38 protein-coding genes, 1 pseudogene and 2 riboswitches (1 of these 41 cut by a window edge) are annotated in these 51222 nt (G+C 44.7%); of the genes and pseudogenes, 14 read left to right on the top strand and 25 right to left on the bottom strand.

Annotated features, from left to right (window positions below; genetic code table 11):
* Positions 1-136: 136 nt before the first annotated feature.
* Positions 137-589, bottom strand: a complete 453-nt coding sequence (locus tag FHS57_RS10225; RefSeq protein ID WP_183973132.1) for a hypothetical protein — start codon at positions 587-589, stop codon at positions 137-139.
* 225 nt (positions 590-814) lie between these two features.
* Here FHS57_RS10225 and FHS57_RS10220 point away from each other — a divergent pair, with 225 nt between their 5' ends.
* The 3 genes from FHS57_RS10220 (at position 815) to FHS57_RS10210 (ending at position 3479) form a co-directional block, all read left to right on the top strand.
* Positions 815-2122, top strand: a complete 1308-nt coding sequence (locus FHS57_RS10220) for an aminotransferase class V-fold PLP-dependent enzyme (RefSeq protein ID WP_183973130.1) — start codon at positions 815-817, stop codon at positions 2120-2122.
* Between the two features lie 138 nt (positions 2123-2260).
* On the top strand, positions 2261-2716 hold the full coding sequence (locus FHS57_RS10215) for an OsmC family protein (RefSeq protein ID WP_183973128.1): 456 nt from the start codon (positions 2261-2263) through the stop codon (positions 2714-2716).
* 13 nt (positions 2717-2729) lie between these two features.
* A complete protein-coding gene (locus tag FHS57_RS10210) occupies positions 2730-3479 on the top strand; it encodes a thioredoxin domain-containing protein (RefSeq protein WP_183973126.1) in 750 nt (249 codons plus the stop codon).
* Between the two features lie 5 nt (positions 3480-3484).
* Here the strand turns inward: FHS57_RS10210 and FHS57_RS10205 are convergent, their stop codons facing one another.
* A complete protein-coding gene (locus tag FHS57_RS10205) occupies positions 3485-3922 on the bottom strand; it encodes a hypothetical protein (RefSeq protein ID WP_183973124.1) in 438 nt (145 codons plus the stop codon).
* Entirely contained in the window at positions 3906-6431 is a 2526-nt protein-coding gene (locus FHS57_RS10200; RefSeq protein ID WP_183973122.1) for a DUF5686 and carboxypeptidase-like regulatory domain-containing protein, read from the bottom strand. The genes FHS57_RS10205 and FHS57_RS10200 overlap by 17 nt, the downstream gene beginning before the upstream one ends.
* 165 nt (positions 6432-6596) lie before the next feature.
* Between FHS57_RS10200 and FHS57_RS10195 the strand changes: the two genes are divergently transcribed.
* Both FHS57_RS10195 and FHS57_RS10190 read left to right on the top strand, forming a co-directional pair.
* The gene (locus FHS57_RS10195) at positions 6597-7394 is read left to right on the top strand and encodes a HipA family kinase (RefSeq protein WP_183973120.1); all 798 of its coding nucleotides are present in this window, start codon (positions 6597-6599) and stop codon (positions 7392-7394) included.
* Positions 7372-7755: a DUF3037 domain-containing protein gene (locus FHS57_RS10190; protein WP_183973118.1), complete on the top strand. Its 384-nt coding sequence runs from the start codon at positions 7372-7374 to the stop codon at positions 7753-7755. The genes FHS57_RS10195 and FHS57_RS10190 overlap by 23 nt, the downstream gene beginning before the upstream one ends.
* Before the next feature lie 39 nt (positions 7756-7794).
* Here FHS57_RS10190 and FHS57_RS10185 read toward each other — a convergent pair whose 3' ends face one another.
* Positions 7795-9096: a hypothetical protein gene (locus FHS57_RS10185; RefSeq protein WP_183973116.1), complete on the bottom strand. Its 1302-nt coding sequence runs from the start codon at positions 9094-9096 to the stop codon at positions 7795-7797.
* A gap of 130 nt (positions 9097-9226) precedes the next feature.
* On the opposite strand from FHS57_RS10185, the gene FHS57_RS10180 reads away from it, so the two are divergent.
* Positions 9227-10657 (top strand): 3-keto-alpha-glucoside-1,2-lyase-like domain-containing protein, encoded by a 1431-nt coding sequence (locus FHS57_RS10180; protein WP_183973114.1) that lies wholly within the window; start codon positions 9227-9229, stop codon positions 10655-10657.
* Positions 10658-10965: 308 nt separating this feature from the next.
* On the opposite strand, the gene FHS57_RS10175 is transcribed toward FHS57_RS10180, so the two are convergent.
* The 18 genes from FHS57_RS10175 to truA all read right to left on the bottom strand — a co-directional run bounded on the left by FHS57_RS10175 (position 10966) and on the right by truA (position 34200).
* Positions 10966-11709, bottom strand: a complete 744-nt coding sequence (locus FHS57_RS10175) for a hypothetical protein (RefSeq protein ID WP_183973112.1) — start codon at positions 11707-11709, stop codon at positions 10966-10968.
* A gap of 1 nt (position 11710) precedes the next feature.
* The gene (locus FHS57_RS10170) at positions 11711-12598 is read right to left on the bottom strand and encodes a TraB/GumN family protein (protein ID WP_183973110.1); all 888 of its coding nucleotides are present in this window, start codon (positions 12596-12598) and stop codon (positions 11711-11713) included.
* A gap of 286 nt (positions 12599-12884) precedes the next feature.
* Entirely contained in the window at positions 12885-15329 is a 2445-nt protein-coding gene (locus FHS57_RS10165) for an outer membrane beta-barrel family protein (RefSeq protein ID WP_183973108.1), read from the bottom strand.
* A gap of 294 nt (positions 15330-15623) precedes the next feature.
* Positions 15624-16529: an NAD(P)/FAD-dependent oxidoreductase gene (locus FHS57_RS10160; protein ID WP_183973106.1), complete on the bottom strand. Its 906-nt coding sequence runs from the start codon at positions 16527-16529 to the stop codon at positions 15624-15626.
* A gap of 73 nt (positions 16530-16602) precedes the next feature.
* Entirely contained in the window at positions 16603-18741 is a 2139-nt protein-coding gene (locus FHS57_RS10155; RefSeq protein WP_183973104.1) for a ligand-binding sensor domain-containing protein, read from the bottom strand.
* Between the two features lie 167 nt (positions 18742-18908).
* Positions 18909-20006, bottom strand: a complete 1098-nt coding sequence (locus FHS57_RS10150; protein ID WP_183973102.1) for a YncE family protein — start codon at positions 20004-20006, stop codon at positions 18909-18911.
* Positions 20007-20010: 4 nt separating this feature from the next.
* Entirely contained in the window at positions 20011-21957 is a 1947-nt protein-coding gene (locus FHS57_RS10145) for a TonB-dependent receptor plug domain-containing protein (protein WP_183973100.1), read from the bottom strand.
* Between the two features lie 59 nt (positions 21958-22016).
* Positions 22017-22220: riboswitch (cobalamin riboswitch) on the bottom strand.
* A gap of 37 nt (positions 22221-22257) precedes the next feature.
* A complete protein-coding gene (locus FHS57_RS10140; RefSeq protein ID WP_183973098.1) occupies positions 22258-22479 on the bottom strand; it encodes a hypothetical protein in 222 nt (73 codons plus the stop codon).
* Between the two features lie 7 nt (positions 22480-22486).
* Entirely contained in the window at positions 22487-22822 is a 336-nt protein-coding gene (locus tag FHS57_RS10135; RefSeq protein ID WP_183973096.1) for a hypothetical protein, read from the bottom strand.
* A 337-nt stretch (positions 22823-23159) separates the two neighbouring features.
* Positions 23160-24314: a PepSY-associated TM helix domain-containing protein gene (locus FHS57_RS10130; protein WP_183973094.1), complete on the bottom strand. Its 1155-nt coding sequence runs from the start codon at positions 24312-24314 to the stop codon at positions 23160-23162.
* Positions 24315-24386: 72 nt separating this feature from the next.
* Complete coding sequence (locus tag FHS57_RS10125) at positions 24387-26753, bottom strand: TonB-dependent receptor (protein ID WP_183973092.1); 2367 nt, start codon at positions 26751-26753, stop codon at positions 24387-24389.
* Between the two features lie 124 nt (positions 26754-26877).
* Positions 26878-28254, bottom strand: coding sequence for an HmuY family protein (locus tag FHS57_RS10120; RefSeq protein ID WP_183973090.1), 1377 nt, complete (start codon positions 28252-28254; stop codon positions 26878-26880).
* 132 nt (positions 28255-28386) lie between these two features.
* Positions 28387-30654 (bottom strand): TonB-dependent receptor, encoded by a 2268-nt coding sequence (locus tag FHS57_RS10115; protein WP_183973088.1) that lies wholly within the window; start codon positions 30652-30654, stop codon positions 28387-28389.
* A gap of 8 nt (positions 30655-30662) precedes the next feature.
* Positions 30663-31232, bottom strand: coding sequence for a PepSY-associated TM helix domain-containing protein (locus FHS57_RS10110; protein WP_183973086.1), 570 nt, complete (start codon positions 31230-31232; stop codon positions 30663-30665).
* Between the two features lie 6 nt (positions 31233-31238).
* On the bottom strand, positions 31239-32174 hold the full coding sequence (locus FHS57_RS10105; protein WP_183973085.1) for a sirohydrochlorin chelatase: 936 nt from the start codon (positions 32172-32174) through the stop codon (positions 31239-31241).
* 38 nt (positions 32175-32212) lie between these two features.
* Positions 32213-32695, bottom strand: a complete 483-nt coding sequence (locus tag FHS57_RS10100) for a Fur family transcriptional regulator (protein WP_183973082.1) — start codon at positions 32693-32695, stop codon at positions 32213-32215.
* Positions 32696-32841: 146 nt separating this feature from the next.
* A complete protein-coding gene (locus FHS57_RS10095; protein ID WP_183973080.1) occupies positions 32842-33438 on the bottom strand; it encodes a nucleotidyltransferase family protein in 597 nt (198 codons plus the stop codon).
* Positions 33439-33450: 12 nt separating this feature from the next.
* Entirely contained in the window at positions 33451-34200 is a 750-nt protein-coding gene (gene truA, locus FHS57_RS10090) for a tRNA pseudouridine(38-40) synthase TruA (protein ID WP_183973078.1), read from the bottom strand.
* A gap of 150 nt (positions 34201-34350) precedes the next feature.
* Between truA and FHS57_RS10085 the strand changes: the two genes are divergently transcribed.
* The 5 genes from FHS57_RS10085 to FHS57_RS10065 all read left to right on the top strand — a co-directional run bounded on the left by FHS57_RS10085 (position 34351) and on the right by FHS57_RS10065 (position 42415).
* Positions 34351-36648 (top strand): peptidylprolyl isomerase, encoded by a 2298-nt coding sequence (locus FHS57_RS10085; protein WP_183973076.1) that lies wholly within the window; start codon positions 34351-34353, stop codon positions 36646-36648.
* A 19-nt stretch (positions 36649-36667) separates the two neighbouring features.
* Entirely contained in the window at positions 36668-38035 is a 1368-nt protein-coding gene (locus FHS57_RS10080; RefSeq protein WP_183973074.1) for a peptidylprolyl isomerase, read from the top strand.
* A gap of 46 nt (positions 38036-38081) precedes the next feature.
* Positions 38082-39044 (top strand): AAA family ATPase, encoded by a 963-nt coding sequence (locus FHS57_RS10075; protein WP_183973072.1) that lies wholly within the window; start codon positions 38082-38084, stop codon positions 39042-39044.
* Positions 39045-39239: 195 nt separating this feature from the next.
* Entirely contained in the window at positions 39240-41510 is a 2271-nt protein-coding gene (locus tag FHS57_RS10070) for an NADP-dependent malic enzyme (RefSeq protein ID WP_183973071.1), read from the top strand.
* A 206-nt stretch (positions 41511-41716) separates the two neighbouring features.
* Positions 41717-42415 carry a hemerythrin gene (locus FHS57_RS10065; protein WP_183973069.1) on the top strand — a complete coding sequence of 233 codons (699 nt, stop codon included), beginning with the start codon at positions 41717-41719 and terminating at the stop codon, positions 42413-42415.
* Between the two features lie 155 nt (positions 42416-42570).
* On the opposite strand, the gene FHS57_RS10060 is transcribed toward FHS57_RS10065, so the two are convergent.
* Together FHS57_RS10060 and metE are read right to left on the bottom strand one after the other, a co-directional pair.
* Positions 42571-43074, bottom strand: coding sequence for a PAS domain-containing protein (locus FHS57_RS10060; protein ID WP_183973067.1), 504 nt, complete (start codon positions 43072-43074; stop codon positions 42571-42573).
* Positions 43075-43144: 70 nt separating this feature from the next.
* Positions 43145-45454: a 5-methyltetrahydropteroyltriglutamate--homocysteine S-methyltransferase gene (gene metE, locus FHS57_RS10055; RefSeq protein WP_183973065.1), complete on the bottom strand. Its 2310-nt coding sequence runs from the start codon at positions 45452-45454 to the stop codon at positions 43145-43147.
* A gap of 95 nt (positions 45455-45549) precedes the next feature.
* A riboswitch (cobalamin riboswitch) is annotated at positions 45550-45690 on the bottom strand.
* Between the two features lie 272 nt (positions 45691-45962).
* On the opposite strand from metE, the gene FHS57_RS10050 reads away from it, so the two are divergent.
* Entirely contained in the window at positions 45963-47045 is a 1083-nt protein-coding gene (locus FHS57_RS10050) for a Gfo/Idh/MocA family protein (RefSeq protein WP_183973063.1), read from the top strand.
* A gap of 154 nt (positions 47046-47199) precedes the next feature.
* Here the strand turns inward: FHS57_RS10050 and FHS57_RS10045 are convergent, their stop codons facing one another.
* Positions 47200-50112, bottom strand: coding sequence for a PVC-type heme-binding CxxCH protein (locus FHS57_RS10045; RefSeq protein WP_183973061.1), 2913 nt, complete (start codon positions 50110-50112; stop codon positions 47200-47202).
* 522 nt (positions 50113-50634) lie between these two features.
* Between FHS57_RS10045 and FHS57_RS10040 the strand changes: the two genes are divergently transcribed.
* The gene (locus FHS57_RS10040) at positions 50635-51132 is read left to right on the top strand and encodes a peptide deformylase (RefSeq protein ID WP_183973059.1); all 498 of its coding nucleotides are present in this window, start codon (positions 50635-50637) and stop codon (positions 51130-51132) included.
* 88 nt (positions 51133-51220) lie between these two features.
* Positions 51221-51222: pseudogene (locus FHS57_RS32150) on the top strand (antitoxin Xre/MbcA/ParS toxin-binding domain-containing protein); its annotated part runs 250 nt beyond the window's last position; the annotation flags it as partial.

Raw genomic sequence — 51222 nt, 5'->3', positions numbered from 1 at the left:
CATGATTCATGGTTTAGTTAGATTCAAAGCTATCGTTGAGGGGTTCGCCCTCAAAAATACCACCCCAAATCAACAAGTTATGGGGTTACCATAGGGTTAAGCAACCAACAGCACTAGAACCGCTGAGTATAGGAAATTAGTTTTTCTTCCCAACAAAAGAGATGGGGCCTAAATCAGCATCAACCGCCGAAATAGTGAGCAATCCACCAGTATAAGTAGCTACTTTTATAGTACCGCTGTAGGCTTCAATTTCGCCCGTAGCTGCTTTTTTGAGGGTTACTTCACCCAAATTAGATACATCGTCAGTAACTTTACCCGTCTTATCTTTATCGGTAAGGGTAAGTATAGCCGTTGCTTTGTCGTCAGCTACTTTTGTTGCCACAATCTTTCCAGAAAGCGTAACTCCCGTGGTAGGATTGGTAAACGGCATATCGGCAGTAAACCCACTAACCGTAACTTTGGTGAGGGTATATGTGCCAGCGACTTGGTCGCCCATCGAAGGTTCTGGTTCGTCTTTTTTGCTACATGAGGTAATGACAAAAGCCATTAAAAGTACCAAAAGTGCAGATGTTAAACGAAGCTGTTTCATAAATGAGTAGAGATGTTAGATGATTAGTAATGGTTAAACGGATATAAATCTAGTCACAAATATAGAAAATCATATACCGTTTATCGCATAGTTTGCCAAAGCATTTATTTAACGGGCATTCTACTGAGGTATTTTCTATTGTTTTTTAACCCGATTTCAGTAGCCTTTTTAATCAGTTTTTTGTAGTATTGTAAGCCGCATTACATTTCAAAAACTCACAATCGAATGTTTAACCGTCGTCAATTTTTGGGCTCGCTTGGTGCTACCGCAGGTGCGCTCAGTCTTCCTCCTTTTCTTACATCTGCCGAAGCGAACAACTTTGAAACCCTCAATCGCCAAATCGGGCATTTGTCGCCCGTAGAAGCCGCTCAGAATGAAGACTTTTGGGCTTGGGTCAAAACCGAATATACCGTTTCGCCTAATTTGCTTAACCTCAACAACGGCGGCGTTTGTCCGCAGCCTCGTTCGGTTCAGGATGCCCACATTCGGTTTTACCAATACTGCAACGAAGCCCCAAGCTACTACATGTGGCGAATTTTAGACCAAGGCCGTGAAGCGCTCCGCAGCAAACTTGCCGATTTGGCGGGTTGCGACGCCGAAGAAATTGCCATCAACCGCAATGCCACCGAAGGTTTAAACACGGTCATTTTTGGACTTGATTTAAAACCTGGCGACGAAGTTGTGTTGACCAAACAAGACTATCCCAATATGATTAATGCTTGGAAACAGCGCGAAAAGCGTGACGGCATTAAGTTGGTCTGGATTAACCTCGATTTGCCCCAAGAAAACGACGCCTATTTTGTCGATAAATTTGTCAGTGCGTTTACGTCCAAAACCAAGGTGGTACACATTACGCACATGATTAACTGGGTAGGCCAAATTCAGCCCGTTCGTAAAATTGCCGATGAAGCCCACAAACGTGGCATCGAGGTCATTGCCGATGGGGCACATACGTTTGCTTTGTTAGATTTTAAAATTCCTGATTTGGGCTGCGATTATTACGCGACCAGCCTTCACAAATGGCTGTGTGCGCCTTTTGGTAGCGGAATGATGTACGTCAAAAAAGATAAAATTTCTAAGGTCTGGGCCTTGCTTTCCAACAACGAGCCTGATGGCCCCGATATTCGCAAATTTGAAAGTTTAGGCACGCGGTCGTTTGCCTCCGAAATGGCAATTGGTTCAGCTGCTGACTTTCAACTTTCTATCGGGACGGCCAGAAAGCAAGCCCGTGCGCACTATTTACAGCGGTATTGGACGGATAAAGCGCGTCAAATCCCTGGCGTAAAAATACACACTTCGCCCAATCCAAAATACGCCTGCGCTATCGCCTTGGTGTCGGTTGATGGGCTTAAAACGTCGGAATTAGACGGGCAACTTTATAACAAATTCAAGATTCATACGACGGGTATTGAGTGGGAAAACATCAAAGGGGTTCGGGTAACACCGCACGTGTATCACACCCCCAAAGACCTCGATCGACTGGTTCATGCCCTTGACGATATAGCGTCGGCAGCACGTAAAAAAACGGGATAGAAGATTTCTGTTTCTGAGTACTAGACCTTCCAAGTTTCTAAAACTTGGAAGGTCTTTGTTTTATGTGACAAATGTCGCTGACTAGCTTTGTTTTTGCGTTCATCTTTGTGCCACCATTAGGATTAAAACACCAAAATTATGGCACAAGAACATTTTTATGACGTAACGGTTCGTTGGGAAAACGACCGCAAAGGTATCATGAGTTCAAGCGTTTTGAACGAGCAAATTGAAGTAGCGACTCCTCCCGAATTTCCCAAAGGCATGGCAGGGATTTGGTCGCCCGAACACCTGTTAGTAGCTGCTGTGAACAGTTGTTTGATGACAACTTTTTTGGCCATTGCCGAAAATTCAAAGCTTTCTTATGCTTCCTTTTCTTCCAAAGCCGTTGGGAAATTGGAAGTAGTTGATGGGAAATACATGATTAGCGAGATTACCCTTATGCCTTCGTTGGGTATTTTTTCAGAAGATCAACGCGAGCGCGCTCTCAAAGTGCTTCAAAAATCAGAAGCAGCTTGTTTGATTAGCAATTCTGTTAAATCTCGTATTATCTTTCAACCCGAAATCGAACTAATGACCGAAGAGGTTGTTGCATAATTTTCAAAAAGTAATGAATAAATACACACTCATTCTCGCAATTTTTCTAACAGGTATTCTTAGTGCCTGTGGAACACAATCCAACGAACAGGCGTCAACCAATTCGACGTCAACAGCCAATGAAAATGGGGCAATTTCTGCCGCAGAAGTCCACAAAAAAATCAAAGACAACCCTAAATTGACAATAGTGGATGTCCGAACGCCCGACGAATACGCCCAAGGGCACCTCGAAAACGCTCATAACATTGACTGGAATTCCAATAGTTTTGAAAATAAAATTGATGGTTTTGAGCGCGATAAACCCATTTTGGTGTATTGTTTGAGTGGTGCTCGCAGTGCTGCTGCCGCCGAAAAAATGCGCAGTTTTGGCTTTAAAAACGTCCTCGAAATGGAAAATGGAATGATGGCCTGGCGTGCGGCACAACTACCCGAAACCACGGCCAACGTAAGTGTAGCCAAGCCTGCGGGCATGAACCGCGACCAATTTGATGCAGCACTTAATTCGCCAAAGTTAGTTTTGATTGATTTTTATGCCGATTGGTGTGCACCTTGCAAAAAAATGGCCCCTTATTTAGAGGAAATTAAAACCGAAATGGGTGATAAAGTAGAAGTAGTGCGCATCAATGCCGACGACAGTGCCGAATTATCCTCTCAGCTTAGCATCGAGGAACTTCCTACCGTGCTTGTTTTTAAAAACAAAACAATGGTTTGGAAAAATGTGGGTTACATTGGAAAAGAAGAGTTGGTGAAACATCTTCAATAGCGCCTTTATTTCTTTTCTTGTCGCCGCGCCTTGGTCTTATCTGCAATCCACTGAAAAACAGTCGCAAAGCTCGCGATGGCGGTTGGCTTTATGAGGGCATTAAGCCAGTCTGTGGTATTGACAATATTTTCAAAAAGCGGCAGAGACGGTATTTTTGAATCAAAAAAGCTTTCAAAAACGGGGTAAAACTCCCCAAAAAGGGTGCTGTATATAAAAACCCCTATTCCAAAACCGAAAAAAATGGATAAATAAAAACGAGTTGGTTTCATAGTGGCTGCAATTAGAGCTTTAAAACTACACATTGTCGGGATGAAAATGCAAGGATTTGGGAACAAACTACTATCAAATGTCTTAATGTCAGTATAAAATTTAAAAGGCACTGGTACTTTTACATACCAGTGCCCTAAAGTTATTGTGCTGATTTTTTTACAATTTAAAAGCAAAAGAGAATTTTATTGAAAATTTCTGAGCCTCTGGCTTTTCTCGGTACGTAAGTCGGTGAATGGCGTCGATTCTCAAGAATTTGAAAATATTATCAAAGCCATAGCCCGCCTCAATATAGGGTACCTTATCGTCCAAACGATTGATTGGTAGTATTAACGTTCCGTCGGGGGCAGTTCTCGGAATTAGTCTTTCATTGGCATTTTGGGTATCCCCCCAAAGTACTTTACCAAATACATGTGAGCGCCATTTCAATCGTCTAAATACTGGAATTCGGTTCGTTAAAAATCCTTCAAAATCATGAAAGGCACCTACTGATATAAATCGATCGCTCGTAAATTCAAAAAAATTCATGCTATTATAAGCATTGCTAATAAAAATGGGGGACGGGTTTCCTTGGTGGTTAAATAATAGTGGATACGGTATTGTTGACGGCGAAAAGCCTACCTGAGTTTCCGTATTCATTCTTCCCAACACTCCCAAACGGAACGATTTATCCATCTGTAAATTAAAACGGTGGTAATTAAACTGCCGTGTAGGAGAACCTCCAACCCCTCCCACATATCGAAATGTGATCACAGGCCATTCTCGCGCCTTCCGAAGCTTCAATGGACGACGGTTGTTGTTTCTGATTAAGACTTCTCCTTTTGCAAACCTAATTTCGTACCGAAACTCATCGACTTCATAATCCCTGCTTTGGGGCGAATTTTCGCCTAAGGTTGGTTGAGTACGGTATCGAAAGGCAAACAATGGTGTAAAAGTACGGTGACTATATCCAATTGAATGTGTCAACCCTGGGATAATTTCATGAGCTAGATTCACCGACTGATCATTCTGTAAAAAACCTCGGTGATAGCTACCAAAACGAGCTAACGCAGCAAACACTTGGTTGCTTAATACACTTGTTCCTAATTGGGATGGATTAATACCTAACCGTTCTACATCATAACCAGAATGAACCCCCGCTTGAATCCAGGGCTTTCGAGAAATAGTATATTGAAGGTCTAGCCCATATTTCCAGCGCTCATCAAGGGTCCCATCGGCCACATATCCTTTTATAAAAAAGCGCTTACTCAATGTTTCCCTCGTCCGAAACCCTGCCTGCATTCGTACCCCTTCAATGCTATTAATGGCAATACTATTAGGAAAAGGTCCAAATTCAATATGTCTTGTCACTGGAATATAAGCACTCATTACCATCCTCGATAGTGCGGTATAAGTCTTTACGATAGGGACATTTTTAATACTATCAATAAGTTCAAATGCCCTTATTTCATTTGTTTTAAGTGGTTCAGGACGTTTTGTTTGCCAAAATGCTTCGTTGGGGTTGGTGACTCGTTCTTGCTGGTCAAATGTTTTCTCATAAAATTCATTCTCATGGACTTTATTAATTACAAAATTTTGATTGCGAGTGTAAATCTTGGCCAATAATCCACTTGTATTACGGGTCAATTCGCTGATGTCAACCAACAAACGAGTAGCAGAGGGCAACCATGCTGTCGTGCTATCAACCAGTTCAAATTCTTGGTTTATTTTTATTTTATCAATGTAGTTTAAGTTTGCTTCTTTACCCACAAACACATCAATTTGGGCAATCGCAAAAGAAACCGTATCAATCCACATTTTGCCAGTAAACGCCAAGTCTAATTTATTTTTGGGCTCAAACTCAATCCCATAACAGGTAGCCAACCCCACCAGCGATGTATCTGCTAAGAAATATTCATAAGTATTTTTCCAACCATCGGCGATGGGGGAATGGAAATCTTTTCCAACCAAGCGCACCCAATTTTGATAGAAATTAAAGTCTTGGAAGGATACGCCAAGCAATTCGTTTAGCACGCTTTCGTCGGCAATTCCAACCCCTTTCACCCGAGAGTTTATAACAGTTTCTTTGGTTTTTCGTGGATTATCTTTGAAATAAAATTTCGAAATTGTTTCAGAGACAAACACGGGAAGGATTGGTTTTCCATCGTCTCCTGTTGTTTTTTGCAACTCACTCACTGCCTCGCGAAGCTGCCTCATCAGTTTTCGTTGTTGCATCTTTTCAGAAATTTTATCCATGCTTAACTCTATACGATTGTAACTCTCGTATTCGTAAGCAGAGAGCTTCTTACGGTCATTCTTCTCCTTATTGACTACTATTTTTCGAATAATAGGCCAAGCTGGGTTTTCACCTGCCCGTACGATTATTTCAGCCAATAAATTAGCTGTGGGTTCAATTTGAAAATCAATTGTTTGAATTGCTTGTGTTTTGTTTACGGCTTTCCATTTAGTCTTGTAACCCAAATAAGATACGCCCAAGCTATCAGTAAGCATTTTAAGATTAAGCGAGAAGTTTCCTTCAAAATCAGTGACAGCTCCTTGAGTCGTTCCTTTCAAACTCACGGTCGCAAAAGGAACAGGGTCATTGGTAGAAACATCCGTTACTTTTCCCTTAATTAGGTACTGACAAAAACCTTTGGGTATGCCCAAAAGCCCCAAAACGAGTATGGGTAGCAATAAAAATCGCATGTGTTAAAGAAGAGTAGATAGTTCGTTTTTAGTTAGGCTATTGCAGTTATTCTTGAAGAAAACTGTGCGATAAAACTAGAAATTAGTCACCTATTATGCTAAAGATTTTGATTAAAATATAAATATTTGTATTTTAATTAGCCTTAAAGCCTATTTAATACCCTAATGAGTATCTCACTCTCAACCCTCCGAACTGTCAACGTAACGCGTTATGTTACGCCCTTGCGTGAAGGCGGTTCGCTTCCTGCCCTTGTCGAAGCTGACGACGGTTTTTTGTACGTTATGAAATTTCGTGGAGCTGGGCAAGGGCCCAAAGCACTCATCGCGGAGCTTATCGCGGGTGAACTTGCGCGAACATTGGGGTTTAAAATTCCAGAACTTGTCTTTACCGAACTCGACATTGCTTTCAGTCGTGCTGAGCCCGACGAAGAAATTCAGGACTTATTGAAAGCCAGCGTGGGACTAAATTTGGCCTTGCATTTTTTGTCGGCTGCCATTACGTACGATGCGTTGGTAACCACCATTGAGCCAAAATTAGCCTCGCAAGTGGTGTGGTTCGATTGCCTTATCACCAACGTTGACCGTACGTCGCGAAACACCAATATGTTGATGTGGCACAAAGAACTGTGGCTCATCGACCACGGTGCGGCTTTGTATTTTCATCATTCATGGGACAATTGGGAACAACAGGCAACGCGCCCTTTTGCTCCCATCAAAGACCATGTTTTGCTGCCGCAAGCGTCCGAATTAAAGGCTGTAGATGAAGAGTTTAAGGCTAAACTTACCCCTGAACGTATTCGGGAGATTGTTGGCTTTGTTCCTGATGAATGGCTTATGGATGCCTCCAATTCGATGACTGCTGAGGAGCGTCGTCAAGTATATATTCAATTTTTAGAAACGCGCCTAGCTGCGTCAGAAATTTTTGTCAACGAAGCCCAAAATGCCAGAAAATTACTTGTTTGAGTATGCCGTCATCCGCTTTGTTCCGCGGGTAGAGCGTGAGGAATTTCTCAACGTTGGGGTTATCTTATATTGCCCTTCGCAAGGGTTTTTACAAACCAAATTTCTCCTCAACGAAGACCGACTCAAGGTATTTGGGTCAACCGTTTGTTGCAATGAATTAAGGGAGCGGCTACGTACTTTTGAGCGTATTTGTGCAGGTCGAAAAGAAGGTGGACGAATTGGACAACTTTCGATAGCTGAGCGGTTTCGGTGGCTTACTTCAACCCGAAGTACCATTATTCAGTCTTCTCCTGTGCATCCTGGCTTGTGCCAAAATCCAGAAGATACGCTTCAACAACTTTTTGCCCAGCTTGTTGAGTGATTTTTTCTTACAGAATCACACGGGTAAAAAATGAATGCGTTAAAAGACTACCTTTCCAGTAGTCCCCTCTAGCCAAGTATTTCGCACGGCGCAGGGGCCGTTGAAGCGGTACTGAACGCCGACGATGTCGGTGGGAGGGTTCTCGACTTTGGCGGTATAAGCCAGTTTGTTGTTGACAAAAATTTTCATTTTGCCCCGTTTACATTCAATCTTGAGCGTGGTCCATTCGTTGGGCGTGCAGCCAAAACCACTCAAATCGGCCTTATTACTTGCTACATAATACCCAAAAGCCGCCAATGAAATATCGCCAACACAGCCAACGCTCGTGAGGGGCACCATCATAATATCGTTTCTGGCTTGCAACATCACGGTCACGTTCTGGCAAGCATTGCTACCTTCGGGGAGGCCACTTTTTACTTCAGTTTCAAAGATGAAATTGTCCGTCATTATGCCCTTGAGGTCTTTCTGATTAAACAACCGAATCTTGGGCGGGGTTGGGTTTAATGGAACGTTGTACTTGTCGAACACGGGTTTATCTATCTCAACAATGGGGGTTTTTACGATGTCAGATGGCTTAAAATACAAAGGTTCAATACCCCAATCGGCTTCAACAACGCCAAGCCAGCCGTCGGTTTTGATTTGAATGTCGTGCTCTTTAATGATTTCCTTCCCAATCATCAATTTTGCTCGGAAATACCCAGGGTAAAAGTAGATGGATGAATGATGTTTGTCGTTTTTATTGACCAATACCTTACGCCGTACGTCCCACGATTGCGAAATGAATACCGAATCTTGAGGGTTGGCGCTGGTTGCGTCAAAGTCAAATACCACTGAGTTGGGCAATCCTTCGGTGAGCATTGTTTTTGACGAAAAGCTAAAATCGTTGGGATTGTATTTGGGTTTGCTCGAAAGAAAATAAAAACTAAAAATGCTTAACGAAACAACGACCAGTGCCACCAAAGCCCAGCGCTGACGATTCCAAAAACTAGTTTTGGGGATAGGTAAAGGTGGAAGCGAAACGGGCGGTGTTGTGATAATTGTTGGGGGAGGGGCTTCGGTTTTTTCTGGATTTTTAACCAAAAAATCACGCCAATCTTCGTAGTCCAAAAACTGCGCAAGGGCGTTGAGGGTGGTCATGGAAGGCTCGCTTTTGTAGCTGACTTTCCCAAATATCCGCTTTAAAGTTGATACGCTCAACGACACACTTGTTTTTTCAGTAATCTGTTCGCTGAGTTTTTCAAAATCGTAATTATTCCAAACGCTGCTTTCGCCCCATTGAAGGTGCGCTTCCATCTGGGATTTGAGCTTGGAAATCGGTAGATGAATGGCTGTTGTGTTCATAGGGGGCAAAAATAAGGCAAAACGGTATTGAAATGATCTTGAACCTAACTTGAAACAAGTTTGAACCAGCTAGAACGGACGGATTCGCCGACTTTTGATGAAATTTTAAAAACTATACAGCTATTCGTCCATGAAAAAATTGCTTTCGTTTATGTTGATGCTCGTGTCTCTCCAAGGGATTGCACAAAAAAACAAGACCGTTTCTTCCCCAAAATTAACAGATAATTCAAATCTACTCGTACCCGAACGCTGGGATTTTCAGGCGGGGAAAGTGACATTTTTGGATTATAAAGGTAAAAAAGCCATGAAAATTGGTTCATTGTCGGGGCAAGTGGTGTTGAAAGACTTCGTGTTTAAAGATGGCACGATTGAATTTGACATAGAACCCCATCCTGCTGAGTTTGCGTCGTCGGTCTATTTTCACCGAAAAGATGCCAAAGAACAAGAAATTGTTTACCTGCGTGTACCTCGAATCGGGAGTAAACTGGCCAATCAAGGCATACAGTACGCGCCCTATTTTGATGGGGTCAATATGTGGGACATTTATCCGCAGTACCAAGCCCCTGCCATGGCCAAAACGGGGGAGTGGAATCACATGAAGTTGGTCATTTCGGGTAAACAAATGAAGGTGTATGTGAACGATATGGTCAATACGGTATTGGAAGTTCCGAAACTGGAAGGAACAATGGCCGAAGGCAGCATCGCTTTTGAGGGAGAAGGGTACATCACAAATCTCCAAATTAAGCCCAACGAAACCGAAGGACTCGCCAGCTATGAAGGAACTGATATGACCAAACATGATGGGCAGTACCTCCGTAAATGGGCAATTTCGACGCCTGTTTTGTTTCCTAAAGGCAACGAAACGTTTGCCGAGAATTTACCAGATGCGGAAGATTTTTTGGAAAGCATCGACGCTGAAACGGCGGGCTTGCTTAACCTAACCCGACGCTTTGGTGCTACGCCACAGCGTAAACTCGTTTGGCTTAAAACGACAATAACGGCTTCAGAACCCACCTTTACAAATTTGCAGATAGGCTTTAACGACGAAATCTGGGTGTATCTCAACAATGAAATGGTGTTGGTTGACAAAAACCTGTTTCCCCAAGTAGGAATGCGGAAAATCCCAGGTGGCCGACTTGCGATTACCAATACGGTGGCCAAGCTCAATTTGAAAAAAGGCGAAAATGAGCTTCTCGTCGCTGTGGCCAACGATTTTTATGGCTGGGGACTCATGGCACGACTCGAAAATGTAGATAAAGTTGAGCGAATTGACGAGGTGGCTACGATCCTTAATTTGGCGGAAGAAATTAGAAAAATGCCACTTGAGCCCTACGTGGGAGTGTACATCCAACCTGGAAGTGATTATAAACTGACATTCGCTCAAAAAGACAAAAAACTTGTAGCAAGGGTGATTAATTCAGACGTTGAGTTTAAGATGAAATACATTGGAAATCATACTTTTAACATTCCTAAAGCCTTTGCAACGGTGCAGTTTAAGCCAACCGAAAACAAACTGAGTTTTAAACAGGGCGTGGACGTGAAGGAGTTTGTGAAAGAGTAAAAAAAACTGGAGCCTTTCCAAGTTTCGGGTTCTTGTGAGTGTTAAACTTGGAAAGGTGTTTATGTGAGTAAGCCTTTCCAAGTTTCAGGTTCTTGTGAGGGTTAAACTTGGAAAGGTGTTTGTGTGAGTAAGCCTTTCCAAGTTTCGGGTTCTTGCGAGGGATTAAACTTGGAAAGGTTGTTTGTGCGGGGATAAGCCTTTCCAAGTTTCAGGTTCTTGCGACGGAGTAAACTTGGAAAGGTTGTTTGTGCGGGGATAAGCCTTTCCAAGTTCAGATTCTTGCGACGGAATAAACTTGGAAAGGGGAGTTAGCCTGGAAATGCAAATTCTTGATCTGTCAAATCAAGGTTGGTTTCTACTTGGGTGACAGAGATGGAAAGGGTGGTCTTCCCATTGATTTTTTGAGTAATTTCAAACGGAAAAACCATGTCGTTAACCGTTTGAAATTTACTTAAATACGTGTCCATATATCCGCCTTTGCCTGTTCCTTTTTTTATCGCATTTCGTACTAAAACAGGTAAATAGGTTTTGGTATCGAAAAAGTAGAAACTCGACAATTCTGCTACGGTAGCGTTGGTCATTGGCGGTGGTTTTTTGAGCAAGCGCACACGGTAACAATCTTTGCCCTCAACCAGCATTTTTCCTTCCAAAGTTACGCTGTATCCACGTTCGGCATAATTTACAAATGGGTCAAGCATTTGAATGTCAGCTTTTAAGGTTTCACTCTCTTCGGCCGTTAACTTTTCTAATTGTAACGTTTTCGGATTGGTATGCCAGCCTGTTGTTCCATCAAAGCAGTTTTGATAGATACTCTTTTCTTGAAACAAAGCGACCGAGCGTTGTAAATTGGGCGCTTTTTGTTGCTGAATATAAGGGATTTCCATTCCTTGCATTTTTAGAAAACCCGTTGTTCGAAGTGTTTTTAGGGAAAGTAACTTCTCTTTACCCCCAACGGCTTTCAAGTAATTTTCAATCACTTCATCGACGGTTTGGGCGCGGGAAATGATTGAGAACGAAAGGGTAAACAAGAGAAGCAATGCGTTTTTTTTCATTTTATAAAATTGGTTTTACCGAATATCCTTTCTTTTTAAGTAAACTCAAAACACCTTTTTCGCCACCAAGATGTCCTGCACCTACGGCAAAAAACGATGATTTCGACTGCATGGCCTTTTCAATTATTGGAATCCAATTGGCATTCCGATTGGCGAGCAAAATGTCCTCGTATCCGTTGAAATCCCAGTCGCTATCGTCCATCAGCTTGACGAGCGCTTCTAGGTCTTGGGCTTTGTACAAGGCCACCATTTTTTCAAACTCTTTGGAAGACTCTTCTTTTTTACGAACCATGTCCACGAGCAAGGCTGCTTGTTTTTCGTACGGAATTTGGTCAAAAACGCCCATCTGAAATTCAACGGTTTCTAACCCTAATAACTCTTTTTTTGCGTTTGTGGCCATTTGGGTAAACATCAATTCGTAGGATTGAGGCTGGCAGTCGAGGAAAGTCATGTAAATCATGGACATAACCGTGAAAGGCTTCAGGCCGTTGTACATGGCAAGACTCATTTTGAGACGTTCTTTAAAATAAGTGTCCAAAACAGCATAGTCATCTTCCGACAGATAGTCTTTGAGTTTTTTACCGTTGGTCAGCATGGAGGTTTGCATCATCTTGGTCATTATCGTTGGGTCGTCCATGTCCAATTCAAGATAAACCTGCTCGGCGCGCCCAAAGGTCGATTTGGTTGAGTCGGTCATCAGGTAATCTTTTGGACAAATCATGTGAATGGTTCCATAAACATAAGATGGTTTGGCGAGCCCATTTCCTGATACTTCCCAGAGCAACGATTTTTCTTGAGAGAAGGCCGAAAAGCCACAGAGGACAAGTAAAAAACCAAAGAAGCGGTTCAAATGGAGCAGTGTTACTCGGATAGTAGCGGTTTTTGTCATGGCGTTTTGTTTAATTGAGGGAGGTTTAAGTGCTAAAGCACAAGTTAATCGTTATCTGTTAATTGTTATCCGTTTAAAATCAACGAATTACATTAAAGCAAATACTCTGAAATTTTTGCTCTGTCACTTAATTCCAATGTTTAACGTAAAAATAGGGCAACAAGGTACTAAAAAGCCTAAATAAAAAAAGCCATGCCTTAATCAAAGCATGGCTTTCCGACGTTTTCTTAACCTAAACTAAAATATCGTTGAAAGGGCGGGTTCGTTTTCCGACCCTTGTTTTTTGCTAGTTCTGACCCGAGTTGGCGCGGTTGCGGATGTCGTCGGTACTTGTGCTACGTTGGCGAGCTGCTTTCACGTTTTGATTTCCGAAACGATAGGTAAATGATACCCGTACTTGGCGGCTTTCCCAGCGAGAATATACTTTGAAATTCAAATCTTGGTATTTCACCGTTCCTGCAAAGCGGTTCAGGAAGAAAATATCGTTCACGTTTACGCGCAGAGAGGCTTTGCGGTTCCATAACGACTTGGCAAAACCAGCACTGATTTGTCCTTGTGCCTTGGCTTGTAAGAGGTTATATTGGGTTGGCGAGTTCCAAAAACCGCTCAATTCGGCCGTGTATCCTTTCGGTAAAGTGAAGTTGTTGGTCATAAATACCGTTGCTCCAAATTGCCCCAAGTCGAGGTCGGCACCGTAGTAGAACGAGCGGTAGCGGTTGTAAAACGCGCTGATGTTATTCTGCATTGTCCACCATTTTTTAACCGTCACAGGAATACTAAAGGTCAGGTTATAACTGTCTTGGTGGTCTAAGTTTTCGGTGGTTACGTAGGTCTTGTTTTCTGACGCAATTTGTTTCGGAATTTGGTCCGCAATCACGTCATTGATGCGACTGTATCCCAAGGAGGTTGAAAATGCCCCTTTGAAGACGTGGGTAATTTGGAACGAATTGGTAAACTGTGGACGCAAGTTCGGATTTCCTTGTTGGAACGTATAAGGGTCAAGGAAAAACTGGAACGGGTTCAAGTTGCGGTAATTGGGACGGTCGATACGGCGGCTGTACGAGACATTCAAGACGTTGTTGGTATCAAGCGAACGAGATACAAACACACTTGGGAACAAGTTGACGTAGTTGCGATCCACGACGTTGTTGAGCGTCACTGAGTTACCCTGCGAATGAGTATGCTCGGCGCGGAAGCCCAATTGTACCTGCGTTTTTTTGTTCAATGACGTGCTATAATTAAGATAAGCAGCATTGATGTTTTCTTTGTAAATGAACTGGTTAGAGCGAGTTGGATCAAGCGTCCAAACGTTATCTACTTGGGTTTCAAAACGCATGTCGTTGTCGGTATTCACAAAGCTACTTTTGGCACCTGTTTCTATTTTCCCTTTTTTTAGAGGGTGGATATAGTCAATTTTTGCACCCGCGATTTGAATGTTTGAAGGCATGATGTTTCGGAATACATCCTTGCTGGTGATTTCATCGCTAGGGGAGAAGTAGGTCGTACGTAAATCATTGCCAGAGTTGCCATTAAAAATTGAGTAATCAGCATCGGCAGTCAGCTCACGTCCTTTTCCTAAATCATGTTTAAGGTTGACGTTGGCCGTATAATTATCCAAACGGTTGTGGTTGTAAGTATCTGTTTCAAAACGGCTTGTTAGTGTTTGGTTTTTATCGCGGAAATCCGTTCTTGAAACACCATTCATTTTAAACTGGTTGAGAAAACCAGTTGCTAATACCCCGATGGTCGTTTTTTTGGTGACAAAAAAGTCAACCCCGCCCCGAAAACTCACATTTTGCGGATTTCCTACGCGTGGACTGTTTTGGTCCATGTACGTAACTTGGTCTTGAAATGCAATCGTACGGTCGATGTCTTGGGTATTTTGAAAGCGCCCGTGAAAGACACTTACGTTTCCAAACGCATTGTATTTGGCATTGCGGTAGTTGAGCCCCAGCGAGCCGTTTAGTTTCTCATAGCGGCCGTAGCCAGCACCCAACGTATAGTTTCCGTTCGTTCCAAAATTTTTGTTTTTCTTCAGCACAATGTTGATAAGACCCGTATTTCCAGCGGCATCGTACTTTGCAGGAGGGTTGGAGATAAGTTCAATTTTCTCAACGTTATCACTCGGCATCGACTGCAACATGTTCATCAAATCTTGCATCGAAATTTGTTGCAACTTCCCATCAATCATCACCATCACTCCTTGGCGACCTTTAAACTGGAGGCGGTCGTTTTGGCGGTCGATGGTCACACCTGGGGCTTTTTCAAGCACTTCGAGGGCGGTTCCACCCGCCGAACCAATGTTGTTTTCCACGTTGACAACCATGCGATCGACTTGTTGCTCTACAAATGGTTTTTTGGAAACTACCTTCACCTCTTGAAGCGTTTGGGTGTTTTCAGCAACGATAAGCGAGGGGACTTTCAGGCTAAGTTGGCCTTCTTTTAGTTCAAAAGGTGCAGAGAATGATTTCTGGAAACCTACCATGGTGGCCGAAATCAAATACCGACCAAGCGAAATGTTTTCAAATTCGTAAGTGCCAGATTCGCTCGAAATAGCCCCTTTGGCGAGGGTAGAGTCCTTGGCGTTAAGCAACAAAACCGTGGCGAAAGGAAGTGGTTTTGTTGCTGATTCTTTTACATCTCCCGTGATTTTTCCCTTTGAAGGAGACTGTGCAATCACATTGGAACAAAGCAAAACGAATGCTGCGATGAAGCTGCTAGAAGTTTTCATGGCTACTGTTTAAAATGGCTGTTATTAATTACCGCTTCAAAGGTATAGTACTGTGCATTGCAAGCTACCTTTTTTTACATAAGCGGTAGATTTTTTTAGATAAGCGGTTTTGGCTGTAAAAACTGCTTTTTTTGCTACAAAAGGCAGCAGTTAGGCAAAATCAATGCTCCTAACTACTGCCTTTTGTTTTACTTATTTCATGGATTGCTTTGCTTTCAACTTGCTGTTATGTCTATAAGATGCAATCTCAAGCAAGAAGGTTGCATCAACCGCAAAAAAAAATGAAAAAAATATTTAGAACGACTCCTCAATAAGTTCTCGATTTAAAACCGCCGCTGCCATCGAACCCTTAGCGACGGCATTGGCCACCGAACGAAAAGGGGAGGTGTTGTCACCAGCGGCCAGTATGCCAGGTTGGCTGGTTTGCAGCATTTCATTGACTTGAATATACCCTTGTGGCGTCAGTTCGCAGCCAAGTTGGGCAGGGAGATCAGTGTGTTGAACAAACGAGGGACGATAATAGACCGCCTGAACGGGTAGTTTTTCTTGATTTTTGAGTAAAAGGTGCTCAATCTGTCCATTTTGGTGTACAAACTCGTCGATTTCGCCTTCAATCATTTGAATGCCATTTTTAGCCAATTTCAAACGTTGTTCTGGACTCAAGGTTGACGGGCCGTTTGTACAGAGTGTCAACTCTTTGGTCCAATTAGAAATCATTTTTACGTATTCAAAACCTTCGTCGCCGTTGCCAATGACGGCCGTTGGGGTATTTTTTACCTCAAAACCGTGGCAATAGGGGCAGTGAATGACCGAAATACCCCAACACGCTGAAAGTCCTTTGAATGTCTCCAAGTTATCTTTGATACCCGTGGCAAACAAGAGTTTTTTAGCTCCGTAGGTTTCGCCACTTTGAAGAACGATTTCGAATCCGTTTTCACTTTTATGGGCTTGAACGGCAGTGCCTATTTTCCAGTCGATGGTGGAATAGGCAAGTACCTGTTGGCGTGCTTTCGCTAAAATAAGGAGGGGGGGCTCTCCATCTTGCGTCAGAAAGTTGTGAGAATGAGGTGTTTGGCGATTGCAAGGCAATTGATTATCAATGATAAGCACGTTTCGTAGCGCGCGGCCAAGGCCCATCGCCGCCGAAAGACCCGCAAAGCTACCGCCGATGATGATGACGTCGTGTGTTTGAAATGACATACTATGTGGAATAAGCAGGGAAGATTATATTTGCAACAATGATGCAAATATAGTGCTTTTTGTGAAGAAACCCCTATTCCCAGAATCCATAATACCGCCCCATCCAATACGCAAAAAGAAAGTAGGAACCACTGTCTTCGGTTTTGCCACCATCGCCCGAATCAAATTCTTTTGGGTTGGTGTTCCAGCGTGAGACACCGCTTTCGGGGGTAGGGATGGGCTCGGTGGATTGAAGACGGCGGAAACGGCTTATCAACGGGTCTTTGGGTAAATCCCAACGATGACTGTTTTCCATTCGCCAATTAATCAAGTCGAGCGGAAACTGCTGGATTTCTTCCAAAGCGATGGCTACATCACAATCTTTGCGCAGCATCACACTTGCCATTACGTTCCAGATAGGCATGTGGTCAGACTTAACGGCTTTCCAGCTTCGTTCGAGGCTTTTGAGGTAGAGTTCGCGATTGGGGTCTGCTTTTGTGTAATTGAGCAAACCATAATAAGGAAAAAAGTTCAGAATATCGTCAGAATGGCTGGTTTCAAACGGCCCAAAAACCTTGGCTTGCAGGGCATTTTTGGCATAACCGTGTTGATTTACCAAATAGTGATAGTGTTTTTCGTACTTTTCATCACCTGTAAAGTGGTAAGCGGTTTTGAGAAAAGACAAAATTTGTAACGAATTGAGTCCCCGTTCGTACATCCAATTGGGCGAATGATTGAGCGAATCGGGATGCCAAACTCCCCAACGGGTTGGCTTGCCGTCGAAGTCAATCAAGTGATAATTGTGGTCAATGATATGGTCAACGGTGCGTTTGATGAGCTGTTTCGTTCTTACTTTTTGTTCATCGTTGGCCACCAAATCATAAAATATAGGTAAGGCAAAAATATGACCTGTGATTTCGTCCGAACTGGTGTCGTCCAACCATTGCCACTGTCCGTCGGGCGAAGGGTGCCAGAGTTTTGGGTGTGGCGACCGCGACTGCGTAATGGGGTCAGTGGCTAAGGCATACGAACGGGCAGGATAACCCGAAATGCCCGAAACTTTTTCGAGTCGTTCTAGGGCTTCAAAGGTGCGAATGGCTCGGTTTTTTGCTGAAGAGTCGCCCGTAGAGGCATAATGAAAACATTCGGCGACCAAATAACAGGCCGTCCACAAGCCGTCGTTGTCTTCGTTGTTGAGGTAACTTGTCGAAATATCCCCCGCCACTTTTAGATGAGAATGGTTGACCAACCCACGGCGATTATGCCGTAGCGCAATCGTCTGTTCGATTCGTTTGGCTTTTTCTTCCAAGGTCATCGCTTGTTGCTGAATTTGGGCAATTCCTTGCGGCGTCGCTACCCAAACTGTCAGTGAGTCAACGACTAAAATGTCATTCACTTGGTTGTCGGGAAGCCAGCGTTTGCCGTGGTAGTATTGCCAGCGACTATCTTTTTTTATCAATCCTTTTTGAGTCCCGATCCAAAGCCCGTTTGCGAAAGGCGTAAGTACCGTAACAGGCCCGTAAGGAAGCCCGTCGGTGGCTCTAAGCACCCAATGATTCCCGTCGTTGGCAATACATCCCACCGACCAAGGACTACTATAAACCATGTCTTGCTCGTTGTTGTAATTGGTCAGGGCAAAATACATTTCTTTGTTGCCCACGGCCATGAGGCTTTCGTCGAGGTTAAACCATCGCCCATTGGTACGTCGCCAAAGCCCACGGTTGGTGGCGACGAAAAGTTGTCCTTGGGTGTCTTTGGCAATGCTATTTACACGGCTTCCTTTGTGTTGGGGCAAAGCCATCCATTGCCCATTCCAGCCCATTAGGCCGTTGTTGGTGCCCACCCAAAGTTGCTTAGGGGTTTCCCAAAAAAGAGTCAAGATGGTATCTGTTGCTGAAAGCGGCGGTTGGGTGATTTGTTTCTCTTTTTTTTCGGAATAAATGCCCCGAGCAGTCGCCATCCACACATTTCCATCGCTATCTAAGGAAGCGTTGGTCAATTCGATGGGTTGCCTTTGTCCCGTCCATTTCCCTGATTTGAACCGAAAAATACCCGTCGAAGTAACGCAGATTCGTTGGTCTTTCGACTGGAAAAGCTTTAACGTATTTTTTCCAGCCTCAGTAGGAAGCGCAATGTCGGTTTTTATGTCTTGGTAGTAGATAGCTGAGGGTTGGGCCGCGACGTAAAAAGCGGGGGTAAAAGCGATAAGAAAAGCTAGTAGAATAGGGGGCATTGTCCGAAGGTTAATGAAGTTTGTAGCTGATTATTATACGAACCTTGGGACGGTTTGGGCTACTAAGAGGGGGGCGTAAAGGGCGGATTTGGGATAAAAGAAGGGAGTATCCGCTTGGATACTCCCTTCGGCAATATGGCTAACTTATAACGGGTGGATAACAATGCTTATTTTTTGAAGAAAAACTTGCTAGGCGCAATTTCGGCCCTTACTGAATCAATGAGGGTACCGTTGGCTTTGTAGCGGAAAACGTAACCTGCTTGTTTGTAAGAGGGAACTAAACCTGCGTACAAATCGCCCGTTTGTGGGTCAACGGCCAAGCCACCACTAAATAGGCGATTGATAAAAGGTGTTTTGGCTTCAATGGCCGTACTTGTCGTGCTGAAACTGTAGGTTTCACCTTTTTGAACGTAGTTGTCTGCGGCATCATAAAACGAGAACGTATAGTAAATCGTGGCTTTGTCGGCACTCAACACAAACGAACTGGGCGATTTTGACGCGTTAGAAGCGGTGATTTTAAGCTTATTTTCTACCGTTTTTGAGCTGGTATTTATCTTTTGAAGCTCACCTCCTGCATATACCCAAAGTTTGCTGCTTGCGTCCACGCCAATGATGCTTGGATTGCGACCTACTTCAATTGTTTGTTTTACGGCATCCGTTGTGACGTCAATCACAGTTAAGACGGTTTTTCCCGAACCTGTGTTTCCGACATACACTTCATTTCCTACCAATGCCAGCGATTCGGCGCCGTTTTGGACGGCGATTTTTTTCGCAATCTTGTTCGATGTCAAATCCAACACCGCGATGTAGCCTGGGTTTTTGTAAAAATTAGAGAAATCGCCCGTTGCATCCCACGCACTGACGTACGCTTTTGTTTCGGAAACCTTGATGACAGTGCGCGGATTTTCAATTTCGGCAGAAGGAATCGTTGCTACGGTTTTAAAGGTGCGGGCGTTTACGATTTCGATGGCATCCTTGCCCGCCGTCGAATTATCGACCAGAATAATGCCTTTGTCATTTACTTCGGCGTAGCCACTCAAGCCTCCCGAAATAGAACGCATGTTTTCTTTTTGGAAAATATCAGTAACTGTGGTTTGACCAGTGCGTTGAATCAAGCTAAGTGTGCCGTTATTGTCTGAGAAATTTCCACTGTTGACAACAATCACGCCCGTGTCGTAGGGTTGTAAAGGTTCGGTTTCGTTTTTTTCACAAGAAGCAAAAATACTTACAGTAAAGAGTGCAACTAAAATGGAGTTGATTTTCATGAATTTATTTTTTTTGATTGAAAATGAAAATGACATTGAACGATACCGAGCGCATTGGCATCGCATTTTTCTTGAGATTGGGATATAGTGTGTTGGTCAAATTATTGCCTTGCAACTGAAAATGAAGCCGATGTTGCTTGAGTTTGTACTGGTAAGTTGCCCAAGCGTTCATCAGGTAATAACCAGGAAAGGGCCGTCCTGAATGGTCAAAGGTGATATAACGTGCTGAGTTATAGAGTTGCTGAACAGTAAATGACCAAGCTCCCGATGTGACGCCCAACGTGCCGCTGAGACTGTGCCGAGGGACGTAAATCAACTGTTTGCCCAAAATGTCTTGGGTATAAGGGCCGTAGGCTTTTTGTTGGGAAGTATGCGTCAAGGCGTATTGAAACTGTGCCGTTGCTTCCCAAGCAGCGGTGATGACCCGATGGCTGGTTTCGATTTCAATACCTTTGGCGAGTACCTGTTGTAAATTTTCGACTTTATAATTTTTGTCAGGATTCCAATACGTCCAGTTGTCAATCAAATTGTGAAACGCATTGATGCTGTATTGCTGATGGAAGTGTTCGGAAGTGCGCCGTTTCCAAACGGCGCCAATTTCTTTATTAAATCCAACTTCGGGTTGGAGGGCTGGGTTTCCGAGGTTGACCCAATAACGTTCGTTGAGGGTCGGAACGCGATAGCTGTAGGCGATATTGGTGGTAAGGTTGAGGCGGTCGGTGGGGGAGCTAAAAATGCGGTAATCAAGGCCAAACGAAGGGGTAAAAGGTGGATTGTAGCCGCTCACCAGCGCCTGACGAAGGTTGAGCGAACTAGAAAACCGCAGACTGTGCTGGTACCTAAGCAATAAATAAAAGTCGGCGCGGTTTTCGGTTTTTAGTTCTTTGCCGTAGCCATCCACTTGGGCTGCATAGTGAGTAACTTCCGAACCAACTTTGAGGTTTGTGCCTCTTTCACAGCTTTTAATCCACGAAAAATCATGCTCGACCCGAAATAAATAACGGTCAATGTCAGTATGACTAGGGTTTGTATTATCAGCCCTTCCATAGTCCAACACATCGTTGATATAAGCGGCCCTCAGGAGGGTTTTTCCAACGTTGTACGACAACACATACCGCTGCGCTTTGGTTTGAGTAATCTCTCTCAGGTTCAGACTGTTTGGTTGAATAGTGAGATTGTTTTCGGTAACCCAGGCGTTTAAACTGAACAGATTTCCGTTGGAATGAAGGGCGTAAATATCCTGAACAAACCCTTTTTGGAGCGTTTGCATGGGTTCAACGGGGTACTGAGCTCCTTTTCTATTTTGAATCGGCTCATTGCCAAAGTCGTTGCGAATGTCTGCTCCGTAGAAGAGTGTTTTTCCTGATAATTTCCAATTTTTAGCCACTGGATAATAAAACCTCAGCCCCGCTTGTCCTGCATAATTTTTGGAGCTTTCGGCGCTTACCCCCGCGATGGCTTGAAGCCCTGTTTGGTTAAACTTAGGAACTGAGCGAAGTAAAATACTACCACCAACGGCGTCAGTACCTACGCAACTTGCCGCCGAACCGTATTGAATCGTCATTTCATCGAAACCGCTCATCGGAAGGGTTGAAAAGTCTGACTGACCCAAAGAGGGGAAGTTGATATTTACGCCATTCCACAAGACAGCCGTGTGGCTGGATGAGGTACCTCGAAACGAAATCGTGGCAAGCTGACCTGCTCCGTAGCTTTTGAAAGCAATGGGTGACTGAAATTGCAAGAAATTGGCGAGGGTTGTAAAGCGATTTTGGGCAAGCTGCGTGGAGTCAATGTCTTTGACTTTTTGCCCAATCATAAATCGCTCGGGTTTAACCGCCGTGACGGTTACTTCACAGAGTGTTTGCTCTTTTTGGGAATAACAGTTGGGACTGAATCCTGCCAAAGCAATACCAAGCACAGAGACGAGTACAGTAGAAGTACGTCTGACCATTTTTTAAAAATAAGTATGAAAAAAAAGCACTCAACTGTTCTCATCCTCCGTAAGAACACAATCAAGGATAATCAATGGCAGGTCTCCTGGCTTGTTTCTTGTTTTCAGACCTTCCCGCCCCAAAAGGGCAGTGGCAAAGCAGAGTGAAAACAAACGAACGAAACTTACAGTTGCGGGGACAGCGTCGGTATTGCACCGACTTCCCTATTAAGCTTGGGTCAAAAAGGGTATTTTTGACTAGCACCATAAACTGGGGGCAAAAGTAGTAAAAAAAAGGGATTACTAAAATCCCTTTTTACATCAGCTGTGAAGAAGCATCTCGCAAGAGACCCCTTCTTGTTTCAAGGCTTGGATAATTTCATCGGGTTGTAAATCGTCGGTTTTAATAGTAAGAATGTGGTTCTGTTCCACTAAATCGACACTAAAATGACAATACTTTCCCCGAAGGCACTCCAAACCACAAGTCGCTTTCAAGAGCCGAAAGGGACAGTCGATGTTGGTGCGGAAGTGCAGCGTTTTCATAGCAGCGTTAGTTGTTGGGAAGTGACGCAATCATTTTTTCCAGTTGGAGTTTGGCACAGGCAAAGTCCAATAATTCACCTAAATAATAAAGGTCATTGAGCGAGACGGTGACGCAGCTATGTTCGCTTAATTGTAGAAAAGGAATGCTACGTAATTTGGGGTCAATGCCCATTGCTAAATGATGAGCATAACAACTGTGGGTATCTTGTACCAGTTTATAAAATTCGGTGACAGTACGGCTGAAGACCAAAATCCCAAATCCAATGGTGATTTGTTTGCAGTGGATACACTGAAGCACGTAGCCCAGTTTATCGTCTAGGTGAAGGGTTTTAAATTCGCACATGCCTGTAAATGAGTTATTTTTAAAAATAAATTTAGACTAATTATAAATAAATAGGCAAAAAAAATAGCTTCAATTATTGTTCTGATAGCCCGAATGCGCTAAGATTTCGTTGGCATCTGATAAAAGCAGTGCTTCGTTATAAAAATTGCTCATGGGGGTTTGAACAATGATTTCTTTGCCGTGTGAACTAGGTCAGACGATAGTCAGACCGTAAAAATGGGTCTAATAATATGGTAAAAAATCTGATGTGTGTGTTGTGGTCTGACAATCGTCTGACGACAATTCATGGTTGTTTTAGGAGAATGGGCTGGTTGTGAGCAACCAGCCACACAATTGTTTAAATAACTTCTACTTTCGCCGATTTTACAGCTGTTCTTTCTTTCTTTTTTCTTCGCCCCCACCAAACCATAAAGCCTGTAATGGGCAAACTGGTGGCTACGACAGAAAGTAAAAAAGCCAGTACTTTTCCCGCAAAACCTAAAATGCCCCCCGTATGAATATCGTAGGTCATTCGGATTAATTTATCGGCAACATTTGCGTCTTTTAGTCTTCCATAGACGTGATCAACCGAGATTTCTTTTAAGGTGTATTGGTCAAAATAACGGTAGTCGATGCTCCAATAAACCCCATCTTTTTTATTTACGTTGGCCCCAATGGTGGAAGAATCAGATTCGATGGCGTGAACTTCGAGCGAAACTGCATCAGGGTGTTCGGCTTTCATTTTTTCCCAAATCAAATCGGTGACGGGTTTTTTAAAGTTGGTTTGAATGGGTTTTTGTGAGACTGGTTCGGTAAACAACAAGTTTTTTTCCCCTCCCGTGGCGTTATAAATGAGATAAGTAAACCATTGGATACCAAAAAATATACCCGTAACCGCGATAATGAGTAACAAAGCAGAGCTATAAAACCCTAAAATGTTGTGTAAATCATAGTTTTTGCGTTTCCATTGCGTCGCATCCTTCCAGCGAAACCAGAAGCGTTGTTTCGCCGCTGCTTTGTTTTTAGGCCACCAAAGGACGATACCTGTAATGAGCAAAATCACAAAAATAAGGGTAGCATAAGAGGTAATGGGTTGTCCAATTTCGGGAGGAAGCCACAGGTAATAGTGGCCATCTAATACCCAATGGAAAAAAGTCTCTTCCATGTTTTGGACGTGTAGCACCTCGGCAGTATAAGGGTTGTGATAAACAATGTAATAGTGTTCGTTGGGGGCAAAATCAAAAAAAATAGCTTCGACACTGCGCCCTTTTGCGGGGTAATTGATGGCGTGCAAATGGGCTTTGGGTAAGGTTTTACGGGCAACTGCCTCAAAGGCCGAGGGGGGAAGTATGGCTTTGTTTTCCACTTTTGAAAAGCGAAAGTCTTGGAGTGCATCCTGAATTTCTTGCTGAAAGGCGTACAGGCAGCCCGTAAGGCTTACTACAAACACGACAAACCCCGACAAAAGCCCGAGCCAGAGGTGAATGAAGCCAATGATTTTTTTGAAGTTCATTTTTTGATAATTTATATCATACCTAACTGTGTTCCACTTCCCTGAGTAGGAGAGGTGGAACACAGAAAAAAACTAAAACTTATAGTTAATGCTCAAGCGGGCATTTCTTAGGGCTTCCACTTGTGAGTAATAGCTTGAGCTCCAAGGATAATAGGCACCTCCCGTGATGAGGTACTTATTGAAAATGTTGTTTACGTTTAAGGCAATCCCAAACTTGTGTAGTTGGTACGAAATAGCTCCGTCAAAGCGCGTGTAGTTGGGCATAGATGGGTCAACGTCAGGATTGTAAATTCCGTACCAGTTGGTTCTTCCGCTGGTATTCTGAACTCCTAATGAAAGTCCTAATCCTGACACTTTCCCAGATTGTACGCGGTAGCTCAGCCAAGCGTTGGCAATGTGCTTGTCGGTGCCAGGCACTTGCTTATTGACTTGTTTGTTGTCGGTATCTTTGGTGATTTTAGCGTCGGTAAGGGCATAATTCATCGTAATGTCTAAGCCCGATACAATTTGTCCGCGGAGGTCGAGTTCTATTCCCTGCGTTTGGGTTTGTCCCAACTGAATTGAGAAAAACTGGTGGTTAGGGTCTGCGGTTAAAACGTTATTTTTGGTGATTCGATACACACTCGCTGAGGCATTCCAGCGGCCATCAAGCCACTCTTTTTTGATTCCAACTTCTTTGTTGTTGCCAACGATAGGGTCAAATTTTTTCCCTTCAAACGTACCTCCCGCTTGCGGAATAAACGACTCATCATAGACCGCATACACGCTTGTGCTTTTGTTGATGGAATAACTAAGGCCAAAGCGCGGCGTAAACTTGCCCGATTTTACGGTGCCAGAGTAAGGGTCAATGTCGTTGGTGGAGGTATAGCGGCCTGCCAACGTGACGCGAAGTTTATCGTTGGCCAAACGAATTTCATCTTGGGCGTACAGCGCGGTATAAACATTATTGTAATGAACGCCACGCTCGCGGATACCCAAACTACGGTCGTAAACGGCGTAATTTTTGGCAGGAATTTGTCCGTAAACAGGCTTATAGACATTCAAGTCTCCCACAATCCCTCCTTGACTCCAATCGTGGTAAAAATCCTTGTTGCCCATGTCGATGCCCGTCAAAATGCGGTGCTTGATTCCTCCCGTTTGTACATCACCGTTGACAAAAAACTGTCCTACTTTGGTTTGCCCCAAAATATCCCAAATGCTTGACGTTCTTTTTAGCGTGTCGCCGCTGAACCCTGATGCCCAGAGGCTTTCGCCTACTTGGTCGAAGTGTAAATACGCTACCTGACCCGTAAATTTCCAGTTGGCATTGATGCTGTGCGAAAGGGTGATAAATAGCGACTGGTCTTTGATGTTAGTGGTTCTCATGTTGGGTTCCAACATCGTAAAATCGTGTGGCAAGTCGCTAATTCCTTTAGGAGAAAAGGCGTAGGCCGAACCAATCGGAGACATACCGACTCCTTGAAGGGTATATTCGGCCGTTAGAGAGGTGGTAGGGTTGATTTGAAACTTAATGACGGGAGCGATTGACACACGGTTGTTGAACTCGTAATTGCGGTGCGTACCTTTCATTTGTCCCATCAAATTGAGACGATAAAGAACCTTGCCATCTTTACTTAATTTTCCATCAAAATCCATTGAACTACGGTACGTTCCAAAACTTCCGACCGTCATCGTAGCTTCTGCTTTGGTCATACCCGTTGGCTTTTTGGTAACTACATTGTAAAAACCGCTCGGTTCGCCGCTGGCCAACATAAACCCTGCGGGGCCTTTGACAATCTCGATTCGCTCTACCATGCTCATGTCTTCGGTAAGTGGCCCCCAAACTTCGGTGACGTTCATTCCGTTTCGGAAAGCAGCAATGCGTGAGCCGCGCATCGAAATACGCGCATACGTTTCCCAGTGTTCAGAGCGGGCAGCTCCGCTGACATTACGCGTTACGCCCTCCGACATGTCAAAAATTTGTTGGTCTTTCAACGTTTGGGCCGTTACCACCTGAATATTTTGGGGAAGTTCCAACAAAGGCGTTTTGAGTCGCAGTGAGATGGATGGATAATCAGAAACGTATTTGCTCGGATTGGCCGTAACCAGCACTTCTTGAAGCTGTTGGCTATTGGCGGCGAGTTCTACGTTTTCTTCCAGTACTTGTCCTGCGGTAAGGGAGATTTTTTTAGACAGGGGAGTTAAACCAACAAAACTTGCTTGCAAAGTGTAATTGCCTGGTTTGATGTTGGTCAACTCATAGTTACCTTCCGCATCAGCGACTACCCCTTTGTTTGTTCCTTTCAAAATGACGTTAACAAACTCGGCTGCCTTGCCGTCGGTGGTAGTAACGCGGCCTTTGAGGGTGGCGTTTTGTGACCAAGCAAAGGTACTTATCAATACAAAAACAAGAACTAATCTTGAGGTGAGTTGTAATGTGTGGGGAAGAGAAATTTTCATTTTATGTGGTTAATTAATTAAAATTCTACAAAGAAGTCAGACGATAGTTAGGTATTGTGATACAGTCAGACGGAAGCCAAACGATAGCCAGATTTCGGGTCTAATTATCGTCTGACCCGAACGCTTATTTTTTCTTGACAAGGGCATATTCAAAGACAGGTTTGCCACGTTCTCCGCCGTCGCTGGCCAAGCCCATGCTAATGAAGCGTACTTTGTAATAGTTGCCTGCAGGGTCTTTGACGACGTAAAAACGGTCTTTGCGAATACCCGCCGTAGTGCCCGGGGCGGTATTGCGCCATTTGCTGCCGATGGCGTCGCGGGTTTTGAGGAAGATCAAACCTGTTAGATTACTTTCGCCAAAAGCCTCGTAAGTAGTGGCAGAAGTGAGAATTTCGGCTGCTTCGGCACCTGCGGCGTAGTTGAGCGAAATGAAATCTTGGAACCAATACGGCGTAGCAGGAACGGTGCCTGCGTTGGAGGTGCTGTAGCCCCACTGAATGTCCCAACTCGCTTTTCGAGGTTCGGCGCTTACCAATTTGGCCGTTTCGAGCGATAAGAAAGAGAAGTTGTAATCGGCGTTTTTAGGTATATCAATGGTCTGAATCGTCGTTTCGCCAATGCGCGCGAACTGTACTTTATAGCCTTCTCCGTTGCGGTTTACTTTTACTTTGTACCACTGATTTTTGGCTTTACTTCCTTCAAAACTAACCAAATACACTTTGTTTTGGGATTCAGTAGCCGATACTTCAGCAAAGGATGTTTTGGTTAAATCACCATCCCAATAGTCACACAACGCCAATGAACCTTCGGCCCCAGGTGCAAAGTTTAAGTCTAAGACAGAAGCCGTGTCGGCCAAGGTGACGGTAGTAATGTCCGTTTTGGCCGTGGCAGCAGCGGAGGTTTGGTAGCTGTGATTGAGAATGACACGGAACTGTCCACCTTGGTAAAACCCTAAATTCCAACTTTTACGGGCTGAAAGGGTCGTAGCATTGGCGCTGAGGTCGATATAGACGTTGTTGGCATAATTCGATTCGGCCGTTTTTCCCTCGGCAGTTAGTTGGCTTCCCGTGGAGGTAATGGCGGCAAAGCTTAGTTTCAGTTCGGTGTTTAAGCCCATCAAAAGGGGTGTTCCTACCGATGTGATTTTGAGCGCCAAGCTTTCATCACCATTCAAAAACACATTGGCTTTCTTTTTTACTTTGATCGTAACCCCTGACTGCCCCGCTGGGATGGTGGCCGAAATGACATTATTACTTGCCGCAGGTTCGGTCGTAAATTCTTTGTCGTACGTCAACAACGTGGGCGTTAGCTGAATACTTACGGGCACTGCCGCGTCGGCAGCGCGACTGAGCGCAATTTGAATACTTGCTTCGTCTCCTTCGAGTCCTTGAGCGGTGGTGGTAAACGAGGCGAGGTTATCGGGTAATTCTACCTTTTGTTCACAGGCAGTAAAAGCCCAAATGCTGGTGGTAACGAATAAGGTGCAGAGTATTTTTTTCATTTTGATAAAAGTTTATTTATTGTTTTTAGTTGGAGTCAGACGATAGTCAGACTTCAGATTGGTGGACGATTGCGTGAGTGTAAAGTGGGTCTGACTATCGTCTGACCCGCACTCGTATCGTCAGACCCGAACTCATTTAGACAATTGGGCGGTCAGTCCCACAAAAAATGACCTGCCATACGCCATGGGAACTGAGACCCCTGAACTATGCCCTGCGCCTGTATTGACGGCAGAATTGGCCAAGCGAGTGACGTTGAAGAGGTTTTTTACCCCTCCCACAAGCGTATAGTTTTTGAAAAAGACTTTGTTTAACGTAACATCGGCCATGTGAAAAGCGGCCGTTTCGGCAAGGCTGGCGATGGTGCCATTCTCGGTACTGACTGCCTGATAGGTGGGTAGTTTTCCCGTGTATTTGTAATAAAAACTTAGGCTGGTTGCTATTTGGGGAATCGTATAGCGGAGGTTGGTATTGACCTCGTTGGACCAAACAAAAGCTGGAGATGAAACCGATTCTGAAACGCTGTTGTAACGGCCAATGTGTGAGAAGCCAAGACTACCTTGCAAGTTTTTCCAGAAAAGCGTGTTGTTGAACGTGAATCCTGTGGTTTTGAAGGTATCAATGTTCAGGTAAGTCGAAATCGCTGGGTTGGTTGGGTCAGTGCCAATCGAAATGAGGTTGTTGAAGTGATTGTAAAAACCACCCAACGTGCTGTTGAGCCGCAAGGCAGGTTTCTCAATCACTTGGTAAGACAAGAAGGCATTGAAACTATCAGAGTCTTCCGCTTTTAAATTGGTATTGCCTCTAATGGAATGACTTGCGTCAAAAAAAGTAAAGTACAATTCGCGCAAGGCAGGCGAACGAAACCCTCGGGCGTAGGCCAACCGCAGGTCAAGACCATCGGTTAAAATAAACTTGGTATTGATGGACGGAATGACGGGCGGGGCATCGTACACGGAGTTTTTGAGAAACCGAAGCCCTGGACGAACGTTGATTTTTTTGCCAATTTTAAACTCAGACGAAACAAAATAAGCAAACTCGTTGATGTGTGGCGTGCCTTGGATACGCTCCCCTGCGCTGGAATTGAGGTTCATTTCAAACCCATGCTGGAGCGAAATGTGGCTCGAAAACCGATGCTGTGCCGTCAGTCGGGCAAAGGTAGTTTTGAACGTTGACTTATCCTGTGACCCACTCAGGTTGAGGGTGCGTCGCTCGCGAACAAGGTCATAGTCCGTGGTTTCGGTTTGGCGGCTGTAATCCGTAAACGATACAGCAGCAGTAAGGCCTGTTTTGTCATTGACTTGGTACTCACCTTGCGCCTGATGAAACCAACGGTAGGTGACATAAAACTGGTCAGTAGCCGATAGGTTTTTGGTTTGGGTATTGATGTAAGTATCACCCAGGCTTTTGAGGGTTTCGGACGTACCATTGAAACGATACCAAACGTTTACTTTTTGAGTTCGGTAGGCGATTCCCGCCGTTGAAAGGTACTGCTCTTTGGGTAACCATTCTTTTTTACGGCCTGTGTTGGCTCCTTGCCATCCGCCGAAGAAGTTGCGTGAAAAATTGCCTGATACCTGCCAGCTTTTTTTTTGCCAAGCCACGCCCAGAAATTCATTGTGCGTACCCTCGCCCGCAAAGGGTTGGTAATCGCGCCCCGTCGTTTCTTCTTGCACACGAGTGGTTAGGGTCAGGTTGGCTTTTTCATCTCCTTTTTTGGTAATGATATTGATGACGCCCGCCAGCGCATCTGAGCCATACGAAACAGACATGGGACCTTCGACAATCTCAATTCGGTCGATGATGTTGATGTCGATTTGCCCCAAACTCTCACGGGTAGAACCACGGTCAATCATCGGTACACCGTCTAATAAAATTTTGACATTTTGCCCCGACATTCCCATCAGCTGAACATCGGTCGTTCCTAAAGTCAGGTCGTTAGAAAAACGCATTCCGAGTTCGGTATTCAGGACGCTTTGGATGTTGGTTGCTCCACGTAGGCGAATTTGTTCGTTAGAAATAGTACGGATTTGATACACTGAATTGCGTACCGACTGTGGGCCAAATTGCCCTGTCACAACCACCGCATCCAGTTGATTGGTCGAAGGAGTTAGCAAAATTTCCCCCAAAGCGATTGAAACGTTTTCTACGTTTACTTCTTTTTGAACCGTGGCCAAACCCACAAAGCGAATACTAATCGTATGTTTTCCTTGGGGGAGCGCAAGTTCAAATTGGCCTTTGGCATCCGTCACCGTTCCCCAAAAAGTAGAAGGTACAGCAACGGTAGCACCAGCGATAGGCCCAGAGGCATCTTTGACCGTACCAAACACTTTTCCTTGGGGTGTTTGACAAAATGCTGACGCATTGACCCACCAAAAAAGTCCAACCAATAGGTATTTCATGGAGCTCATCATTTGAATGAAAGTAACACGACGAAAAGAAGGATAGGAGCAAAACCAGCGGCAATGAGCCATTTTCCACGCCCACTGAGTCCATGTTTGCCTTTCAGGATAAAAAGACCCGTCAACGTTATCAAAATGAGCAAAACGGCAAAGACATCGGAAGCCCATTTCCAGCCGTGGAGGCTATTGCGGTGAATGGCGTTGACTTCGTAAAAAAGTGGGCGCTTGGAAATGTGCTCGTACAATCCTTTTCGGCTCGTGAAATTGAGGTGAAAAGAGGCGTCTTTGTAATAAATTTTGAGCTGATCTTTGGTGGGAGAGTCCACGTATTTGTGGCGACTTTCTCCAACCATTTTGGCAAACTCAGCAATTTCTTTTTTACCAATTTTGCCCATCTGGTAGTTGGTAGGAATGACCAACTCACGTTTTGTCAAAATAAAATCAGGATTCCAATCATCGACGTGATTCAGCGCAATGCCCGACAAACAATAGACAATAATCAAAGCCGAAAAAAAATAGCCTAAATCACGGTGCGTGGCGATGTTGAGCCGCCGAAGCGCCTTTTTTGACCAGTCCATTGTCACTTAGCTTTTTTTGATTTTACCTACAAACTCATTGGCGACGGTAATAACCCAATGCTGAATGTCAGGGTCGGGGAGGATGGCATCAGGCTTGTAAGAAACCTTTTTTTCACTGTTAGCCACTTTATCGATGCCACCTCCGATGATTTTAAGCTGAAAGTCTTCGTCGTGCGCAACCAACACAGGAATGACGACGGCCTTCTCTTTTTTCTTTAAGACTTCATTTACTGCCTTGGTGGTTTCGGCAGGATTGTAGTGAGCAATGTGCCCGCACCAGCCGTGGCTATGTTCGCTGATGCCAATTTCTTGTTTTACGTGCGTGGCAACTTGGTTAAACAACTCCGTCCATTCTTTGTCGTAGGTTTCGTCGCCGTAGCCAATCAACACAAGTCCTTCGTGGGGAGCATCTTTTGAAAGTTCTTTTGCCCTGCGCAATACGTTTCTTTTTAATACGTCGGTAAAGTCTAAGTTGGGGGTAATGTGGATGGCTGCTTTGGGAATATAACGCTCAATTTTCTCCAGTTTCAGGGCTTCCATGGAGGCTTTATCTTCTTTTTGTCCCATGATGGTCGGCAGGTCTTCAAAAGTATGCGGGCTCACAGTCAAGAAAATTGGAACCACAACCACATCGGTAAAGCCCTCTTTATCAAATTCTTTGAGACGCGTGGCAATCGACGGCTCGGTGTATTCCATGAAGGCCGTTTTAATGCCTTTCACATCGCCAGATGCCAATACAGAATCAGTTACATTTTTTTCTAAACGCACCAATTCATTGCGCCAAGTCTCCGAACGAGAGCCGTGATTGACCAACAATACCCCGATTTTCTTTTCAGAAGTAGTGGTTTCGTTTGATGCCTTCTCGCTGCTTGAACAGGCTTGAAGAAAAAGTACCAGTGCCGCAATGACACCCAATGTCCATGTAAGAGGAAATGATTTCATTTTAATTTAAACTAATTATAAATAGTGGTGCAAAAAAATTAATTCACATTCTTGGTAATTCGGTTTTTGCAAAGCTCCTCCGTACAGTGGCCGTAAAGCACCAAAGAGTGATAAGCAATGTCGGTAGAAAACCAATCGCTGACGGTTTTTTCGATGGTATGGATTCGTGGGTCGCAAAATTCTTTGACAAACCCACAATCCAAACAAAGAATATGGTCGTGCTGGCCGCTCCCAACGGTTCGTTCATAGTGAGAAGCCGCTTGTCCGCCAAACTGATGTTTTTTGATGAGCCCAGCTTCCACAAATAATTCTAAGGTATTATAAACGGTTGCCATGCTCAGATGAAAACCCTTTTGAATGAGGGTTTCGCGTAACTCACTGGCATCGAAGTGATGGTGGTCGTTTTTTGCATAGATTTCCTCTAAAATGGTGTAACGCTCTTGGGTACGGCGATACCCTTTTACTTCTAAAAATTGATTAAGACGGAGCGTAACGGCTTCAATGTGAGGATTCTTATTCATCTTGTGCAAGGCTTGCTTTGAGCTTACTACAACAGTAATTTTATTTAGAATAATTCTAATTTTTTGCAAACATACGTATTTGTTTAGAATAAATCCAAATTAAAGTTAAAGAATTGACTACTGATTTTTGTCAGTATGTTTGAAAATTAACGAAGGCCATCCAGAAAGGCTTGGTATTCGTCGGGCGTATCGAGGTCGATGCTGCCAGCTTCAAACTGAAGGATATGCGCTTCGTCAAGGTGGTTCATAAGCACAGGCTTGGCACCTTTGTCGCCTTTGAGATTTAAAAGTTCTTCAAAAAGCGTCCGATCAAATAAAGCAGGCACGCCCAGTTGCTCGCCATATTTACAAGCAATGAGCCGTGGTTTTTTGGTGGTATAAATTTCAATCATCCGTTCTAACAACGAAACCGAAAGGTAAGGCTGGTCGCAGACAAGAATGATAACGGCTTCAATTTCTTTGTAAGTCATATAGACGCCCGCAAGTCCCATTTTTACCGACGACGACATGCCTTCGTGCCACATGGGGTTGTCGATGATGGTGAGGGGTAAATCAACAATTTCGGGGGCAATTTGCGGTTTATTGGCACCAATGACCATCACCACGGGGTAACAGTCGGTAGCGAGGGCGATTTCAGCGGTGCGATGGATTAGACTCTTGCCCTCAATTTGGAGCAATTGTTTTGGAGAACCCATTCGTTTTGATTCTCCCGCGGCGAGGATAATAATACCTATTTTATTCAAGGGAAGTATAAGTTAGTTCAAAAGTTCGTTCCATTCGTAGCCCACTTCGGTCAAAAAAAGCCCGCAAGCAGGTGCCTGAGCAGCGGCATTTTTACGGTTTTTGGAAATAATAATTTGTTCAAATTGCTCAATACTCATTCGGCCACGCCCTACTTCAAGCAGCGTTCCTACGATGGCACGCACCATGCCACGCAAAAAGCGATTGGCTTTGATGTGAAAAGTGATGCCCAAGGCGGTCGGTTCCCAGTAGGCAAAGGCAATCTGGCAAATGAATGTCTTTACGTCGGTGTGGATTTTACTAAAGCACTCAAAATCTTCGTATTGTAGAAGAAGCTTTGCCGCTTCGTTCATTTTTTGTACATCCAAAATGGGCCGATACGTGTGTGCCAAATCCACCAAAAATGGATTACGCTGATACACGATTCGGTACTGATAACAACGGTGCGTCGCCGCAAACCTCGAATGAACATCGTCTTTGACCAAGGTCAGGTTTTTAACCGCAATGGAGTTGGGCAAGACACTGTTGATGCCGTGGATAAGTCGATCGGGGGCGGGGAGGGGCTCGGGCACGTCAAAGTGGGCAAATTGTTGTTCGGCATGAACGCCCGCATCGGTGCGGCTGCTGCCAATAATTTCGAGTGGCTGCCGCAAAATAACCCCAAACGCCCGTTCGAGTTCTTCCTGAATGGTGGGAGCATTGGGTTGCTTTTGCCACCCGTGAAAGTCCGTCCCTCGGTAATTAAGTTCCAAAAAATAACGCATGGCGCAAAGATAAAGCGATTTCGGTTATAGAAAGGAGCTATTGACAAAACGAATGTTTGTTTAAACTTTCGGAAAGTTGGCGTAACTTTGCAAACTTCACAATAAATGAAGCTTGATTAGTGTTTAATTAATGAACCAAAAGAAGTTCAAATGAAGTATAGCTATTTCGTCGTCGCTGCGTTGATTCTTGGTATTACAGCCTGTACTACATCGAAACCTACCCCTCCACCGCCACCACCGTCCGAACCTACGATTCTGACCATTGGCGGGAAAAAAATCACAACCGATGAGTTTTTTCAGTCATTTACCAAAAACCAGTTTTCGGACGATACCACCAAGCCCACGGGCATTAGCGAATACCTACAACTTTATACAAACCTTAAATTAAAAGTATTGGGCGCTCAAAGCGCAGGGCTTGATACCGCGGCTAGTTTTCGTGAAGAAATGGCGTCTTATCGCCAGCAACTTGCGCAGCCGTACTTGATGGACAAGGCGTTGGTGGATAATTTGGTGGCGGAGGCGTATGAACGAATGAAGCAAGAAGTTCGTATCGCGCACATTATGCTCCCTGTTTCGCCTGATGCTTTACCTGCGGACACGCTGTCTGTGTTTCGTGCCATCAGCGAACTTCGTGGGCGCATCATTCAGAAAGAAATTGATTTTGAAAGTGCCGCTAAACAATATTCCAAAGACCCTATTTCAAGTCCAAAGGGGGGAGATTTGGAAAGTTATTTTCCTGTTTTTAAAACAATTTACCCGTTTGAGACAGCTGCTTTTACGTTGCCTATAGGGCAAATATCTAATCCTGTGCGTTCGCGGGCGGGGTATCACCTGATTAAAGTACTTGAACGCCGTCCTGCGCGTGGAAAAGTACAGGTGGCGCATATTTTGGTGAGCGTTAGTTCGAGCGCAACGGAAGCGGGGAAAATCGCAGCGAAAGCCAAGGCAGAAAAAGCGGCGGCCTTACTTCAACAAGAAGCGTGGGAAATTGTGTGTCGTGATTATTCGGACGATGCCACCACCAAAAACGAAGGGGGCGTTCTGCGGGAATTTGGGCCAAGCGAAATGGTGCCTGAGTTTGAGAATACGGCATTTTCTTTGAAAAATGTGGGTGATATTTCGGCGCCGTTTCAATCAAATTATGGTTGGCATATTGTCAAATTGCTTTCCAAAAAGCCCATTGAATCATTTGCCGAGGCGGCTCCTCAAATTCGCCAAAAAGTAACCACCGATTCAAGAAGTGAAGTAATCCAACAAGCACTTATCAAAAAGCTAAGAGCTTCATATAAAATAGTGGAAGCAGAACCTATTCGTGAAGCAGCTCTTGCCAAATTTGATTCGTCTATCTTAAACGGTCAGTGGAAGTTTATCGAACCTCTCAGCGCAACGCTTGACAAAAAAGAGCTGTTTCGTATTGATAATGAGTCGTTTTTGGTAAATCAGTTTTTAGAATACGTACGCGATTTTCAGCGACCTGCTGCGCCAAACTCGTCGCCGTTGGTTGTTGGGCAACGTTACTATCGTACGTATTTGGAGAAAAAGCTGATTGAAGTCGAAGAGAAAAATTTAGACAAAAAATACCCTGAATTTAAAGCACTTGTGACGGAAATGAACGATGGTTTGTTGTTTTCTCAAACCATGGAAGCCAACGTTTGGCAGCCGTCGTTGTCGGATACCCTCGGGCAGCGGAAACTTTGGGAACAAAACAAACAGAAATACCAGTACCCAGAGCGCGCATTGGCGACAATTTTGGTGTCGGATAGCGATTCACTCCTGAAACGTGCGCAAGAATCGCTGAAGTCTGCGCCTTATCAACTTCGTCGCAAGGGGACAGACCTCATTTTTGATTCAAAATCGACGATATTGACCGAAAAACACCGCGAAGCGTTGGTGGATGTGGCAATGACATTGATGAACAACGAAAATTATGTGGTAGAGGTATCGTCGTTTGCAGGAGCAGAAGAAGCTGACTCTGTGTCGGCGGCTCGCTTGAAAAATGCCATCAAGGCTTTGTCAGGAGATGGCGTATCGTTGACGCGAATTATTGAGAAAGACAATGGGAAATACAAACCCGTAGCAACCGATACGCGCAACCGCCGAATTAGTTTTCAGTATTTTAGCAGTTCAAAAAAAGACCTTGAAAAAGCGCTGAATGCCCAGAAGACAGGAGTAATTAGCATCACCGATGGTGCTTTTGCGAAAGGAACAAATGCGTACTTAAATGCGGGCCGTTGGGAAGCTGGAATGCAACAAGTAAACGTAAATGGGAAAAAAGCCGTTATTAACATTGAGAAAATTGAACCTGCTCGTATCAAAACTTTTAATGAAGCGCGGGGAGCAGTGATAAATGATTTCCAAAAACAACTCGAAACAAATTGGCTTAATCAATTGCGCCAAAAATTTGGCGTACAAGTAAACGAAGAAGAATTGCGTAAACTGTCAAAATAAGCAGTCCATTTAGTATTATATGAAAAATACCCTCATTCAACGATTCAGTAGCCTTACCCTCGTATTGGTGTTTATTAGTTGCCTTTCGGGCTGGTCACAAGGCAAAAGTGTCAGTGTCAACAAAGTAATCGGAAAAGTAGATAACTACTACATCCTTCGCTCTGACCTTGAAAACCTTATTTTACAATACCAACAACAAAACCAACCTGCGCCCAACCAATGCCAAGCATTGGAAAGTTTGATTATCCGTAAAATGCTCCTTGCCAAAGCTGAAATTGACTCGGTGGAGGTGGAAGACAAACAAATTGATAATCAAATTTCGGCTCGTATGGAATACATGGCCAAACGCTTTGGTTCAGAAAAGAACATTGTGGAGGCTTATGGCAAAAGCATTGAGACGCTAAAAGCAGAGCTTCGCAGTGAAATCAAGGAAGAAATGCTTTCGGACAAAATGCAAAACAAAATTACGGAAGCAATCAAAGTAACGCCGAGTGAGATTCGCAAGTTTTTTAATGCGATTCCAAAAGACAGTTTGCCGTTTATTCCTGCGGAGGTAGAAATTGGACAAATTGTGCGTTTTGCAAAAGTGACCAAGGCGCAAAAAGATGAACTTCGTAACAAGTTGTTGGATTTTAAGCAACGCGTTGAAAAAGGAGAAGATTTTTCTGGCTTGGCGTCGGCTTATTCAGAAGACATTGGTTCGGCACAACAAGGCGGAGATTTAGGGTTTGCCAAGCGCGGGATGATGGTGCCAGAGTTTGAAGGAGCAGCGTTGAAACTCAAACCGAACGAAATCTCAGAACCGATAGAGTCAGAATTTGGCTTGCACTTGATTCAATTGCTCGAAATCCGTGGGGCAGAATACCACGCGCGTCACATTTTGTTGCGCCCTGATTACAACCGCATGGATTTGAGTGAACCACAGCGTATTTTGGATAGCTTAAACCGAGTGATTAAAACAGACACAACGGCTAAATTTGAAAGATTGGCCAAAGATTGGTCGGAAGACAAAAATACTGCCGACGCGGGAGGGCTCATCAAAGATGCACAATCGGGCGCGTCGCGCTTGCCATTGGATGCTTCTATGGATTATAACTTGTATATGATGTTGGATACCATGAAAGTTGGCACGATAAGTGCGCCATTGAATTACCGTACGGACGATGGTAAAACGGCCATGCGCATCGTCTATTATAAGAGTAAGTCAGACCCGCACACGGCGAGTTTGAAGTTAGACTTTGAAAAACTTAACAACATTGTTTTGGCAAACAAAAAAACAAAGGCGGTGGATGAGTGGTTTAAAAAAGCAGTAGCTGACGTATTTATCAAAGTTGAACCTGAATACCAAGGATGTCGAATATTCGGCATTTCCCCCGATGACAATTGAAAAAATTAAATCCCCCATCTATTAACTCATAAACCCTTTAGATGAAATGAAGTTTAGTTCTGACGTTGCAGCTGCCGAAGCTTTGAAAGAATCCTATGAAAAACTCCGCACCGAGATTGGAAAAGTGATTGTAGGTCAAGATGAAACAGTACGTTTACTTTTGACGGCCATTTTTTGCCAAGGACATTGTCTGCTTGTGGGGGTACCAGGGTTAGCAAAAACCCTGTTGATTCAGACAATCTCGAACGCACTTGATTTAAGTTTTAACCGTATTCAGTTTACGCCCGACTTGATGCCTTCGGATATTTTGGGGTCGGAAACGTTAGACAACGAGCGTAATTTTCGTTTTGTGCGCGGGCCTGTGTTTGCCAATATCATTTTGGCGGACGAAATTAACCGTACACCGCCCAAAACGCAATCGGCGCTTTTGGAAGCGATGCAAGAATATGCCGTGACCGTGGCAGGTCAAAAGCATGCGTTGAGCCGTCCGTTTTTTGTGTTAGCTACGCAAAACCCCATCGAGCAAGAAGGAACGTATCCACTTCCTGAAGCGCAATTGGACCGTTTTATGTTTATGGTCACCTTGGATTATCCTTCGTTCCAAGAAGAATTAAACATCGTAAAAGCAACAACTGCCGACAGCAGACCCACGGTAAACAAAGTAATTTCGGGGGCTGAGATTGAAGCATTCCAACACTTAGTGCGACGCGTACCTGTGGCAGATAATGTGGTGGAATATGCCGTAAAATTGGTTCACAAAACCCGCCCTAACGGGGAGTTTGCAAGTGCAGATACCAAGAGTTATTTGGAATGGGGAGCGGGCCCACGTGCGTCGCAAAACCTCATTTTGGCGGCCAAATGTAATGCCCTTATCAATGGCAAATATTCACCTGACATTGAAGATGTGAAAGCAGTGGCGGCACCTATTTTGCGCCACCGTATCGTGCGTAACTTTAGAGCCGAAGCCGAAGGCATTTCATCCAATGAAATCATCAAACGATTGGTCTAAATTTTGTTCATAAATAGTCGTCATTTTGGCCGTCTATTCCCCATTTAGAGGAGAATAGACGGCTTTTTGTTTGTATGACTTTGTACCGTTTAGAAACTTATCGGGTAGGTTTATGACAAAAACTCAATTAATTAGTACGACAAATGATTTTCGTTCGTACCTTGCAGCCCCAAAATCAACCTCCAATTAACCGTTATGCCTCCAAAAATTCGCAAAGAGGACGCGCTTTACTACCACTCGAAGGGCCGCCCTGGCAAAATTCAAGTTGTGCCAACCAAAGAGACCAACAACCAACTCGACTTGTCTTTGGCATATTCTCCTGGCGTTGCCGAACCCTGTATGGAGATTCACCGCAACGTAGAGGATGTCTATAAGTACACCGCCAAAGGTAACTTGGTAGCAGTTATTAGTAACGGAACCGCCGTTTTAGGCTTGGGTAATATTGGCCCAGAAGCAGGCAAACCCGTGATGGAAGGGAAGGGCCTTCTGTTTAAAATATATGCCGACATCGACGTGTTTGACATCGAGCTTAACACCGAAAACGTGGACGAGTTTGTGCGGACTGTCAAAATTATGGAGCCAACCTTCGGGGGCGTAAACCTTGAGGACATTAAGGCACCAGAGTGTTTTGAGATTGAACGTCGTCTCAAAGCCGAACTGAATATTCCTGTTATGCACGACGACCAACACGGTACGGCCATCATTAGTGCGGCTGCCTTGTTGAATGGCCTCGAAATCGTGGGCAAAAAAGTCGAAGATATTCGCATCGTTGTTTCAGGTGCGGGTGCCTCGGCTAGTTCGTGTACCAAGCTGTATATGGCATTGGGCGTTCGCCGCGAGAATGTCGATATGTTTGATAGCAAAGGGCATATCAATACCGCCCGTACGGATCTGGATGACCTTAAAAAAGAATTTGCTTCAGAGCGCCGTTTTGCTTCCCTTGCAGAGGCAATGGTAGGAGCCGATTTGTTTTTAGGTTTGTCAAAGGCCAATGTAGTATCGCAAGACATGGTACGTTCGATGGCCAAAGATCCAATGGTATTTGCGATGGCCAACCCTGATCCTGAAATTCCGTATCCTGATGCGGTAGAAGCCCGCGAGGACGTGATTATGGCTACAGGTCGCTCGGATTATCCCAACCAAGTAAATAACGTACTCGGATTTCCGTACATTTTCCGTGGCGCATTGGACGTACGTGCCAGTGAAATTAATGAAGAAATGAAGTTGGCAGCCGTGCGCGCATTGGCCGAATTGACCAAAAAGCCCGTCCCAGATATTGTCAACTTAGCTTATAATACGACCAACTTGACGTTTGGGCGGGAGTACATCATCCCTAAACCCGTTGACCCGCGCTTGCTTACGACCGTAGCACCTGCCGTTGCCAAAGCAGCGATGGACAGCGGGGTTGCCAAAAGCCCAATTGCCGACTGGGATGCGTACATTCAGCAGTTGGAAAAGCGTCTAGGCCAAGACAATCAGATTTCAAGGGTGATTATCAGTAAAGCCCGTAAAGCGCCAAAACGCGTTGTATTTGCGGATGCTGAAAATGTACAAGTACTCAAAGCAGCCCAACAAGTGCGCGATGAAGGAATTGCATTCCCTATATTGCTTGGGAAAGAGGAGCGTATTCGTGCCATCATTGAAGCCAATAAGCTTGACATGGCCGATGTGCCTGTGATTGATCCATACAGCTCCGAACAAGCAGAAAACATTGACCGCTATGCCGAAGCGTATTTCAAAAAACGCCAACGCAAAGGGGTCAATCTCATTGAAGCGCGTAAAATGATGTACTATCGTAGTTCGTTTGGGGCAATGATGGTGGAAATGGGCGAAGCCGATGCACTCATTTCTGGTTTGACCCGCAACTATCCCGACACAATTCGCCCTTCGCTCCAAATCATTGGAAAAGAACCTGGCGTGACAAAAGTAGCAGGGATGTACATCCTTCTGACGCGTCGTGGGCCGTTGTTTTTGGCTGATACGACGGTGAATTTCAATCCGACGGTAGATGATGTCGTCGAAATTACGGAACTCACGGCACGGGCAGTAGAGCGTTTTAATATCAAACCACGCATTGCATTGCTCACATATTCTAACTTTGGAAGCGCCAAAGGAGAAGATGCTGAAAAAATGAGCGCAGCCGTGGCAAAACTCCACGCGAAGCATCCAGACATGATTGTGGACGGTGAAATGCAAGCGCACTTGCCCTTTGATACAGAACTGTTACGCGCCAACCACCCTTTCTCAAAATTGGTGGACGACGGAGCAAATACACTTATCTTCCCTAATCTTTCGGCGAGTAACATTGCCTATAACCTCCTCAAGGAAGTAGGTGAATACGAGGCGATTGGGCCGTTGTTGTTGGGCATGGGCAAACCCGTTTATGTCTTGCAGCTGGGTAGCTCGGTTCGTGAGATTGTCAACATGGTGGCCATCGCAGTAGTGGAGGCGCAGATGAAGCAATAGGTTTATAGGTTTCCTGTTTGAAGTTTGGGGTTTCCTGTTTGGACCCAAAGTGGCGGCGGTTACTAATAACCGCCGCCAAGGTTTCTCAAAACCTTAAATCCCAAACACGAAACCCAAAACTGTAAACCCCAAACCTTTTCCTGATTTTTATCATAGTTTGAATACGCAGCAGTGGGTAGATTTGGCTTCAACCCAAATGAACTAGTATGGCTGCACTACATGATTTTATTGATACCGACAAAACCTACCAATTGGTTGTTGAAAGGTTCGGTGATTCTTCCCTGCAAGACAAAGAGCAAAAAGCAGGAAGCAAAGTAATCGACATGAATCCTGAGCTAATCGAGCTCATTTTAGATTTATACAATAACGAAGAAGACTTTCCTTTTGAAAAAATGCAGAAGTTCTCGATTGGAGAAATTCTGGCCTATTTACAAGCGACTCACCGTTATTATCTTACCAAAAAACTTCCCGAAATTGAGCAGTCGTTGGTGCATATTTTTAGCAAATATGGACAAAGCCATCAGCTATTGGCGAGTTTGGCCTATTTCTTCAATGACTACAAGACCCATTTGATTGAGCACATTCGGATGGAAGAGAAAGAGCTGTTTCCTTATATTCAGAAACTCATTGAGGTTTCAAAACAGCCCGCCGAACTTCGGACTTCAGCCGAAAAATCGAACTTTAGTATCCAACAATTTATTGATTCCCACTCGCCCATCGAAGACGAGCTGCAAGAAGTAAGTCAGATGATTCGGCGTTATTCTGGCGAAGAATCCGTGCCTTTGCCGTATAAAATTTTCTTGAACCAAGTGGAGCTGTTTGAATTGGAACTTCGTAAACACGCCATCATCGAAGACCACGTTTTGGTACCAATGGCGCTTGAACTGGAGCAGCAATTGAATTGAGCCAACTTTTTGGAATACTTCCTCTTTACCTAAAAGACAAAGCCAATGGGGGTGTGTGAATGCAAGACCTTCTAAAACACATAGAGCACATTAGAATAAACACATAGTGAACAAAGAAGGCAGCTGCATTGCCCCCGTTGTGCTTGAGTACTTAACTAACAATCAACTTCTTTCTCAATCGCCATAAAATGCGTCAAAAGACCGTCAGTGTTGTGGATGGGGAGAATGGTTACTTGGCACCAATAGGCTTCCCCATTTTTACGGTAGTTGAGAAGTTTGGTCGCTACTTGCTCGACATTCGACAACTTTTCGCGTATCAAGTGCAGCGATTTTGTGCTTGTTTTTTCACCCTGCAAGAACGTAGGTTTCCGTCCGATGACCTCGTTTTTGGGATAATGGGTCATTGTTTCAAATTGCTTACTTACCCATACTATTTCTTGGGATAAGTCGGTGATTACTAGGATATAATTGTTTCGTAAGAGTTGTTTTGTTTCTAATTCTAAATCCCATTGAAATCTTTCAGAAAGGGTCGAGATGGATTTATAATCTTCCCCTACTTCTATTTGCTTTTGTAACAACGGATGGGCAAAATCCCAGCTTAATAAAGGAGCGATTGAAGAATTTTTATGAAAAGGTTTGGAAGATGGAAAGTGAAACATAACTTTTGTCGTTTTTTGGAATTACCCTACGTTCAGGTAAAATGTTTAAACCAAACGTAGGGTAATTTGTTTAAACTTCTTCGTTGATGGTTTCTCTCACGTGTTGTGCTGCTTGTACCATGTTTTTGAGCGCCCTCTCAGTTTCTGGCCAACGGCGCGTTTTTAAACCACAGTCGGGATTGACCCAAAGATGATCAGCGGGGAGTACGGCCAATGCTTTTTCTAACAATTGCACCATTTCCTCGACGCTGGGCACGCGGGGGCTGTGGATGTCATACACGCCTGGGCCAATTTCGTTGGGATAGTTGAAGGTATAAAAAGCCTCCAATAGCTCCATTTGTGAGCGGGACGTTTCAATCGTTATAACGTCCGCATCCATCTCCGCAATGGATTCTATGATGTCATTAAACTCCGAATAACACATGTGGGTATGGATTTGGGTCTGGTCAGCCACTGCGGAAGATGCCACCCGAAAGGCTTTGACGGAATGATCCAGATAGGCTTGTCGGTCGCTTTTGCGTAGCGGAAGTCCTTCACGCAGCGCAGCTTCGTCGATTTGGATGATTCGAATACCTGCTTTTTCCAAATCCAATACTTCATCACGAATCGCCAAGGCAAGCTGAAACATTGTTTCACTTCGAGCTTGGTCGTCCCGAACAAACGACCATTGCAAAATCGTAATTGGCCCCGTCAACATGCCTTTCACTGGTTTTGAGGTCAGCGATTGGGCGTAAGTAGCCCATCGTACGGTCATGGGGTGTGGGCGTTCAATATCGCCATAGATAATTGGTGGTTTCACACAACGTGAACCATAGCTTTGTACCCAACCATTTTGCGTAAAAGCATACCCTTCCAACAGTTCGCCGAAATACTCCACCATGTCATTACGCTCAAATTCGCCGTGTACCAACACATCCAAACCTATTTCTTCCTGCCATTTTATCGCTTCTTTTGTGTGGTTTTCGATGATTTCCTCGTAGTGTTGGGGGGAAATCTCGCCGCTTTTGTAGCGAGCGCGAAGCTGACGAATGGCGTCTGTTTGGGGGAATGACCCAATGGTCGTTGTGGGGAACGTGGGCAACTGCAAGAACGCTTTTTGAAGATGTTGACGGGTTGAGAACGGACTTTTACGCTGGGTATCGGCCTCGCTGAGCGCATCAATGCGTTGTTTTACGTGCGGCTTGTGAATCAATGGCGACCTACGCCGACTTTCGATGTCTGCTTTATTTTGTGCCCATTTAGCGTCGTTTCCTTGGGTAGCGATGAGGTATAAATCGTTGATTTCTTGAAGCTTTTGTTTGGCAAAAGCCATCCATTGCTTTATCTCAGAGGGAAGTCTGGTTTCGTCTTTCTCCAATTCCAAATCGCAGGGCGTATGCAGCAAGGAGCAAGAGGGCGCAATCATTACCCTTGCTTCTCCTAACTTATCAATGGCTTTTTGGATGAAAGTGAGAGAACGGGTGTAGTCGTTTTTCCAAATGTTGCGTCCGTCAACTACACCAAGCGACAACGACATAGGTTCGTGAATGGCTGTTAATAGGTTCTCAAATTGACTGGGGAAACGTACCAAATCGACATGTAGCGTACAAACTGGCAAAAGAGAAGCTACCAGCAGGTTGTCGCGTAAGCCATCAAAGTAAGTAGCCAGCATAATTTTCAGTTGGGGGAAACGGGTACGAATCGTGCCGTAGGCCGTTCGGAGGGCGTCTTTTTCTTTGTAGCTTAAATCAAGTGCAAGGCAGGGTTCATCGAATTGAATCCACACGGCTCCTTGTTGGGTCAGTCGCTCAATGATGTCGTAATAGACGGAAAGCAAGCGAGGTAATAATTCTAAGCGGTGAAAATCGGCTTCTTTTTCTTTGCCCAAAAGCAAGTACGAAACAGGCCCTAAAAGCACGGGTTTCGTCAAAATTCCTGCCGATTTGGCTTCATCAAACTCATTGAAAATTTTGTCTGAAGAAAGGCTAAACGTCTGATTTTTGGTGAACTCAGGCACTAAGTAATGGTAATTGGTATCATACCATTTGGTCATTTCTAACGCTTTGATGTCAAGCCCCTCTTTTTGGTAGCCCCGAGCCATAGCAAAATAGACATCGAGGGAATTGTTTTGAGGATTGGCATTTAAGATTTCTTGGTAGCGAGCAGGAATAGCACCCACGGTTAGGCTGAGGTCGAGCACATGGTCGTACAAAGAAAAATCGTTGGACGGAATGAGGTCAATGCCTGCTTGTTGTTGCAGCTGCCAGTTGTGAAGGCGGATTTGGCGGCCTGTTTCTAACAGTTCGGTTTGTGAGATTTTGCCCGCCCAGTAGGCTTCACAGGCTTTTTTGAGCTCGCGGCGGCTGCCAATGCGAGGATACCCAAGGTTGTTTTTGAGCATAAGAGTAAAAGGAGTTGAATGAAACAAAAAAGTTGAAAAACTTATTTGCTCTTTCCTTACCCACTGCCTGACGTCGGCTTCGACTCGTGAAAGCCTCCGTCAATTCGTTTTTGGCAAGTGTCTCGACTTATCGCTTTGGGCGATTTACGGTTGCACGTCAGTTCGTGAGTTACACACGATTCCTTTTTAATTCAGCAAAAACAAATTCCGCTGAAACCAAAAACGGCAATTGATTGAAAGAACTTCTGCAAAGGTAGAGAGAGAATAAAATGGAAACATATAAAGTTTATTCTTGAATAGAAATTAACAAAAAATAATCAAATATATTAAATATAAAAGATTATATAATTGTATAAATAAAAAATAATAGATAAATAATCTTAAAACAATTCTCCAATTTATTACCCAAAAATTACTGTGCCACAACAGCCCATTTTGAAGAAATGATGGTATGTAAGAATGAATGATGTACTTTTACAGTTAAAACCATTTCCTTTCATTACTACCTATGTCAACATCCCCCAAACCAGTGCGCGTCCTTGTCGTTGGATGCGGTAACATGGGCGCCTCTCACGCCACAGCCTATCATAATTTTGAAGGTTTCGAAATTTGTGGTATTGTCTCAACGGGAAAAAGTAAAGAAGTTCTAAACGAAAAATTAGGGGGCGGTTACGCATTGTATTCCGATTATGCAGAAGCCCTTCAAGCGACTCAACCCGACGCGGTTTGTATCTCCACCTACCCCGACACGCACGAAGCGTTTGCCGTCATGGCCTTTGAGCACGGCTGTCACGTATTTATCGAAAAGCCCGTTGCTGATACCGTCGAAGGAGCGAAGCGCGTGGTAGAAGCAGCCGTGAAAGCCAATAAAAAATTGGTGGTAGGGTATATTTTGCGCCATCATCCGTCGTGGGAAAAGTTTGTGGAATTGGCACAAACGCTTGGTAAGCCGTTGGTAATGAGGATGAATCTCAACCAGCAAAGCCACGGCTATATGTGGGACGTACACCGCAATTTGATGAAAAGCCTTAGCCCAATCGTGGACTGCGGCGTGCATTACATCGACGTTATGTGCCAAATGACCCGTTCAAAACCAGTGTGGGTATCGGCCATTGGCGCTCGCTTGACCGACGATATTCCTGCGGGAAATTACAATTACGGACAACTCCAAATTCGTTTTGAGGATGGTTCCGTAGGTTGGTACGAAGCAGGCTGGGGCCCGATGATGAGCGAAACGGCATTTTTTGTGAAAGACGTGGTAGGCCCTAAAGGCTGCGTGTCGATTGTAGCAAAAGATGCAGGTGGGGCGGGTAAATCGGACAACGTGGACGCACACACCAAAACGGAGTCGTTGCGCTATCACCATGCTGATATTGACGAAAACAACGCATTTACAAAACCTGATGAGTGGATTAACCTGACCGACGAGCCAGACCACCAAGAGCTTTGTAACCGCGAACAAGCTTATTTCTTAAAGGCAATCGTAGAAGATGTTGACCTAACCGACCACATGGCGGACGCCGTAAACAGCCTTCAAATCGCGTTTGCGTGCGACGAATCAGTGCGTACGGGCGAAGTCGTTCGTTTATAATATTATTGGCTAAAGTAAAGGGCAGAAGGAACTCATTCGCCCTTTACTTTAGTTTTTCTTGCCCCTTGCCCCTTGCCCCTTGCCCCTTGCCCCTTGCCCCTTGCCCCTTGCCCCTTGCCCCTTGCCGTGCGACGGTCCGACTCTTGCCTCTTGCTTACTTAGGTAACCCGAGCAGATACCCTGCCAAATCCGACAAATCTTTTTCTTTTAGCCCCAACGATGACGGTTCAGGCATCAAGCTATTTTTAAGTTGTTGACGAGAAGCAATTTGTGACGCTTTAATGGCCGATGTTTTGCCCGCAACATCCCTGAGGAGCACATTCGCCCCGTCGCCCACCACAAAACCGTAGTACGTATTTTTGTCTTTGGTTTGAATAATCCACGGTTCGTAGCCAAAGGCCAAACTGGCGCTTGGATTGATGATGGCGTCTAACAATCCCTCTTTATCAAACTTTTTCCCAATCAAAGTCAAATCAGGGCCAATTTCTTTCCCGTCTTGCTGAAAGCGGTGACACGACGTGCAGTGTGTTTGAAAAATCTGTTTGCCTTTACCAAGGTCGGCGGGAAAGCTTGCGGCTAAGCTTACCGACAGTCCTTTTCCGCTTGGACGTGGAAAATAATCGCCCGCCATCATCCGAATACTGCGATCGGGATTGTTAAAAATGGTTTGAGCAATGAGCGGCCGTAGCTCTTTCGGAATTTTGTTCTCACTGGCGGCAGCGAGTAGCAATTGTCCCCCAAATACATCCCCAGCAAGCGTTTTTGCCGCCTCTTCGCGTTTTGCGATGGGGGCATTGGCATCGGTCATGATGTCTTTCCAAGTCAACATCTGTTTTTGAGCGGGACTGAGTTGCGTGGCCGCCGCTTCCTGCCAATCAAGCAACGACTGCCAATCGTTGGTTTTGCGGAAATTGACCCAATAAAACGCCTGTTCGGCTACGTCTTTCAAGGTACTTTTGGTTAAATCAAGCATGGCAAGCGCGGCCGATTTGTCTTTTATAAACGCAATGGCGGTGATGGCTCGTTTGCGCTCTTCAGAAGAGAGAGTTGGAGAGGACGCTCGCGTTTTTAAATCGACCAAGGCTGCTTTTGGATGAAGTCGCCACGCCATCCACGCTTGTTGGGGCGTCCATTTGGCGGCATTTTGAGGCCATTGAGGACGAACTTTCTGGAAATAACTTTCTTCTTTTCCGTCCAAAGCCGTTCCTAAGGCTTCTAAATAATAACGGTCTTTTCCATCAAAAGCAGCTTCGAGCGGCGAAATCAGACTTGCCATAGCAGCGTAAGGAACATCCCGCAACGAAATGGCAATTTCGCGGTAAAGTGGGAGGGAAGCCACTTTGAGCGCTTTTTGGCACAAATCCACTTGTTGGGCTATTTCTTGGGGCGAACTTGAAGGCGTAATGTCGTGCTTCAACGCCCGAAATGCCGCAGTTTGGAGCCGAGCGTCAGTACTTTGAAGCAGAAGTTGTTCTACTTCGGTTTTTCCAGCTGCCCCCAATTGAGCCAACAACCACACCGCGCGCGCTTGCACAAACGGATTGGCGTCTCCCAGCAAGGCTTTGACGGCGGGAATTACTTTTTCGCCTTGGGCTTGTAACGCCACAAAACCTAGGTTTCTGACGTTGATGGCGGGGTTTTTAAGGGCTTCGATTTGTCCCTTGACCGAGCCGAGATCTAAGGTGGGTGTACTTAACTTTTTGCCTTTGGGCGTGATTCGGTAAATCCGTCCGTAGCCTTTTTTATCGTGCATTTGGTGGCCACCTACCACGGGGTCGTACCAATCGGCGACGTAAATAGCGCCGTCTGGGCCCGTAGCGGCATCGCTGGGGCGGAACCACTTACGTTTGTCTTTGCCCGTTTCGTGCCAAATGTAGTGTTCTTCGACTTTGGGAAAGCTACTGATAAAATCGACCCGTTGAGAAAAGTCAAAACCAGCCCCTTTGGCTTTAGGCCAATACGCCCATACCACATTTCGACCTGCTTCGCAGCTGAGAACGGTACCTCGGTATTTTTCACCCAAGGCGTCGCCTTCATACACGAGCATACCCGTGGGAGAGCCTGCGCCCGTGTTGTCACCCGCGAGCAAAACGCCAGGGTCTTCTTGGTGCCAGTGGGTCGTAAACATGTCTTGGCTAGGTCGTCGGTCGGCCTGCCAAGTACGCGTACCGTCGGCACTAAAATAGCCTGCGTTAGAGCCTTCCATGACCCAACTCGTGCGGCACGTGACTACTTGGTCGTCGTTATCATTTTGCCAATAATCGCCGTAGCTGTCGATGGCTATTTCGTAACTATTCCTAAAATTGTGCGCCATTACTTTGAGACCCGTTCCGTCGGCATTCATCCGCAACGACAGGCCACCTACCCAAATTCGGCCATCGTCGCTTTTTTGATTGCCTTGGTTTTCTTTGTTGTAGGGTGTTCCTCCTGTATAAATACTCCCCGAGCGCAGTGTCCAACCACTTTTATCGTTGACATTGTGCGGTCCCGCATTTCCTGTGTTAAAATGCCACCTTCCGTCGGGGCCAGCCGTGAGCGAATGCAGCGAATGGTCGTGGTCGAGGCCGCCAAAACCCGTTAAAAAAATCTCTTTTTTGTCGGGAATGTCGTCGCCGTTTTCGTCGGTATAAATGATAATATTGGGAGCGCAGCTTACCACCACTTTATTGCCAATGACCCCAATGCCCAGCGGTGCTACCAAGTCTTTGTCTTGGACAAACACCTTCGATTTGTCAGCCTTCCCATCACCGTCGGTATCTTCCAGAATCATGACTCGGTCGCCTTCGTTGAAGGTGAGCTTTTGGTCAGGTTTATTGTTAAAATTGCGGTAGTTGACGGCCTCCGTAATCCAAACCCTCCCTTTGGCGTCAATGTCCATGTTGGTAGGATTGTAAAACAACGGTGCTTCGGCCCAGAGGGTAGCTTCAAGGTCGTCGGGAACATAGACACGGTTGGAATCGGCAGCACCTTCCGCTCGGTATTCGTTTTGGAGGGTATCCGTTCCTGTGAAAGAAAAAACCGAAACAAAACCCAGTAATAGTATGAGTTTTATTGCTGTATTTTGCATTGCTGGTTGGGGTTTTAGGGGCGAATGAATGCTTATGAAATAAAGTCTCAAAAAGGTCTAAGATACTCGCTACTTATTATAAAGAGTTTGTGAGTGGCGTCAGATTCTCAAATCTGACGCAAGAGGTTTCTCAAAACCTCGTTTGTAAGGGTTTTGAGAAAGCTGAGTCGGTTGGTTTTGAGAGACCTGAGTTGGTTGGTTTTGAGAAACCAACGGCACATCACGAGAAACCAACGGCACCTCACGAGTGGCGTCAGATTCTCAAATCTGACGTTGGAGGTTTCTCAAAACCTCGTTTTCAAGGGTTTTAAGAGACCCGAGTTGGTTGGTTTTGAGAAACCAACGGCACATCACGAGAAACCAACCGCACCTCACGAGTGACGTCAGATTCTCAAATCTGACACTAGAGGTTTCTCAAAACCTCGTTTGTAAGGGTTTTGAGAAAGCTGAGTTGGTTGGTTTTGAGAAACCAACCACACATAAGATTTTGATTTACAACGGTGCTTAGACACGAAGAAAAAGATGAAAACATTAGCCGATTTACTTTTACTGGGCGACCCGCGATTGTACGAGGTATGTGCCCCTGTTTTACCCGAAGAGTACGACGAGTTGTTGGGCTGGGTGGCCGACCTCCACAATGTAATGCAAGAAGTACGCACAAAATATGGCTTTGGACGAGCCATTGCTGCACCGCAGCTAGGAATTATGAAACGGTTGATTTACATGAACATAGACCGCCCCGTAGTTTTTATTAATCCAGAACTGGTGAATTTGAGCGAAGAAACGTTTGAGCTGTGGGACGACTGCATGAGCTTTCCCAATTTGTTGGTTAAAGTAAAGCGCCATAAGTCGTTGACCATAAAATATTTCGATGAACACTGGCAGCCGCAAGAATGGCCGATGGAAGATGCGTTGTCAGAACTTTTGCAACATGAATACGACCATCTTGATGGCATTCTGTGTACCATGCGCGCGATTGATACACAGTCGTTTCGTTGGAGACCTACGCCCTCGAAGTAGTAGGCTTCGTAAATTCGTAGGTAAGAACTTATAATTAAAACATTTTTCACAGGGTTGTTATGTAAAATAGTCATTATTTTTACGCCAAAT

Source organism: Runella defluvii, assembly GCF_014195535.1.
In the GTDB taxonomy this organism is placed as follows: domain Bacteria; phylum Bacteroidota; class Bacteroidia; order Cytophagales; family Spirosomataceae; genus Runella; species Runella defluvii.
The sequence above is the reverse complement of the archived record's forward strand: the minus strand, read 5'-3'. Positions and strand labels throughout refer to the sequence as shown.

Excerpts from the sequence above, each read along its gene's own strand:
- FHS57_RS10225 (WP_183973132.1), bottom strand. The coding sequence starts at position 589 with ATGAAACAGCTTCGTTTAACATCTGCACTTTTGGTACTTTTAATGGCT.
- FHS57_RS10220 (WP_183973130.1), top strand. The coding sequence starts at position 815 with ATGTTTAACCGTCGTCAATTTTTGGGCTCGCTTGGTGCTACCGCAGGT.
- FHS57_RS10215 (WP_183973128.1), top strand. The coding sequence starts at position 2,261 with ATGGCACAAGAACATTTTTATGACGTAACGGTTCGTTGGGAAAACGAC.
- FHS57_RS10210 (WP_183973126.1), top strand. The coding sequence starts at position 2,730 with ATGAATAAATACACACTCATTCTCGCAATTTTTCTAACAGGTATTCTT.
- FHS57_RS10200 (WP_183973122.1), bottom strand. The coding sequence starts at position 6,431 with ATGCGATTTTTATTGCTACCCATACTCGTTTTGGGGCTTTTGGGCATA.
- FHS57_RS10195 (WP_183973120.1), top strand. The coding sequence starts at position 6,597 with ATGAGTATCTCACTCTCAACCCTCCGAACTGTCAACGTAACGCGTTAT.
- FHS57_RS10190 (WP_183973118.1), top strand. The coding sequence starts at position 7,372 with ATGCCAGAAAATTACTTGTTTGAGTATGCCGTCATCCGCTTTGTTCCG.
- FHS57_RS10185 (WP_183973116.1), bottom strand. The coding sequence starts at position 9,096 with ATGAACACAACAGCCATTCATCTACCGATTTCCAAGCTCAAATCCCAG.
- FHS57_RS10180 (WP_183973114.1), top strand. The coding sequence starts at position 9,227 with ATGAAAAAATTGCTTTCGTTTATGTTGATGCTCGTGTCTCTCCAAGGG.
- FHS57_RS10175 (WP_183973112.1), bottom strand. The coding sequence starts at position 11,709 with ATGAAAAAAAACGCATTGCTTCTCTTGTTTACCCTTTCGTTCTCAATC.
- FHS57_RS10170 (WP_183973110.1), bottom strand. The coding sequence starts at position 12,598 with ATGACAAAAACCGCTACTATCCGAGTAACACTGCTCCATTTGAACCGC.
- FHS57_RS10165 (WP_183973108.1), bottom strand. The coding sequence starts at position 15,329 with ATGAAAACTTCTAGCAGCTTCATCGCAGCATTCGTTTTGCTTTGTTCC.
- FHS57_RS10160 (WP_183973106.1), bottom strand. The coding sequence starts at position 16,529 with ATGTCATTTCAAACACACGACGTCATCATCATCGGCGGTAGCTTTGCG.
- FHS57_RS10155 (WP_183973104.1), bottom strand. The coding sequence starts at position 18,741 with ATGCCCCCTATTCTACTAGCTTTTCTTATCGCTTTTACCCCCGCTTTT.
- FHS57_RS10150 (WP_183973102.1), bottom strand. The coding sequence starts at position 20,006 with ATGAAAATCAACTCCATTTTAGTTGCACTCTTTACTGTAAGTATTTTT.
- FHS57_RS10145 (WP_183973100.1), bottom strand. The coding sequence starts at position 21,957 with ATGGTCAGACGTACTTCTACTGTACTCGTCTCTGTGCTTGGTATTGCT.
- FHS57_RS10140 (WP_183973098.1), bottom strand. The coding sequence starts at position 22,479 with ATGAAAACGCTGCACTTCCGCACCAACATCGACTGTCCCTTTCGGCTC.
- FHS57_RS10135 (WP_183973096.1), bottom strand. The coding sequence starts at position 22,822 with ATGTGCGAATTTAAAACCCTTCACCTAGACGATAAACTGGGCTACGTG.
- FHS57_RS10130 (WP_183973094.1), bottom strand. The coding sequence starts at position 24,314 with ATGAACTTCAAAAAAATCATTGGCTTCATTCACCTCTGGCTCGGGCTT.
- FHS57_RS10125 (WP_183973092.1), bottom strand. The coding sequence starts at position 26,753 with ATGAAAATTTCTCTTCCCCACACATTACAACTCACCTCAAGATTAGTT.
- FHS57_RS10120 (WP_183973090.1), bottom strand. The coding sequence starts at position 28,254 with ATGAAAAAAATACTCTGCACCTTATTCGTTACCACCAGCATTTGGGCT.
- FHS57_RS10115 (WP_183973088.1), bottom strand. The coding sequence starts at position 30,654 with ATGAAATACCTATTGGTTGGACTTTTTTGGTGGGTCAATGCGTCAGCA.
- FHS57_RS10110 (WP_183973086.1), bottom strand. The coding sequence starts at position 31,232 with ATGGACTGGTCAAAAAAGGCGCTTCGGCGGCTCAACATCGCCACGCAC.
- FHS57_RS10105 (WP_183973085.1), bottom strand. The coding sequence starts at position 32,174 with ATGAAATCATTTCCTCTTACATGGACATTGGGTGTCATTGCGGCACTG.
- FHS57_RS10100 (WP_183973082.1), bottom strand. The coding sequence starts at position 32,695 with ATGAATAAGAATCCTCACATTGAAGCCGTTACGCTCCGTCTTAATCAA.
- truA (WP_183973078.1), bottom strand. The coding sequence starts at position 34,200 with ATGCGTTATTTTTTGGAACTTAATTACCGAGGGACGGACTTTCACGGG.
- FHS57_RS10085 (WP_183973076.1), top strand. The coding sequence starts at position 34,351 with ATGAAGTATAGCTATTTCGTCGTCGCTGCGTTGATTCTTGGTATTACA.
- FHS57_RS10080 (WP_183973074.1), top strand. The coding sequence starts at position 36,668 with ATGAAAAATACCCTCATTCAACGATTCAGTAGCCTTACCCTCGTATTG.
- FHS57_RS10075 (WP_183973072.1), top strand. The coding sequence starts at position 38,082 with ATGAAGTTTAGTTCTGACGTTGCAGCTGCCGAAGCTTTGAAAGAATCC.
- FHS57_RS10070 (WP_183973071.1), top strand. The coding sequence starts at position 39,240 with ATGCCTCCAAAAATTCGCAAAGAGGACGCGCTTTACTACCACTCGAAG.
- FHS57_RS10065 (WP_183973069.1), top strand. The coding sequence starts at position 41,717 with ATGGCTGCACTACATGATTTTATTGATACCGACAAAACCTACCAATTG.
- FHS57_RS10060 (WP_183973067.1), bottom strand. The coding sequence starts at position 43,074 with ATGTTTCACTTTCCATCTTCCAAACCTTTTCATAAAAATTCTTCAATC.
- metE (WP_183973065.1), bottom strand. The coding sequence starts at position 45,454 with ATGCTCAAAAACAACCTTGGGTATCCTCGCATTGGCAGCCGCCGCGAG.
- FHS57_RS10050 (WP_183973063.1), top strand. The coding sequence starts at position 45,963 with ATGTCAACATCCCCCAAACCAGTGCGCGTCCTTGTCGTTGGATGCGGT.
- FHS57_RS10045 (WP_183973061.1), bottom strand. The coding sequence starts at position 50,112 with ATGCAAAATACAGCAATAAAACTCATACTATTACTGGGTTTTGTTTCG.
- FHS57_RS10040 (WP_183973059.1), top strand. The coding sequence starts at position 50,635 with ATGAAAACATTAGCCGATTTACTTTTACTGGGCGACCCGCGATTGTAC.